Here is a 50435-nt window from a genome sequence, read left to right on the forward strand (position 1 = left end):
ATTCAGCTGCCATTTGTAACCATTACCGGCCAGACGACGGATCAGAATGGGGTTCCGGTAAGCGGTGTGTTGGTGAAGGCCGATGATTATTGGTCGGACAGCTCGGCGTTGGGCCAGTATCAGTTCCGGCAAGTAATGACGAGTGTTGAGTCCGATAGTGATGGCCACTACCGATTTGTTGCTCTCGCCGGCCTCGACGCCCAAACCATCACCCCCCCAACCGGCAGCGGCTTCGCTCAAACGGTCATCTCGGAGATGAACCTGCAGTCCAGCCTGGAGCAGTCCATCATTCTGCCGTTCAACGATGTAATCGCTCCGGTGATCACCTCGGCGCCGCGGGCTACGGATATTACAGATACGGGCGCGGTGATTCAGTGGCAAACCGATGAACCTGCTTCGTCGGTTGTCACCGTGAATGGTGTTGCCCATCGGGTACCCGGCTTCCGCATGTCCCATTCAGTGGCGGTTTCTGGGTTGTCTGCTAGCCAGCTATACAGCGCAACGGTTGCTTCTTCCGATAAAGACGGTAATGGCCCGGTTTCCGGCTCCACGTCGTTCACCACCCAGGCCACGCCAGACATTCAGGTGCCAGTGATTCTAGAGGGGCCGGTGGTCAGTTTTGTTGCCCACGACAGGGCGGTGGTTGAGTGGCGCACCAACGAGCCGGCCACGACGGCACTGGGTTATAGCGTCGCTGATGGTGTGCAACAGGCTATTAAGATCGACGGCTTGCGTAATCAGCACCGGGTTGAGGTGACTGGCCTTCAGCCAGAAACGGTGTATGCGGCGCAGGTGTCCTCTGTGGATGCGGCGGGAAATGGCCCGGTTTCGGGGCAGGTTGGCTTCCAAACGCTGCAGGCGCCAGATACTTCAGCACCGGTTTACGTGAGCGGGCCGGTGATTACCAATATCAGCGCCGATTCGGTAACGGTGGAATGGCAAACCGATGAGCCTTCCGTTAGCGCAATTTCTCTGAACGATGGCACGGAATATCGGGTGGTTCGGGATGAAACTCTAGATACTGAGCATGCAGTGACGGTAACGGGCCTGGCAGCGGCCACGCAGTATACCTATACGGTTTCAGCCACGGATGCCGTTGGTAATGGACCGGCTTTGAGTGGAGAGGATTCGTTCCGTACTCAGGAGCTAGCCGATACTCAGCCACCTTTGGTGACAGAAGCACTGAAAATTGTGGGCATTACTCACCAGTCGGCTGTAGTTCACTGGCGTACTGATGAGCCTGCCGATAGCACGGTGGAGTTCGGTATTACCAGTGGTCAGCTGGGCGAACTGGCCAGTGAATCCAAACTCAAGAACAAGCATGTGGTGCAGCTGACTAATCTGGATAGAGACACGCTGTACTATCTGCGTGCGGTGTCGGTAGACCAGCATGGCAACCGGGTGGTTACGGATGAAGTGAGCTTCACAACGCGAAGTTTGCCGGATTCTGCCAAGCCACATTTCAAGAAGCAGCCGGAAGTAGTGGGTGCCACAGACGAGACCATTACGGTGGCCTGGGAAACCGATGAACCGGCCGATGCCGCTGTAGTGGTTAAATCTGGCAATGGTGATGTGAAGTCCAAGGCGAATGGCAAGAAATCCAATCGCCATACGGTCACTGTCACAGGTTTGGCTGCAGGAGAGAGTTATTCCTACGTGGTAGAAGCCAAGGACAGCTCTGGCAATGTGTCTCGCCATGAGAGCGCGGCGATAGTGGCAGAGGATTTCTGGCAATCGGGTGCGGTTCAGCTGGCCAGGGCGTTGGGCGTTGAAACGGCCAGTGCCGCAACGGCTGTCGCTAAAACAACGGAGGCGCCAGACACCGTTGCGCCGGCATTCCAGCTGGCACCGGAGTTTGTCTGGGCTGACAGCAGCCGGGTAGTTGTGGAATGGATCAGCGATGAGCCAGCCAGTGCCGAATTGCGGTATGGCGTAGCGGGTGCTCTGGACCGGGTGGCTGCAGAGGTGGATGCCGAGCTTGAACATCAGTTGGTTCTGGCGGGGCTACAACCAGGGCTGAGTTATGAGTACGTGCTGATTCTGACGGATGTTGCCGGTAATGAAACCCGGCACACTGGCAGTTTCTCAGCTGCTGCAAGTGCGGACACGCTGGCGCCGTTGATTTCTTCTGTGGTGGATTACCGCCCTGACACCGGAGTTCTGGATCTGGAATTCGCCACTGATGAACTGGCTACTGCAACGGTTCGTTACGGCGTAAAGGGCGGCGACCTGAAGTACTCCATCAGTGTGGTAGGTTATAACCATCTGCACAGTGTTCGGATTGCCGGGCTGGATGCGGCTGTGGATTACGCCTGGGAAATTGAGGCAACAGACCCGGCCGGCAATGAGGCGGTCTATGCATCGGCAGGCCCCGATACGGGCGAAGAAGGCGTAGATGCTGATGGTGATGGAATGCCAGATGCCTTTGAGCTGGCCCATGGCCTGGACCCTGCGGACAGTTCCGATGCCTTGCTGGATGCAGATGGCGACGGGGTCTCGAATCTGGATGAGTATCTGGCGGGCACTGACCCATTGAGTGCGCCAGCTGATGATGAGGAGCCTGCGACGGAAATCAACCAGATTCCGGTAGCGAGCTTGTCTGTGATGCAGAATGGTCTGCAGGTTGCGCTTCCGACCTTGAAGGATGGGTTTGTCAGTGTGCTCGTTGAGGTTAGGGATCCGGATTTCGGGCAATCTCATCAGCTTGACTGGAGTCTGACGGATAACCGGTTGGTTCCGGTGCAGGGATCGAATGCTGAGGCGTTTGTGTTTGATCCGGCGGGATTGGTTGCCGGTGTTTACTTTGTTCGGGTAACGGTTACGGACGATGGTGCTTCGGCTCGTTCGGCTTCCTACGAGCTTCCTCTGAGGCTGATTGAGGGTGACTCCGCAGGCGAAGATGCCAATGGCAATGGTATGCCGGATGCGTTGGACCTGTCTCCGGAGGGCGGCAGGGTTTATGTGCCGGGCCTGGGCGAATTGCAAGCCAGTGAGGGTTTGCGGTTACGGCCCGCGGCTGTTGCGGTAGCGGCTAACCGGTTGACTCCCGTTGTTCGCTGGCATGAGCTGGTGCGTTTTGGCGGGGAAGATGCTCAGCCTGGCCGCTATGTGCTGGATGGTTACTGGCGCTATGAGGATGTGATTGATGTGTCGGTACATGATCTGGTACAGGCTGGTGACTCTGCGCAGATCATGATTCCGCTGCGTGAGCAGGTCAGCACGAGTGGGAGGCTGCGCATTTACCATTCAGACAGGGGCTGGCAAAGCTTCCGGCAGACCATGAATAACCGTATTTTCTCTGCGGTGTCGACGGGCGTAGAGTGCGCGCAACTGCCCCAGGCTGAGTGGCAGTCGGGTTTGACTGAAGGTGCAGATTGCCTGCGGCTATTGATTCAAGACGGCGGGCCAAACGATGTGGACGGCCAGGCGAACGGCGAGGTGCGCATCACCGGTGGTGTAGGTACCGATTTCCAGACTTTCGCAATCCAAAACGACAGGCAGGCACCTTGGTTCACGCGGCCCCCTGTGGCAGCATTCCCACAGCGCGGATTGCCGTCGGTGCAGTTGCAGTGGGCAACCAACGAACCAGTTAGTGTGGATCTCTCGGTGAGCACAAAAGGCTACGAAGCTGAGCGTCAGCTTTCCCTGCCGGCAGCGGCCAGCCATGAAATTCCGCTGACCGGCCTGGTGCCGGGTCGCAGATATGAATACCGGCTGGAACTGACCGACAAAGCGGGTAATCAGGCGAGCTATAACGGGGGCTTTACCGTTCCGTCTGTGCCTTATCGTGATCGCTACCGTCAATCCGGCCGCTCAACATTAAGATTTTGAATCGTAGGGTCAGACCCCACCAACAGTTAAGGAGTACGAAATACCAATGAACTACCAGGCCCTGAGCATTCCTGATGTCGTTCTGTTAACCCCCAATGTATTCGGCGATGACCGCGGCTTCTTCCTGGAAACCTTCCGCCAGAGCGAATTTGAAGAACACTGCGGCAACTACACGTTCGTTCAGGACAACCACAGCAAATCTGCCAAGGGCATTCTGCGCGGTTTGCACTACCAGTTGAACCAGCCCCAGGGCAAGTTGGTGCGGGTAACCCGCGGCGAGGTGTTTGATGTGGCGGTGGATATGCGCAAAAGCTCCCCCACATTCGGCCAGTGGGTTGGCGCACTGCTGAGCGAAGACAACAAGCAGATGCTGTGGGTGCCGCCAGGGTTTGCCCATGCTTTCTACGTAACCAGCGATGAGGCGGAATTCCAGTACAAGTGCACGGATTACTACGCGCCAGGGGATGAGTACTCCATCCGCTGGGATGATCCGGATCTGGCCATTGACTGGCCAATGAAGGGTGAAACGCCTCGGGTGTCTGAGAAAGATGGTAATGGGTTGTTGTTTCGGGATGCGCCGGGTTTTGAGTGATTGTGCTATTCTGCATCAATCGTATGAACTTTGATGCACGGTGAGGTTATGGCGACCATACGCAAGACAATTACGCTGACTGACCAACAAGGTGACTGGGTAAAGTCCCGAATTGCGAGTGGTGGGTTCACCAACGACAGTGAGTATTTCCGCGATTTGATCCGGCAGGATCAGGCTCGTAATGCGGGAATTGAGCAACTCCGGGCAGCACTTGAGGAGGGTGAGCGAAGTGGCATCAGCAATCGCTCACCGCAGGAAATTCGCCAGGCGGCCAGGGAGAGGCTGAAAGCAGATGGCAAACTACCGGCTGAGTAAGAAAGCTGATGAAGATTTTGAATCTATCTATGTCTTTGGTTTGCTGAATTTTGGCCTGATGCAAGCGGACGCTTATGCCGATGGCTTGGAAAACCGCTTCGAGCAAATAGCACTGCAGCCAGATCTGTATCCTGCTATTGATCACATTAAGCCAGGTTACAGATTCAGTGTTTATCAGAGCCACTCAATTTATTATCGGGTCGATAATGCAGGAGTTCTCATTTCCCGCATTTTGCGTAATCAGGATGTTGGAGCGGCGCTATGAGTTCAGGCGTCGCTAGCATCAGGAGTTTCGTCGTTCAGCAAACCGAAAACCCCTCCACAGACTTCTTTATCCGTCCGTTTTTACGCGGGAGTGGCGAGGATGTGCGGTTTCATACCTTTGCCGACATACCGGAGCCGGCAGAGCTTGCCGGTGGCACGGTAATTTTTGTGCGATATATGCCACCTGCCTGGAAAGCGTTGCTGAAACGCCATCCAGCGCAGCGGGTGGTGTTTTTTATGGACGACGACCTGTTTGACTGGCGCGCCTTTCGGGGCATGCCCTGGCATTACCAGCGCAAGTTGTTTCGTCTGGCTTGGCGGCATCAGCGCTGGTTAAGGGAGATTGGCGCGGAGCTTTGGGTGTCGTCGCCCTGGCTGGCGCAGAAGTATGCCAGCTGGAATCCTTCCGTTCTTGAACCCGAAAATCCCCATGGTTTGGTGGCTGAGTTTACCGACCCTCCGATGAAAACCGTTTTCTATCACGGCTCTGCCTCGCACAGGGGGGAATTGGAGTGGTTGATGCCAGTGGTGGAACAGGTGTTGGCGGCCCGTAGCGATGTATGCTTTGAGGTGATTGGCGACCGCAAAGTGCGGGACCGTTTTGCGCATTTGCCAGGTGTGCAGGTGATTCACCCGATGAGCTGGCCAGCCTATAAAGCATTTATCCAGCGCCCCGGCCGAACCATTGGCCTGGCCCCGCTGCTGGACACCCCCTTCAACGCCGCCCGCGCGCCCACCAAGTTCTTCGATATTACCGCTGCTGGCGCAGTGGGTATCTATGCCGATTCGCCGGTATACAAGCGCTTGGTGGAGCATGGCAAAAATGGCTTGTTGCTGCCGATGAATTCACAAAAGGCCTGGGCGGATGCGGTGCTTGAGCTACTCGCGCAGCCTGAGAAAAGACAAGCGCTGCTCAACCATTCTATGAGCCACGAAACAGTAGACCAGCGTGCCGGATAACCACTCCTACCTCACAATCTCCCGAACCCTGTACGCCCTCAAAAACCTGGACGTGTTTACGGAAGGTCCTGTTGTGCGGTACCGCCTTGGACGTTCCATCAAGCCGGCGAGCGCTATGCTTGCCTGGGGGCGAAAGCCTTCCGCTTTCAAGGCGGAGATAGTGGCAAGGAAACTTGGCTTGCCCGTGGTGCGCCTGGAGGATGGCTTTCTACGCTCGGTGGAACCCGGTAACGAGCCGCCTCTGTCGCTGGTGTGGGATGACCAGGGTATTTACTACGATGCCAGCCAACCCTGCCGACTGGATGCATTGCTGGCTCGGCCCCTTGGTCTGGATGAAAAGGCTCGGGCTCGTGATTTGATTCGCCGTTGGCGCGCGGGGCGGGTTTCCAAGTACAACCACGCCCGCGAGAGGAATTACCAGCACCTGAGGCCCTATGTCCTGGTGGTCGACCAAACCTTTGGTGATGCATCGGTGAAGTATGGCCAGGCTGATGCGAGTAGCTTCGACACTATGCTGAAGTCAGCTCTGGAAAGATTTCCGGGGCATCGCATTGTGCTTAAAACCCATCCGGATGTGGTAGCAGGCAGAAAGCTGGGGTATTTCAGCCAATCCGATGAGGCTCAGTCTGAGCGGGTAGAGTGGCTGGGTGACAATGTTCATGCTCCGGCATTGCTGGAACACGCCGATGCGGTGTTCTGCGTAACCTCGCAAATGGGGTTTGAAGCCCTGATGTGGGGCAAGGAAACGCACGTGTTTGGCATGCCATTCTACGCAGGCCGCGGATTAACCGTAGATGCTTTGTCGGCACCGGAATTTCGTGAGCCGGTAAGCCTGGAAACACTTGTGTTTGCCGCGCTGGTGGGTTACCCGCGGTACGTAGATCCAGAGACCGGTCTTCGCTGTGAGCCGGAGCGCATTCTTGATTGGATGGCCTTGCAGCGAGAGCAGCGTGAGCGCTTTCCCGAACAGCTTTATTCGCCCCGTGTGCCTCTGTGGAAGCGCAAGGCGTTAGCACGCTTCCTTGCCGGCAGCGAACTGGTTGACGAGCGCCGGCAGCCCGCGCCGGCCGGTTCCACGCGGGTTGTGTGGGGGCTGGCGGAATCCCGGGAACCGGTAATTCGGGTGGAAGATGGCTTTATTCGTTCGGTGGGTCTTGGTGCAGATTTGGTTCAGCCTCAGTCCTGGGTGATGGATGATGTAGGCATGTATTACGACGCGACGCGGCCATCGCGGCTGGAAGTGATGCTGGAAGAGGGTAACTACGCTCCAGCTTTGCTGGAACGGGCGGCCGAGTTAATCAAGGCCCTGAACCGGACGGGAACGACCAAATACAACACCGGGGCAAGAACCTGGCGCAGGCCGGAGGAAGCTCGGCAGGTGATTCTGGTGCCCGGGCAGGTGGAAAGCGATGCGTCTATCCGGTTTGGTTCTCCGGTGGTGAAATCCAATCTTGAGTTGCTGAAAACCGTTCGTGAGCAGAATCCGGGTGCCTGGGTAATGTACAAACCCCACCCAGACGTGGTGGCCGGTTTACGTAACGCCGGTACTGCCGAGCGAATGGGGGCGCAATGGTGTGATGAGCTGGTTGTAGACCAGGATATGGCGCACCTGTTGGGCCAGGTAGACGAGGTGCATACGATTACCTCACTGACTGGTTTCGAGGCCTTGGCCCGGGGGCTGAAGGTTACTTGCTACGGGCAACCGTTTTACAGCGGATGGGGTTTAACAACGGATATTCACCCTTGCCCGCGCCGAACCCGAAAACGCACCCTGGAGGAACTGGTGGCGGCTGCGCTTATTCTGTACCCCACCTACATCAGCCGGCTAACCGGGAAGTTCGCCACGGTTGAAACCATACTCCGCGAGATTGAGGTGCAAAGGAAGAGCGCGGCGCCGGAAGCTGGTAAACTTCTGCGTGTTTCACGATTCTTGCGGCGGGCGTGGCGTTTCTGAATGGGGTAGCGAAGCTTAATCCAGTCAGCATGCTTGTGCGGCTGACCACACGAGATCAAGTTGGGAAAACATGCAAACCTACGACGTATTCAATGGCGATGCAGATGGCATCTGTGCGCTCATCCAGCTCCGCCTGGCTAATCCCTGCGAATCCTCCCTGATTACTGGTGTAAAGCGAGATATTGCCCTGGCCCGGCAAGTGCCGGTTGATGCGCCAGCCCGGGTAAACATTCTGGATATCAGTCTCGATAAAAACCGCGACGCCGTTGATGGCCTGTTGGCTGCCGGTTGTTCGGTGTTTTATGTAGACCATCATTTCCCCGGCGACACGCTGCCTGATCACCCCGGGTTTACGGCTCTGATTGATACCCAGCCCACTACCTGCACCAGCTTGCTGGTGGATCAGTACCTGAATGGGCGGTTTCATAACTGGGCCATAGCGGCTGCGTTCGGCGATAACCTGAATGCGGTGGGCGAAGCGCTGGCTGCCAAAGCGGGCTTGAGTGCCGAGCAGGCCGAGGCCCTTAAAAATCTGGGCGTGTGCATTAACTACAACGGCTACGGCGCCACGGTGGAGGACTTGCACTTTCACCCGGCGGATTTATACCGGGCGTTTGTGAAGTTTGAGGACCCATTGGATCTGATCGCGTCTGAGCCTGCTGAATGGCAGAAGCTGCGAGAGGGTTATGCGGAGGATATGGCCAAAGGTCTGGCTGCGCCCGTTTTGAACGAAACGGTAACATCTCTTGTTGTAAAACTACCGGATGAGGCTTGGGCGCGGCGAGTAAGCGGCGTGTTAGGCAACGAGTTGGCCAATCGGAACCCTGAGAAAGCCTGTGCCATTGTGACCGAGAAGCCAGGTGGCCATTACCTGGTGAGTATCCGTGCACCGTTGGGTAACCGCACAGGCGCTGATGAAGTCGCCCGGCAGTTTCCGACCGGTGGCGGGCGCAAGGCGGCCGCAGGCATTAATGAGCTGCCGGCAGGGCAGCTGGAAAAGTTTATGGGCTTAATGGCCGAGTTTTGGCGTTAAGCGATAACGCCAGGCAGGGCTGCTCGCCCTTCGAGAGCCCGCAAGAATCTTGATTCAGAGTACGGATGCAATAATGACACTAACCCCCCCCAAGAAAACCCACCTCAAACAGCTTGAGGCGGAATCGATTCATATCATTCGCGAAGTGGCCGCCGAGTTTGATAACCCGGTGATGCTCTATTCCATCGGCAAAGACTCTGCTGTGATGCTGCACCTGGCCATGAAGGCCTTCGCGCCCGGTAAGCCGCCGTTTCCGCTGATGCATGTAGATACCACCTGGAAGTTCCGGGAGATGATTACCTTCCGGGACAAGATGGCCGAGAAGCTGGGTATGAAACTGATCGTTCATACCAACCAGGAAGGCGTGGAGCAGGGCATCGGGCCGTTTACCCATGGCAGTGCCAAGCACACCGATGTAATGAAGACTCAAGCGTTGAAGCAGGCGTTAGACAAATTCGGTTTTGATGCTGCTTTCGGCGGTGCCCGCCGGGATGAGGAGAAGTCCAGGGCCAAGGAACGGGTGTATTCCTTCCGCGACAAGTTCCACCGCTGGGATCCGAAGAATCAGCGTCCGGAATTGTGGAATTTGTACAACGGCAAGGTGAACAAGGGGGAAAGCATTCGCGTGTTCCCGCTCTCCAACTGGACGGAACTGGATATCTGGCAGTACATCTATCTGGAAAATATTGACATTGTGCCTCTGTACTATGCGGCGGAGCGCCCGGTGGTGGAACGTGATGGCACATTGATCATGGTCGATGACGACCGCATGCCGCTGGAGCCGGGCGAGCAGCCGATGATGAAGATGGTGCGTTTCCGTACTCTAGGCTGCTACCCGCTGACCGGTGCGGTGGAATCTGAGGCGGCGACCTTGCCGGACATTATTCAGGAAATGCTGTTGACCACTACCTCGGAACGTCAGGGCCGCGTGATTGATCACGATGGTGCAGCATCCATGGAGCAGAAGAAGCGGGAGGGGTATTTCTAATGTCGCACGCATCGGTTTTGATTGAGAAAGACATCCTCGCGTACCTGGATCAGCACGAAAACAAAGACCTTTTGCGGTTTTTAACCTGTGGCAGTGTGGACGACGGAAAATCCACCCTGATTGGCCGCTTGCTGTTCGATTCCAAGCTGATTTTTGAAGACCACCTGGCGGCGTTGCATAAGGATAATGAGCGTCAGGGCAATGCGGGAGAAGCTCTGGATTTGGCGCTGCTGGTTGATGGCCTGGCTTCGGAGCGAGAGCAGGGCATTACCATTGATGTGGCGTACCGGTACTTCAGTACCGACAAACGCAAATTCATCATCGCGGATTGCCCGGGCCACGAGCAGTACACCCGCAACATGGCCACCGGGGCGTCTACCTGTGATCTCGCCGTGGTGATGATCGACGCTCGTAAAGGCGTGCTCACCCAGTCCCGCCGTCACAGCTTTATTGTCAGCTTGCTGGGCCTGAAGCATGTCGTCGTGGCGATTAACAAGATGGATTTGGTGGAATTCAGCGAAGAGCGATTTAACGAGATCCGCGCCGAATACCAGAAGCTGGCCGATCAGTTGGGGCTGCAAGACGTATACTACGTGCCAATTTCCGCCCTGAATGGCGATAACGTGGTGAACCGAAGCGAGCACACGCCCTGGTACCACGGCGAGACTCTGATGACCATTCTGGAGCAGGTAGAGCTGCGCAAAGACCAGAACGTGGAAGATTTCCGCTTTCCGGTGCAGTTCGTAAACCGCCCGAACCTGGATTTTCGTGGGTATTGTGGCACGGTTGCCAGTGGTGTGGTGCACAAGGGGGACGAGCTGGCGGTGCTGCCGTCTGGCAAGACGTCTCGGGTGAAGGGTATCCACACTTATGAGGGCGAGATTCCACGGGCATGGCCTGGTGATGCGGTGACCATTACGCTGGAAGACGAAATCGACATTTCCCGGGGCGACCTGTTGGTACACGCCAACCAGAAACCGGCAATGGGCCAGCGGTTTGCTGCCCACGTGGTTTGGATGAATGAGAAGGCGTTGGTGCCTGGCCGGGAATACGGCATCAAGATCGGCACCAAAGTGACTGGCTGCTTTGTGAACAAGGTGTTGGAAGAGGTAGATGTAAATACCTTGGAGCGCAATACCAACGTAGCCAGCGGCCTGGAATTGAACGCCATTGGTCTGTGCGATGTGGAGTTGTCGGAGCCTGTGGTAGTTGAAGATTACCAGATGCACCCGGGCACCGGCGCTTTTATCCTGATTGATCGCCTTACTAATGTGACAGTGGCTGCAGGTATGGTGGCGCAGGCATTGGATGGGGCTGGTGAGGCACCCAAGCGTGAATATACTGAAGCCGAGCGGAACCTGAACCGGTTTATCCGCGAGAATTATCCGGAATGGGGCTGTAAAGCAGTATGAGCAACATAGTCTGGCACGATCATAAAGTTACCCGCGCCGAGCGTTCCGCCAACAAGAACCAGAAGCCTTGCCTGCTCTGGTTTACTGGGCTGAGTGGCAGCGGTAAATCCACTATTGCCAATGCGTTGGACGTGGCCTTGCACGAGCGGGGTTACCATACCTTCCTTCTGGACGGCGACAACGTACGCCATGGCTTGTGTAGCGATCTGGGCTTTTCCGATGACGACCGGGTGGAGAATATCCGCCGGGTTGGTGAGGTGTGCAAACTCTTTGCGGACGCAGGCCTCATCGTGATGAGTGCCTTTATCTCTCCGTTCACCAGTGATCGCCGTATGGTGCGTAAGCTGTTTCCGGCAGGTGAATTCATTGAGGTGTTCATGGATGCTCCGCTGGAAACCTGCGAATCCCGGGATCCGAAAGGGCTTTACAAGAAAGCCCGCGCTGGCGAGATCAAGCATTTCACCGGCATTGATTCGCCCTACGAAGTACCCTCACACCCTGAAATCCGTCTGGATACCTCCCGGAATTCGGTCGACGAATGCGTGGACTCGTTGATTGCTTATCTTCAAAAAAGAGAGCTAATCAATCGGAAATAACGGGGAAGAGCCGCGGACATTTGGTGCCGCGAAATGTCTTGGGGGACTGACCCCGGCATGGAGTAGTTGAACGGATGGAATGGCAGGCTGTTTTTACGCTGATGATGCTAGTGGGGGTGCTTGGCACGTTGGCGCTTACGCGGGTATCGGCGGATCTCGTGTTAATGTCTGCGTTAGCCCTGTTGCTGGTGTTCGGCATCCTTGGGCCGTTAGAGGCATTAGCGGGATTTGCCAACCCGGGTGTGATTACCATCGCTACCCTGTATGTGGTGGCTGCTGGCTTGAAGGAGACGGGAGCGGTGCAGTGGATTGCCCGCTTGTTGCTGGGCCACCCCAAAACCCAGCGAGGTGCGCAATTACGCATGATTGCGCCAACCGGCGTGTTGAGTGGCTTTATGAACAATACGGCCGTGGTGGCCATGTTTATTCCCGCCATTCAGGACTGGGCCCAGCGTCTGGGGATTCCCGCCTCTAAGCTTCTGCTGCCGTTGAGTTATGCGGCTATTCTTGGCGGCACTTGTACCCTGATTGGTACCAGTACCAACCTGGTGGTGGATGGCATGCTCCAGAGCCGGCTGGGTATTAACCTTGGGTTGTTTGAGTTGGCTTGGGTGGGCGTTCCGCTTTTGGTGGTTGGTGGCGCTTTTCTGGTGTTGGTTGGTCACCGTTTGTTGCCAGACCGAGGTGGGCTCAGCGAAGAGTTGGACCAAGTTCGTGAGTATGGGGTAGAGGTAGAGGTGGAGAGCCCTGGCCCATTGGTGGGAAAAACCATCGCCCAGGCAGGTCTGCGGGCACTGACCTATGGTTACCTCACGGAAATTGATCGGGATGGACGGTTGATTACCGCTGTTGAGCCCGATAGAACACTGCAGGCAGGCGATAAGCTGTATTTCGTAGGAGCGCCTGAGTGCGCCAGTGAGCTTCGGCGTATTCAAGGTTTGAAGCCCGCCAATGGCAGCGTTCACAAGCTGGAAATGGAAAATCATCAGCGCTGCCTGGTGGAAGTGGTTCTGGGCCCGGAATTCCCGGCACTGAACAAGACCATTCGCGATAGCCGTTTTCGGACGCGCTTCAATGCCGTGATTTTATCGGTCTCCCGGGAGGGCAAGCGGGTGCCGGGCAAACTTGGGGACATTACCTTCCGAATGGGGGATACCCTGTTACTGGAGGCTAGCCATCAATTTGTTGAGCAGTACCGGTTCCGCCGGGACTTTCTGCTGGTAAGTGCACTAAACGATTCAACGCCGCCGGATTTCCGCAAGGCGCCCAGGGCGCTGGGTATCCTGGCAGTGATGGTGCTGTTGAGCGCGTCTGGATTGTTGTCGATTCTGGAGGCGGCTTTTATCGCGGCCGGCGCGATGATTGTAAGCGGTTGCCTCACGGCCAGCCGTGCCAGGCGCAGTGTCGATTTGCCGGTGTTGGTGGTGATTGCGGCGTCCTTTGCCTTGGGCAACGCCATGACCGAGACAGGTGCTGCTCAATGGGTGGCGGGTTTGTTGTTGGGGTGGGGGCCGCTGACGCCCTGGGTGGCACTGGCTATGGTGTATGTGCTGACGGCTGTGTTTACCGAGGTGATTACCAATAACGCCGCCGCCGTGCTGATGTTTCCTATTGCGATGGCCGTCTCCGAGCAGCTGGGGGTGAGTGTACTACCGTTCGCTATCGCCGTGATGTTCGCCGCTTCCGCTTCTTTCATTACGCCCTTGGGCTATCAGACTAACTTGATGGTTTATGGGCCTGGGCGTTATCGGTTTTTGGATTATGTGCGTATTGGTGTACCACTTAGTCTCCTTGTAGGAGTGATAGCTATTTCGACGATTCCTTTGGTTTGGGAGCTCTGACCATCTAACCGCCCGCCCAAGATTTATGCCACGTAACTGAATTTCTGAAACGTATCCCGTACACTTCGCCTTTCATAGCAATCCGTCAAAATTTGGCGTCTAAAAACAATCTTATCAACGGTCGTTGCTCATCATAGGTTATGGCGCGCATGAATGTTCTGCTAACCGGTGCAACTGGATTTCTGGGAAAACACCTTTCTAAACGCCTTGAGCAAAGCGGGGTTCGCGATTTGCATTGTGCCGTACGAAAGTCTGGTTCGTGCGCTGTTGGTCGTGAATTTGTTATCGGTGAACTTGGCGCTACTACAAAGTTCGCCGACGCTTTAGAGGGGGTTGAGCTCGTTGTTCACGTAGCGGCCCGCTCACATGTTATGAAGGATGAAGCTTCCGACCCTTTGGCCGAGTATCGAAGGGTGAACGTAGAAGGCACCCTTAACCTTGCGCGCCAGGCTGCTGCGAGAGGTGTTCGGCGGTTTATTTTTATTAGTTCAATCAAGGTTAATGGAGAGCTTTCAGAGGAAGGGCGGCCTTTCTCTCCCGGTGATGTTCCGGCCCCAGAAGACGATTACGGCGTTTCAAAGTGGGAAGCCGAACAGGGGTTGAGGGCTATTGCTGGGGAAACCGGCATGGAGTTTGTTATCATCCGCCCCCCCCTCGTTTATGGGCCGAGTGTTAAGGGCAATTTTGCCAGTATGGTAAAACTGGTACAGAAAGGCGTGCCACTGCCGTTTGGCGCCATTCAGAACAAGAGATCGCTCGTGGGGGTAGACAATCTGGTTGATTTGATTGTCGCTTGCATGGATCATCCTGCAGCTGCCAATCAAACGTTTATGGTCAGTGATGGTCACGACATTTCTACACCTGAACTGCTCCGCGGGTTGGGGCGCGCGGCCGGAATCCCTGCTCGCTTGCTGCCACTTCCAGCAGGGATGTTGATGTTTGGCGCCACGGCTTTAGGTAAGCGGGCGGTTGCGCAAAGATTGCTGGGCTCTCTACAGGCGGATATTTCTCTTACCCGAGCTCGGCTGGGCTGGGAACCACCGGTGTCGGTCGAGGAAGGGCTGAGGCGCTGTTTCACTTCGGAGAATCGGTTTTGATTCGGATTTTTGATCTGGTTTTTTCGGCTTTGGGGCTGATCGTGGGTTTACCTGTGTTGCTACTTTTAGTGGTTATCGGTTTCTTTGATACCGGCTCTCCTATTTTCAGGCAGGAGCGGGTAGGCCGGAACAAAAAGCCCTTTACATTGGTTAAGTTCCGAACCATGAGGAAAGACACTGCTTCTGTCGCCAGTCATTTGGCTAGTGCGGATGCCATCACACCCTTTGGTCGTTTTTTGCGGCGCACCAAGCTGGATGAACTGCCCCAGTTATGGAACGTTCTCAAGGGAGAAATGAGCTTGGTCGGCCCGCGGCCCTGCTTGTTCAGTCAGGACGAATTGATTGCCCAGCGAGAGAGTCGTGGTGTGCTTTTTGCGAGGCCTGGTATTACGGGATTGGCCCAAGTGAATGATATCGATATGTCTACTCCTGCGCTTTTGGCTGAAACCGATGCAAAAATGCTTAAGGGGCTAACCGTAGGGGCGTACTTCAAGTACATTCTGCTGACGATTTCTGGTAAAGGTTCGGGCGACAGAGTGCCGGGGAAGGATTAAGCGACGTGTCTTCCGAAAGCTCCTCGGCATTCTCCGCTAATCACAGCCGTGCCCCTTTAATAGCGTTTGCACTGTTTATAACGGTATCCGGGTTGGCTGGGATAAAGCTGGTAATAGGCGCTCCGCTTCATTGGGCTTTGGTATTAACGGCAATTCTGGCGTGGGCTCTGTTTCGTGCAGAACCACTGCTGAATGCCGTTGTCGCTCCGTTTGCCGGATTGGTCTCCCGGGCGCCTGCGTGGTTGTTGTTTTGGGGGGCCTGGGTTTGCTTTTGCCTCGGGATTTTAATTGCCGGTTGGGTGAATGATGGGGCCGGTATTTACACAGTGCCTAAATATTTGGCGCTTATGGGATTCTTGTGGCTGCTGGTTTCCTTTGTACCTAAAACCGAAGAACTCGTCGGTGGATTGTACCTCTTGGCAGCGGTTGGGGGAGTTGGGTTCGCAATAGTCTGGCTGGGCGGATTCTCCGACTGGCTGGTACTTCCGCCGAAGCGCTATGGTTGGGCGTTGTTACCGCCGGGCGTTCTTTGGAAAGCGGGGGTTTTCTTGATACCCCCGCTGTGTTGGGTTTTGCTCAACAGGCGCTACCCTTCGAAGCGTCAATGGGGCTTTTTTTTTCTCGCATGTGCTTTGGTGGGGTTGGACGGGTCAAGAACCGCTGCCCTGCTTGCGGCGATGATTTGGCTGCTGTTTTCCGTGTTGGTCTGTTGCCGTTTCGGGCTAAGTAATGCGCCCGTTAAGCGTGCGCTTATCATCGCTGTATGGATGTTGGTTCTTATTGGTGGGATCAATCCTTCACCTTGGAATCCGGTTATTCATGTTTACTCGGTACTTGGCGAACTGGTACCGAATTACCCGGGCTCTGGAACAGAGGCCGGGAATGGCTTGATCCAGCCTGGCCGGGAATTAGGCGGTGACAGTATCCGCACTGCCATGTTGATAGAGGGGGTTCGCGGGGTACAGGAGCATTTTCTGTTGGGGAGCGGTTTTGGTACCACAGTCGCTCAGACTGAAAGTATGGATTCTCCTATGGTGGTGCATATGACCTATCTGCAGGTTTTGGCAGATACCGGGCTGCTCGGTTTTCTGGGTTATATGGGAATTTTTCTTGTTCCGTTATGGTACTTTTTTTTAGCGATGCGAAGGGCCAATGACTCCTGGTCGCTCTTTGATGAAAATGCACTGCCACTGGGCATTGTTGGCATCTATATGTTCAGCAGTTTATTGCATCCGATAAGTAACGAAATATCCGAGTGGGCAGTTGTTCTGCCGGCTCTGGCGATGTTGTTCAAAGCCACGGAGCGCTTTGAGAGCGCATCACGTTCGTGAAAAGAGTTTTGTCTAACAGCGTGTGGCTCACCGCCGCGCATCTGTCTGGTTTCGTCATCCCTTTATTGGAGTTACCAATTCTGACCCGGGCGTTAGGCCCTGAGGTTTATGGGGCCGTGCTTTTTGCACTTTCTCTTGCCCTGGCTTTTTCCCTGGTTGTGGAATACGGCTTTAATCTCAGTGCATCGCGGGAAGTAGCTGTGTCGGTCGGAGATCCAGAGCGGATTGCCCAGATCGTCGGTAATGTCTTCCTTGCTAAGTTGATAATTGCTCTGCTCGTTGTGTCTTTGTCGTTTTTGGCGATGTTAGTTTTGGGGCTGCCTGCGGCATTGTCGATTGATTTAATTTTACCGGCCGGATTATTTTTTTTAGCGTTCGGTTTTAGTCCGTTTTGGTACTTTCAGGGCACAGAACAGATGGTTGGGCCGGTGTTGTTGAATCTGGCTCTACGGGTTGTTGCGTTGGTCGGCCTCTGGATATTTGTAAGCGAACCCACTGATGGCGCATTGGCGTTGTACATTCTTGCCGTCGCCGGGCTGGTGAATACTGGACTGACCTCAGCGTGGGTTTTTCGTGAAATTGGCAAACCCACATGTAACATGCGGAGTGCTCTTGTTCAGATTAATGAAGGGTGGCATACATTTATGTACCGGAGCGCGAACGATGTTTTAATGAGCGCTTCCCCCGCAGTTCTCGGATTGGCATCAAGCAAGTATGAGACAGGAATCTTTGTGCCTGCGGAGAAGCTGGTGAAAGCAGCGGCAGGGATGGCGATGCCGATTTTAACGGCTTTCTTTCCATTTTTTTCGAAACAATATGCAGATGGAGGGGCTGCTCGGGGGTGGTTGCTCGTGTTTGTTATGACTGCACTGGCCGCCGTAGGTGCTGGCCTCCTTGTATGGCTGTCGCCGTGGCTTATTTTGGTTCTGGCGGGCGATGAATTTGTCGAATCGGTTGAACTGATAACCTGGTTTGCGGCTTTGATTCCTTTGCGTGTATTCAATCAGTCTCTCGGGCTATCGGTACTGATACCCCAAGGCAGAGACAGATCCGCAGGTTATAGCCTCATGTTTTCTGCTTTGATCGCAATGTGCATGGGGTACATGCTTGCGACCGTTTTTGGAGCAATTGGGATGGTGTGGGGGCTTTTGATCGGTGAGACATTGCTTTTGGTTCTTCTTATTTTTGCAGCCATCAAACTGAATTTGGGCTATCGATGATTACTATTCTTACTCCGACCTTCAATCGTGCTCACACCTTACCAAGACTGTTTGAAAGTTTGATGAAACAATCAGTCGCAGAATTCGAATGGCTGATAGTGGATGATGGTAGTACGGATGAAACACAGGGCTTAGTCGAGTGTTTTCAGCGGCTAGCCCCCTTTAAAACCAGATATCTGGCTAAGGAAAATGGTGGGAAACATACGGCACTGAATGAGGGAGTGCGTGCCGCTTTTGGTGATTGGATTTTTATAGTTGATAGCGACGACTTTTTAATTGAAGGTGCTATTAAAAAAATATACTCGGACATTCATGATACGGGTAAAAATAGTGTGGTTGGCCTTTGTTATCGGAGAATGTTTGAGTCTGGTTCTTTTATAGGTGTTGAGCATAAGCAGATGGGTCCCTGTACTCTGAGCCCAACTGAGGCGTCCCACTTTTTTAAGGGCGATCTAGCCTATATTTTCAGGCGAGCAACAATGCTTCTTCATCCGTTTCCGGTTATTGCTGGGGAGAAGTTCGTACCGGAATTACTCATTTGGAATCAGATTTCTGACGAGGGGGATATCATTTATTTTCCTGATAAATCCGTCTATGTTTGTGAATATTTAGAGGATGGCTACTCCCAGAATTTTAAGCGTAACTTGCGAATGAACCCCCGGGGTTTCGGTATCCATTACTTGGCTCAGATGGGTAGGGAAAAACGATTGACCTATAAAGCTAAGTGTTTAATTCGATATCTGCAGTGTAGATGGTTTGCCTGGAGGGATGCTGGGTGAAAATCCTTTTGGTCATAACCGGGTTAGGTGTTGGTGGAGCTGAACGACAAATTTGTGATCTCGCGGACGGATTCAGTCGTTTGGGGCATGAAGTAAGGTTGCTATATTTGACTGGATCAGCAGATGTTAAGCCACTCTCATCGGAGGTGGTGGTGCGAGGGTTAGGTATGGGGAAAAATCCTCTTAGTTTCTTGGTTAGTATGGCAGCGTTAATAAAGGAACTTGAGGCTTTTGAACCCGACGTAGTTCACAGTCATATGTTTCACGCAAACATTCTTGCAAGGCTAGCTCGGTTGAGATGTTTTATACCTCGATTGATTTCAACTGCCCATAGCACATCAGAGGGCGGGAGGTTGAGGTCTGTTCTTTACCGGATAACGGACTCTCTTGCTGATATCTCAACCAATGTAAGCGAAGCGGCTGTAAAGGCCTTTGTTAAGAGTGGCGCAGCCCCTAATGGACGTATGATTGCTGTTTACAATGGTATAGATCTGTCCCGTTTTGATCGGGTAAATCCTGAAGCCGAATTGAATGCACGTAACGAATTTCGACTTTTGGCAGTTGGTCGTCTTCAACCTGAAAAAGATTACCCTAACCTGCTGAAAGCATTTAAGTTATTGTCATCAAAATGCGCAGGAATAAAGCTTAGGCTTGATATTGTTGGTGAAGGTGGGGAACGCAACAATTTAGAGAAGATGGCAAGGGATTTTGGGATTGATTCTCGGGTGAATTTTTTGGGGATACGGGCTGATGTTCCAGAGTTGATGAAGCAAGCAGATATTTTCGTTTTATCTTCGGCCTGGGAAGGGTTCGGCCTTGTTGTTGCAGAAGCGATGGCTTGTAGCCGGAGGGTTGTTGCCACTGATTGTGGCGGTGTCTCGGAAGTGCTTGGTGGCAACGGCATTCTTGTGGCGCCACACGATCATCGAGAGCTGGCCCATGGAATTCAAAAGGCACTTGCAATGTCGCCGGATGAATCTGAGAGGTTAGGGGATAGCGCAAGAAGGCATGTTGAACAGACTTTTAGCATGGATGCAGTCTTGTCGCGCTGGGAAGAATTGTATGCGGCCGGAGTAAGGTAACCGGATGCGAATAGTTCTTTTGGGGACAACGGCCAGCTGCGTAATCGGCTTCCGAGGCGACCTGATTAAAGATTTGGTGGCTCGTGGTCATGAAGTCTATGCCTTCGCTTTGGATTATGACGAACGCTCATCCTCGGTGGTTCAGGAGCTTGGTGCTGCACCCATCAGGTATTCATTCAGCCGGGCTGGACTCAACCCGGGGGGCGATCTGATAAACATGTTGAAATTGACGCGAGTGTTAAAGCGTCTGAAGCCAGATGTGGTGCTTACCTATTTTGCAAAGCCTGTTATTTTCGGGACAGTCGCAGCGAGGCTAGCAGGAATTAAGCGCGTTGTAGGTATGCTCGAGGGGCTCGGTTACGTATTTACTGATGACCCAAGGAGGGTTGCAAGCTTCAAACACAAGTTACTTCGCCACATTCAGGTATTGCTCTATCGATTTACGGTTCCACTATTGGAGCGGCTTATTTTCTTGAATAGGGATGATCCAAAGGATTTGATTCATCGCTATGGTCTCAGAGTAAAGGAAATTACAGTTCTTGGCGGTATCGGCCTGGACTTGGAGCGTTTCAAATATAGTTTGCCAAAGTCCAATCCGATGACCTTTTTGTTTGTTGGCAGGCTCCTGAAAGAGAAGGGTGTTCATGAATACGTTGAAGCGGCAAGGCTGATCAAGGAAAGGTACCCTGAAACACGGTTTTTGGTACTTGGCGGGCTGGATGAGGAGAATCCAGGAGGTCTTACAAAGGATGAGCTTAACCGACTCGTGGAACACGATATTGTTGAATACCCAGGTTTCGTCGACAATGTTGCTACGTGGATTGAACAATCAAGTGTATTTGTGCTTCCGTCGTATCGAGAAGGACTTCCGAGAAGCACCCAAGAGGCCATGGCAATGGGGAGAGCCGTAATCACGACGGATGTTCCCGGTTGCAGAGAGACGATCTCAGGAAACAGAAACGGTATTTTGGTTCCCGTTGCTGATGTCGAGGCACTTGTTGATGCCATGGTTCGTTTTATAGAGGACCCTGAGCTTATTCTTACAATGGGGCAAGAAGGTCGGCGTATTGCTGAAGAGTGTTATGATGTTCGTTCAGTCAACTCTGCATTGATCGGTTTTCTTGAGGGGGCTGAAGGGCGTTGCGCGTTTCAGAACAGTGTGTGAGTCGTTTTGAAATCTCAAGATTTCACGTTGAATTCGCCGACACCGATTTTCAGGTTGGCGTTTTCACGAAGGGTTTATTCTAATGATCCAGAAGTTTCTTGGTCTTCCTCGCGTATATAAACGCATAATTTCGGTATCAGCCGATGTGGTAGCCCTCTTTTTCAGCTTATGGGCCGCTTTTTCACTGAGATTTGAGCAGAAATTCTGGTTGCCGGACCAAGAGCAGCTGCTTATTGGAATACTTACAGTTGGTTTTACTATCGGTATCTTCATTAAGCTTGGGTTATACAGAGCTGTTGTCCGATACCTGAATGATAGAGCATTTCTCACGATAGTTGGCGGCGTTGGGGCCTCTGCGCTGATACTGATACTTTCGGGTTACTGGCTGGAAGTTTTGGTGCCCCGCTCTGTGCCATTTATGTATGCCGCCTTTGCATTTATTTTTGTTTCTGGCAGCAGAATTGGTGTCCGGATGTTGGTGGCCAGACCAATCCGTTACAACAAAGAGAGGGTGGCAATAATTGGTGCGGGTGAAACCGGGTTGCAGTTATGCCAGGCGTTAAATCAAGGAACTGAATATCACCCTGTTGCGTTCATAAGTTTCCTTGCGTCAAATCATAAGACGTTGATTAATGGTATTCCGGTATACGATATAAAGTTTATCGAAAAAGCTATTTTTGCTCACAGCGTGCAGCGTTTACTTCTTGCTTTGGAGCCGGCGTCAGAGGTTAATCGCAAGAAGCTCCTGAAACAGCTCGAGCCATTGTCTGTCCCTGTGCAGACAGTTCCAAGTATGTCGGAATTGATTTCGGGCCAGAAGCGCATCAACGATATCCGTGATTTGGAGATTGAAGATCTTTTGGGTCGCGATCCAGTACGTCCTGATAATGCTCAAATCGCGGATAGTTTGTATGGCAAGTCGGTTATGGTCACCGGTGCAGGTGGTTCCATTGGTTCGGAGTTATGTCGGCAAATACTTCGGCACCGTCCGCGGTTATTAGTGCTGTTTGAACAGTCCGAGTTCTCCTTATACAGCATTGAAAGAGAGCTTCAGGCAATCAATCGCATTGAAGGTCTTGACGTCGATATTCATCCGCTTTTGGGCAGCGTGTGCCACCGCCGTCGGTGTGAATCTGTAATGCGGGCATTCCGGATTCAAGCGGTCTATCACGCTGCTGCATACAAGCATGTTCCACTGGTTGAGCATAACGTTATTGAAGGGCTGCAGAATAATGTTTTTGGTACTTGGCATACAGCGGAAGCCGCTGTTTCTGCCGGTGTTGAGCGATTTGTTTTGATCTCTACGGATAAAGCGGTTCGTCCAACCAATGTGATGGGGGCGACAAAGCGTATGGCAGAGTTGGTTCTTCAGGCGTTAGCGCAGCGTCAGTCCACCACTATATTTTCAATGGTCAGATTTGGTAATGTTCTTGGCTCTTCAGGTTCAGTTGTGCCGTTGTTCCGCGATCAGATTCGTGATGGTGGCCCGCTAACTGTAACTCACCCCGATATTATCCGCTATTTCATGACGATTCCCGAAGCCAGTCAGTTGGTTCTCCAGGCTGGTAGTATGGGTGAGGGTGGAGAAGTCTTTGTTTTGGACATGGGGGAGCCGGTAAAAATTGTCGATTTGGCTCGTCGGATGATTCACCTGATGGGGTTGGAGGAAAAGACAGATGAGCATCCGGCAGGTGATATTGAAATCGTGTTCTCTGGGTTGCGCCCAGGAGAAAAACTCTACGAAGAGTTGTTAATTGGAGATAATCCGCAGGGTACCTCCCATCCGCGTATTATGATGGCACGGGAAGTTTCTCTGTCTTGGGAGAAAGTCGAGGAGCTTCTGTCCAAGTTTACTCGAGCAAGTCAAACTTTTGACTGTAAAGCTGTCATAGAGCTGTTGGTAGAAGCGAATACCGCTTATTCGCCTAATGGAGAACTATCGGATTTAGTCTGGCAAAACGGCAATCTTGAGGTTGTTCAAAGGGGAGACGGTAAAGTTCTCCGCCTGAGTTAGGGACGGGTATTAGCCAAGAATTCCATAGTAACAGGGATGGTTAGCTATGATAAAAATGGAACACCACGGCGCCGTTAATGGCGTCACGGGCTCCTGCCATGAGCTTCGGATTTCGGACTTCGGCATTCTGATTGACTGCGGCCTTTTTCAGGGGCAGGAGAAGGGCCGGGCTTCCTCTGCCATGGAGCTGGCGATTGATTTTCCCATTGATCATATCCGCGCCCTTGTGGTCACTCACGTCCATATTGATCACGTCGGGCGGATTCCCTATCTATTGGCAGCCGGGTTTGATGGGCCGATTGTCTGCTCTGAACCCTCCGCCATCATGCTGCCGGAAATTCTCGAAGACGCTTTGAAGATCGGCTTTACCCGGGATCGGGCTTTGATTACCCGGGTTTTGGACCGTATACGTAGCCAACTGGTGCCGCTGCCTTATGGCCAGTGGCATGAGGTGGTTTCTGAGGGCGATGCTGCGCTGAAAATCAGGTTGCAAAGGGCCGGGCATATTCTTGGTTCTGCCTATGTGGAATGCGAGCTTCACGATGGCCATCGCAACGAGCGTATCGTTTTCAGCGGGGATCTTGGTGCGAGTCACGCACCACTCCTGCCTGAGCCGTTATCACCTGAGAAGGCGGATCGCCTGATCATCGAAAGCACATACGGCGATAAGAACCACGAAGACCGGGAGAGTCGCCGCTATCGATTGAAATCGGTTCTTGAGCATGCCCTGGAAGACGGCGGTACGGTGCTGATTCCGGCATTCAGTATCGGGCGCACCCAGGATCTGCTTTATGAGATTGAAGGACTGATTGCCGAGTTTGGGGAATCTGAGATTTCACAGTCGAGCGCAGAAGGCTCCTCTGGATCACTCCGATGGCAGGACCTGGAAATTGTTGTGGATTCGCCGCTGGCCGCCGAATTCACCCGAATCTATCGGGATCTCAAGCCATTTTGGGATGACGAGGCCCGGGAACTTGCCAGTGCCGGCCGGCATCCTCTGTCGTTTGAGCAGCTCACGGTGATCAATTCCCACAAGGACCATTTGAATGCGGTTGAGTATTTGGCTCGTACTCATCGTCCCTGCGTGGTTATTGCGGGGTCTGGTATGTGCGCTGGTGGAAGGGTGGTGAATTACCTGAAGGCAATGCTGGGCGATGCCCGAAATGATGTGGTTTTTGTGGGGTATCAGGCGGCTGGAACGCCCGGGCGGGATATTCTGACTTATGGGCCACGTGGTGGATGGGTGGAGCTGGACGGAGCGCGTTATAGTATTTCTTCTCGCGTTCACACTGTTGGTGGCTATTCGGCCCATGCCGGGCAGGATGATTTGCTTCGGTTTGTTGCAGGCATTCCTGAAACACCCGCCGAAATTCGCATTGTTCATGGCGATTCGGATGCCAAGCACGCTTTTAAACAGGCGCTGGAGGCAATTGCACCGGATTCTGATATTCTGATTCCAGTAGGATAACGGGGTGAGCATGCGCTATTTATGCAAGTGTTTGCCCAGGCGCTGAGACCTTATTTAAGGCAGGAGAGTATATGAAAAGGATTGCAGTAATCGGCCTTGGTTACGTTGGCTTGCCATTGGCGGCTGCATTCGGTGAGAAGCGTGAGGTGGTTGGCTTTGATATCAATCCCAAACGGATTGCCGAGCTGAAGGATGGCATAGATTTCACGCGCGAGGTAAGCAGGGAGGAGCTGGCGTCGTCGTCGAAACTTTCGTTTACGGACTCTTTAGACGGTATTGCCGATTGCCAGATCTACATCGTCACAGTGCCAACCCCGATTGACGAGTATAAGTCGCCGGATCTTACCCCTCTGGTAAGAGCCAGCGAAAGCGTAGCCAAAGTCCTGAAGAAGGGCGACATTGTTATATATGAGTCCACGGTGTTCCCCGGTGCCACTGAAGAAGTCTGTGTGCCGGTTCTGGAAAAGGTGTCCGGCCTCAAGTTCAATCAGGATTTCTTTGCCGGTTACAGTCCGGAGCGTATCAACCCGGGCGATAAGGAACACCGCGTTACCACCATTATGAAGGTAACCTCCGGTTCCACTCCCGAGATTGCCGATGAGGTAAATGATCTTTACGCCGGCATCATTACTGCGGGAACCCATAAGGCCAGTTCCATCAAGGTAGCGGAAGCGGCAAAGGTAATTGAAAACACTCAGCGGGATTTAAATATCGCGCTGATGAATGAATTGTCGATGATTTTTGCCCGTATCGGAATTGATACCCATGAAGTGTTGGCGGCAGCTGGCACGAAATGGAACTTCCTGCCGTTCAAACCCGGCTTGGTAGGCGGCCATTGTATTGGTGTAGATCCGTATTACCTCACTCATAAAGCTCAGGCTATTGGGTATCATCCTGAGATTATTCTTGCGGGCCGCCGTGTGAACGACAATATGGGCCCCTATGCTGCCGCTGAACTGGTCAAGGCGATGATCAAGAAAGGGCATACCATTGCCAATTCTCGGGTATTGGTTATGGGGCTTACCTTTAAGGAAAATTGCCCGGATTTGCGTAATACCCGCGTTATTGATGTGGTTAATGAGTTGAAGGATTTCGGTTGCCAGGTGGATGTCACCGATTGCTGGGCAAATAATGAAGAAGCCGAGCATGAATATGGTATTTCCCTGGTTGCGGAACCGAAGGCCGGTGAATATGATGCGGTATTTCTGGCGGTACCGCACCGCGAATATGCAGGTCTTTCCGCTGAGCAACTGCGCGCTTATACCAATAGCAACGGCGTTTTATTTGATTTGAAGGGTGTGTTGCCGTTAGGACAAGCTGATTTGCGCCTCTGATCTTAATGTGAACTATGAAGCCGGCCAATGTGCCGGCTTTTTTATTAAGTCGATTTAAGTAATTTGTTTTGCCTTGTTTCGGTTTCTCTATTATTATTTGTTTCGACTCTCGGTCATATTCACTCAGTATTTAAAACCCCACGATAAAAGGTTTTATTTCCATGGCAAAGATTAATGATTATTACCAGAAGAAGCAGCTGATGGAAAAGCTGGCCGCCGAGCTGGAGAAGCTCGAAAAGGACCAGGCACTGAAAAGCGAACTGGAATTCGAAAACAAAGTTCGTGATTTGATGAAAGAGTATGACAAATCACCGAAGGACGTTCTGCAGATTCTGTCTGCTATTGATCCTTCGATCGCTGGCGCCAAGGCCGAGACTGCAACCGGTACCCGTGCAAAGCGTCCGCTGAAAACCTATAAAAACCCGCACACCGGTGAAGTGGTAAAAACCCGCGGTGGTAATCACAAGACTCTGAATGAGTGGCGTGAAAAGCACGGTAAGGAAGCGGTACAGAGCTGGCAGCAGGATTAACTGCCTATTCCCCTCTCTCTCAATAGAGGGAGGGGGATATTAACTGACTACGACTTTGTTCCGCCCGCTTTCCTTGGCTTTATACAAAGCCTCATCTGCCTTCTGCATCCACTGCATATAGTTCTCAGGCGTTTCCGTTAGTTGCGCGATGCCCATGCTTACCGTGTATTGAATATCCCCGGCGCTGGTGCTAACGGTACTTTTCTCTATAGCCTCACGAATGCGCTCGCAAATAATCCGGGCACTCTCGGCATCGGTTTCTGGCAGTATGATGCCAAACTCTTCACCACCGTAACGGCCGGCGCTGTCCGATTGCCGGATGTTATTGCGAGTGACTTCGGCGGTATGGCGAATCACCTCGTCTCCGGCCAGGTGGCCGTAGGTGTCATTCACCGGTTTGAAGTGGTCGATATCGAACATCACCAGGCTTGTGGCCTGGCCATAGCGCCGGAAACGTTCATATTCGGCATCCACCAGGTTTTCCCAGGTGCCCCGGTTCAGCAGCCCCGTTAGCCGATCTGTCATGCTGAGTTTCGCCAGCTGTTCGTTTGCACGTTCCAGGGCTCGTTTGCTGCTGGCGAATTCGGTTACGTCGTAAATCAGCAGGCACACCTTCTCCACCTCTCCGTTCGGAGCGGTGATCGGGCTGATGGTCAGGTTCTGGAACATGTATTCTTCCGTGCCTGTGATAGGGCGTGTATTCCGGAACTTGAACAGGTAAGGGCGCTGTTCCCAGGACGTAAAGGCCCGGGTGTTCAGCATGGCGACGGCATCTACCTTGCGCGTAAGCCAGGCTTCCGGGATGTCCGGAAAGACTTCAAACAGTACCTTGTCCCGAATCTGGCTGGCGGTAATGCCGCTATGGTGTTCCATAAAGCCGTTCCATGCCTGGACGTGGAAATCCAGGTCCAGCACCACCAGTCCCACCTCAACGGATTCGAGCATGTCCATTAACCAATGGAATTCGTTGGCGTCCTGATTAAAGGCCATAGTTAATCCACCAGATACGCGAGGCGTTTTTCAAGGAATGGGATGGAGTCCTCGGTTAGCAGGATCAGCATGTTACAGCGGATATCCCGGTTTTCCAGAGCATAGCTGATCTCAATACACAGCAGCTGTTTTTCCCGCTTGCTGTGATGATCCAACAGTTCGTTAACCGGGCGGTGCTGGCCGAGAACGGTCGGATGGCCCAGGCCCAGCTTCAGGTCGAGTTGATCGCCAATACCGTTGATAAACGCGCCAAACAAGATACTCGACATATCCATGAGCACTTCCACGTTCACGGATTCGCCTTCCAGCACGTCATAGTGAAGCAGTTCGGCCATTTCCCGGAAACTGGCGTCTTCAAACAGCAGGAGGGCCTCGCCTGCGATACCGGCGCCAGTAAAGCCCTGGCAAACGGCTGAGTAGTCTTCTGCTCGCTGCGCAGCCGATATTGCCATGTGCAGCTCGGAGTTGGCGATAAACGCAACTTTGGGGATAGGTTGTTTGACAAATACCTTCAGCAGCCGGGCCAGCAAGTCGGAGGAGCGCCCCATGGCAACGTTGGATATCTCCTGCAGGTAATCACTCAGGCTTACTGAGATTTCTGGGGCTGCTGCCTCTCGACTGTGCAGGCTGGCGTCGTTAAGGGCAGTGTCTTCAAGCTCAGAAGGGCGATAGAAGCCGTACTCTTCGAGCAGTCGGGAGACAACGCCGGTGTCGGTTGGTTTCTTGATGAAATCGATGGCGCCCAGTTTACGTACACGTTCCCGGGCTTCCGGCTGAATGTCGCCCGAGACCACGATGGTCAGAACCGGAAGATCCTCGGAGCGGATGTGTTCCAGCACCTGGTAGCCGTCGAGTTCCGGCATGTTCAGGTCCAGAAACAACAGTTCGGCTTTCTGATCGCGCAGTATGGTTAGCGCCTCCTTGCCATCTCCGGCGAAGAGGATGTCGTCTGCCAGGCCGGGTGGCAGAGCTTTGGCCATTTGTTTGCGCGCCAGTGCAGAGTCGTCGCAGATCAATATCCTGGTGGTCATGGAGTGCCGTTTGGGGCCTTTAACGAAAGGGCGTAAGTATACCAATCTCAGGCGTTGTGTATATGCGGGCTACATTACAAGTTCGCTAAGCTACATAATGGTTCCTAAGTTAGTTTAGTCCTGTGACGAACATCAAGCTTGAACAACAAATGACGGCCACGTAATGAATGAATGTGATGTACCTCACTCAATGTACGAGGCTCGGTCGGATATAGTCGTGTCGCGGTCAAAAAGAAACAGTTTGTTACAAAGAATAACGGGCCGCATGCCAGCACCGAAATAATAAAACCAGCGGGCAGGCATGGAGTCGGGTGTCGAAAACTGGCTCACTAAAACAATCAGAGACACAATCTATGACAAAGCAAGCGTACGGATGCGCTGCCCTTGCCATGCTCTGCCTGGGTATTTCGCCCGTTTCCCAGGCAGAACTGGAGCCCATTTCAGATAATGCGATGGGCGAGGTAACCGGGCAGGCCTTTATGCAGATTGAAAATATTCCCGGCCAGAACCATGAGTTCACGCGTATGACGCTGACCATGGATGTGGAGACCCGCGTGAATATTGACGATATTCAGGCCGGCCAGATCAATGGCGGCACGGATTTCTCTGCCACCCACCTGGCCCTTGGTCACATCGCCCGTAACGACGGCGAGGTCTTCAATGGCAAGACCTACAATGCCGGGGATGAAATTCCTTTCGAAGCGCGCATGCCCTATATCGAACTGGCGGAAGATGCCGCGGGCCTTGCCGGATTCCGCATGGGTTTCGGGCAGGCAAGGGGCTCGGTGTCGTCCCATACCACCAGCTTCAGCGGCGACATCGGCCTGAAAGTACAGGATTCAACCGGTGCCGTTTACGATACCTACCTGTTTGATGGCGATGGTGGCGCGGCCACCAACTACCGTGCCTCTCACATTGGTATTGATCCCAACTCCTGTGTTTCCGGAGCTAACTGCACGCCACTTACCCACCTGCAATCACTGACCGTAGGCGAGGATAACGGGAGTGCCGATGGCACCATCGGATTCACGGATGCGTTTTTCATCGGCTTTCAGCGCGATGACGGTGTAGCCTGGCAAACGCTGGACGGTGCCAACACCATCAGTGTGGGTAAGGGGGTGTTTATTAACCTGCCTACCAACATGACCGTGGATCTGAGCCAGCTTGTTGGCCCGGACGGCATCGACCGCCTGCGTACCCATCAGTCGGATATGGGTACCAAACTGTTCTAATTGTGGATGGCTAGCAAAGCATAGAAGGATCGAAAGGCAAGGATGCCGACACTACTGCTGCTAAATGATTTCAAGTTCTTTTTCTACGCCAATGACCATCCGCCCGCCCATGTTCATGTGCTCCGAGGTGAACGATGGGCTAAGATTGAGTTGTCGACTTTCGCGGTAAAGTACAGCACCCTCAAGAATCAGGAATTGAGGGAGTGCCTGAAGATCGTTGAACGTCATCAATCTGACTTTTTGGAGATGTGGAATGCCTGGTTTCAAGGGTAAATCCGTTCATATTGACGACCGTCACTTGCACGTGGAGTTGGAAGACGGCCGCGTAATCTCCACGCCTGTGCATTGGTACCCTGAGTTGGAGGCAGCCTCTATTGCGGAGGTGCGTCAGTATCATTTTATCTGCGATGGTACGGGCATTGAGTGGGAGGCGTTGGATTATCACCTGAGCATCGAGGCGATGTTGACGGGTAATGCTCGGCAAAGTGCCGCGTAAGTTTGTTAAACTCCTGCGTCTGACTTTACTTCGGTTGCAGGAGTCTTCCTTTGATCCGCTCTTTCTACTGGCACGATTACGAAACCTTTGGCGTAGACCCGGTTCATGACCGGCCCTCCCAGTTTGCGGGTGTGCGCACCGATGCGGATCTGAATATCATCGAAGACCCGCTGGTGATCTATTGCAAGCCAGCCGACGATTACCTGCCTTCTCCTGAAGCCTGCCTGATTACCGGTATTACTCCTCAGAAAGCGCTGGACGACGGATTTCCGGAAGCGGAGTTTATTACCCAGATTAACGAGGCTTTCAGTCAGCCTGGAACCTGCGCAGTAGGCTACAACAGCCTGCGTTTTGATGATGAAGTCACCCGCCATACGCTTTACCGTAATCTCCGGGATCCCTATGCGCGGGAATGGCAGAACGGGAACTCTCGCTGGGACATCATTGATATGGTGCGGCTGACCTACGCCTTGCGGCCGGAAGGTATCCACTGGCCCCGCAAAGAAGATGGCAGCCCGAGTTTCAGGCTGGAAGAGCTGACGGTGGCCAATGGCATTGCTCATGAGGCTGCCCACGATGCCATGTCGGATGTGCTGGCCACCATTGCCGTGGCAAAGCTGATCAAGGAAAAGCAGCCCAAACTGTTTGATTTCGTTCTGAACAATAAAGACAAACATTCCGCGCGGCAAATGCTGGATACCGCCGCTATGAAGCCGGTGTTTCATATTTCTGCTAAATATCCGGCTACAAGAGGTTGTTGTGCGTTGGTAGCACCGTTGGCAGAGAGCCTGAGCAACAAAAACCAGGTGATCGTTTACGATCTTCGGGAAGACCCAGAGGCGCTGATTAACGCCTCGGTAGAAGAGATCCGTGAGCGGGTATTTACGTCTCAGGCGGAACTGGGGGAGGGTGTTAGCCGCTTTCCACTGAAAGGCGTGCAATTGAACAAGTGCCCTGTGCTGGCGCCGGCGACCATGCTTTCCACGCTGTCACAGGAGCGTTTGGCCGAGCTGGAGTTAGATGGTGATGTGCTTCGGGCAAATCTGGCCAAATTGCGCAAAGCCCCGGATCTTCCTGCTCGTATTGCCCAGGCATTCGAACAGGATTTTCAGGGCAGCCACCTGACTGATCCCGACGAGCAACTTTACGCTGGCGGTTTTATCAGCAAAGCCGACCGGGAGAAACTCAACTGGTTGCTGACCCAACCCGTGGATACCCTGGCCGAGCAGGAAGTGAGGTTTGAAGACGCGCGCCTGCCAGAGATGCTGTTCCGTTACCGTGCCCGCAACTATCCGGATACCCTGATTGGCGAGGAAATGGAGCGCTGGGAGCAGTTTCGTACCGAACGGTTGATGCAGCCGAAAAAGGGGTGGCGCTCACTGGAGGCCTATGGTCAGGAGCTACAGCGATTGGCGGCTGATACGGAGCTGACGCCCAAGAAGCAGCAGATACTGGAGGACTTACATCTCTATGGCGAATCCCTGATTCCCTATATGTAAGTGGGGTCAGACCTAAAGACATTTGGCGTTGGCGAATGTTCGGGGGGGCTGACCCCTTTTATTTCTCGAATAGGACGGAAATATCGTCGGCGGTAATGGCCGAGCTGAAGGCATCAGCTTTGCCGTACAGACCGTCTGCAAGCTGGCTCTTCCTTGCCTGTAGTGCCTGAATTCGCTCTTCTACCGTGCCTTCGGTAATCAGACGGTACACGAAGACAGGTTTGTCCTGCCCGATGCGCCAGGCGCGGTCTGTGGCTTGTTGTTCGGCTGCGGGATTCCACCACGGATCATAGTGAATAACGCAGTCCGCGGCGGTCAGGTTCAGGCCGGTACCACCGGCTTTCAGGCTGATTAGGAAGACCGGGCTCTCGCCATTCTGAAACCGTTTAACCGGTGTGGCGCGGTCTCTGGTTTGGCCGGTGAGTTTTTCATAGCCTATGCCTGCCGCCTTCAAAGTGGTTTCGATCAGTGCCAGCATGCTGGTGAACTGAGAGAAGATGATGACCTTGCGTCCTTCATCCAGCAGTTGTTCCAACATCTCCATTAAAGCGTCGAGTTTGGCCGAACCGGCGGTTTCTTCCGGGTTAAGCAGAGCGGGATGGCAGCAGATTTGCCTGAGTTTCAGGAGCGCATCCAGTATTTCTATCTGGCTTCTTGCTGCGCCCTTTTCGGCAAGCAATTTGCGAATGCGCTTATCCATGGTGGCGCGGATGGTCTCATACAGATCTTTCTGCTGGCGATTCAGCTCAACGTGACGCACGATCTCGGTTTTTTCCGGCAATTCGGGGGTTACCTGATCTTTCGTGCGCCTCAGCATAAATGGTCGCACCCGGCGGCTCAGCTCCGCATAACGGCTCTGATTGCCCTGTTCTTCAATAGGTTTTCGGTAGTGTTCGCGGAAGATTTTCTGGTCTGCCAGGTAGCCCGGCAGAATAAGGTCAAACAGGGCCCATAGCTCCCCGAGGTGGTTTTCCATTGGTGTGCCGGTAAGTGCGATGCGGTTTTCGGCTGGCAGGCGGCGAGCCGCATTGGACGTCACGGTTGCCGGGTTTTTCAGGTGTTGGGCCTCGTCGAAAAAAGCCAGGCTGTATGACTGGTTCTGGTGCTGTTCCAGATCCCGGTGCAGGAGTGGGTAGCTGGTGATCACCAGATCGGCCTCCGCTACCTTGTCGAAGAATGGTTTACGACGTTGGCCATGGATCACCAGGCGTTTCAGTATCGGGGTGAATTTCTTGGCTTCTGCCTCCCAGTTGGCAATAAGCGTGGTCGGGCATACCACCAGAGCAGGCGCGGAAAGCCGACCTGCGGCTTTTTCGGCCTGAATGCAGGCGAGGGTTTGTAGGGTCTTGCCCAGGCCCATATCGTCGGCAAGAACGCCGCCGAGCCCGAATTCTCGCAGGAACATCAGCCAGTTCAGGCCATCTTGCTGGTAGTGGCGCAGCTCTGCCCGAACCTCTGAGGGAATTGGAACATGGTTTAGTGCCTGAAAGGACGTGAGTTTTTCGCTGAGGTTGCGCAATTCTGCGTTGCTTTGCCAGTCTGCCGCCAGATCACCCATTACCTGTGCTGCATCCAGTTTCGGCAGCCTTAGTTTGCCGCCACGTTCTTTCCCTAACAGGCTCAACAGGGTTCGGGCCAATGGTCGGATGCGGTCTGAAACAACCCGGATGAGGGCGTCGCCGTTATGGAGCCAGAGGGTTTCAGGCAATGCATCGTCACTGTCATTGTTGAGGTCGAGATAAACCAAGGCCTGTTGTAGTAGCGGAATCAGGTCAATCTGTGTGCCGTTGTAGTCAATGCCCACCTCAACATCAAACCAGCCCGGCGATTCTTCATCCGGCTTCAGACTGCCGTGCAGCTGGTCTATTTCAATAACCGGTACATCAAAACTCTCGTCCATTTCAATTTGCCAGCCGCCTGCATCCAGGCGCGGTAAATCGAAGGCAATGAAATCCAGCCACTGGTTACGGGTTGGCAAGGTGAAATCGAGAAAGCTGCCATACGGTAGCGCGTTAACCATGTCTGCTTCGAGATGATCGGTCATTGTTCCCGCCATTTTAAAATCGGGCAAATCACGATGTAGCCATTCGATTTCCGCATCCTCATCCCGAATGACCAGCAACGGGCCATTGTTGCCATCAACCAGAACCCGGGGTTCCTGTTCCGAGAACGCTACCCGGTGGCCTTCATAGCTGAACATTAACCTCGCCATTAGCAGGGGCAGTGTCCCGGGGGCGGGATGCTGAAGGCTGTACAGCTGCAGTATCGGCTGGGGTGCTGCCTGCACCATGGAGGGCACCTGGAAAGATTCAGGCAGAACGGCGCCGGCTTTTTCCAGTATGGGCGCAAGATCTGGCAACGCCTGCTGAAGCTGGCTTTCTGCCAAGGGAGGGCACTGTTGCAGAAGCGCGGTTGTGCGGGCATCCAGCGAGTTCTCCACCCGCCCGATCAGGAGCTCTTTCTCGTCCAGATAGTAGGCGGGCGAGGTGTTCAACAGCCGAATGTGTGACGGGAGCGCCTTGCTGACCAGTTGCCAGTGTTGTTTATCTGGCAACTGCATCCACTCAAAGCCGGATTCTAGAGTCTCTCCGAGTTGAAGCGGCGGGTTTCGAGTGGATTCCAGAAAGAAGCGGCTGGTTTTCAGCGCCGATTCAATAAAATAGGCGCCCGTCGTGCCCTCCAGAACCGGTGCAACACGAAATGCTGTGGGCAGTGCGTTTAACCATGTGAGCGGTGCTATATCGCTCTCTCGCAGGTATTTCGGGCGATCGTATTCAAGGTTGGTACGGCTCCACACGGTGGTTTTGGAGCCCCTGGAATATTCTCCCGATTTACGACGCCGAACCTTGTTCACTGACAGGGTCTGCTGGCTGCGGTGTGGCTCTATGTGGAGCAGGTACGCCAGACACTCAGGGTTGGAAGCGTTGTCAATCGAACTGAAAACTGAGGCCGCCTGTTCCAGCCATGTTTCCGCTGTCGGGTATTTGTATCGTGTATCGGCTTCCGGTTCGTATTTTTCAGCACTCAGGCCTGCTTCGTAATTGGCCTGAAGTATAACGGCCGCCGCATGCTTACACCGGAACCCCACCGGGCAACTGCAGAAGGTGTTTATTTTTCCGGGCAGGTAGCGGTCGAACCGAACCTCGGTGATATAGAGCTGGCGCTGGCTGCCAGAAACCTCCGCTCGCAGCACCTGTATGCTCATGCCTTCGGTTTCACGAACCAGGTTTTGTACCCGGCCCTGGCTGAAATAGCGCTTGCCTCGTTGCAGGCTGTTGGCGTCAAAGTTGAGGTTCAGGTTTGCTTGCGAGACTTGCATGGCTGAGAGCGGGCACCGGTAGATTCAAAAAAGGGAAAGCTACCGGAAACCAGCACCATGCTCAAACGAATTTGGGCCAGGCGCTCCGGACATTTTGCCTGGGCAAATGTCCGGAGGGCTGACCCCCATTGTTTAGCGCCGACGCTGAAAATACACGCTCAGGTTCTGCCCCATCAGACTTTGAACCTCACTCCCCAGAGCTTCCGCCTGGATCTGGCGCTGTACCGGGCCGGTGGCCAGGCTGTGGCCGTCTTCATCCCGGGCTTTGACCAGCTTCCACTCCACTTCATTACTCACCAGGGCCAACAGTTCTTTGAGCTGGTTGGCATCCTGCGGCCGGAACCATCGGTCGCGGCAGCCGCCCAGGCTGTAGAAGTCCTCGTCCTTCAGCAAATCCGCCCAGATGGCATCGTGCCGATTGGCCAGTACCATCCTGCGAAGCTGCCGCAAGGCGGTACGAGTGGGCTGCAGATTGTGCTCCGCGACCAGGCGGCGAATCTGTTTGTCACCCTGGGTTTGCTCGGCCAGCGCCGTGTGCATGTGCACAATGGCACCGGTGTTCGAGGCAGTATTGATCAGCGCGGCCAGAGATAGCTCGGTCATGGCTGGTGAGGGCACACGGCCCACTTCCACCCAATGGACCTTGTGACCATCGGCTACAAACCGCTGTGCGATGGACCAGGGCCAGAACACGATGTTGTCCATGTTCAGGCTCTGGGCCATGCGGGTGCCCTTGGCGATGTTCGCCAGGGATTCATCAACCGCGATCACTTCCACGTCGTCCAGATATTGAGCCAGCTCCATGGCCCGTTGGCCGGATTGTGCACCGCACACCATAATCCGCAACGTGGCGGGGAGGTTGTCGGTGTTCAGGCCGAGCTCCTGAGCCATCACGGCCTTCAGGCTGGTCTCCGTGCGATAGGCCAGCTGGCTCCACGCCGGCCATGCCTGGGGCACATCGGTTTTCTCCAGGCAGAGTTCCTCGGATTTTTCGTCAAAATTCTGCTTGATGGCCTCTTCTTCCGCCCGGTTGTAGTAGCTGGCTGCCATCATGGGTTGCATGGCCAGTGGCCAGTCCACCAGGTTCCATTGGCCGAGTTGTACTGCAAAGTTCTGGTGGAAGAGTGCGCCATACATGGCACTGATCATCAGCGAGCCAATCAGGGCTTCTTGAAGTTCGCCCACGGCAAATTGCGCCACGATGCTTTCATTGATGGTGGCCGCCAGGCGTTCCTCATCGTCTTCCGCGGCCAAAGCGAAACCGGTGCGGTCGGCGTATTCGGCGATGGCCAGGCAGAGGGGCTGCAGTTCGTCCCTCAGGCTGGCCGTTTGAGCGACCTCCGCCATGATGGCGCGACGAAGCATCACTACCAGTTGTTCTACGGCAGCATTGGGCATCAGGGTTTTCTGTAGCGCCAGAATAAGCAATTCGTCTTCGGCGGCAGCATCCAGGAAGACCTCGGCGTTCGGGTTATCCAGATCGTATTGTTGCTGGATGATCGCCCCGACAAAGCGGCCGATTTCCTGGTGTGGCAGGCCTTCCTTGCGCAGCAGGGCGATGGCGTCCAGCGCCAGATCACTGTCGGCTTTGTGAACCTGAAGGTGCTGCGCGCAGGAGAGCATGCCGGAATAGACAGAGTCCCATTCCGATCCGCTTTGGAGTAACTTTCGGTAGTGCAGGTAGGCAACATCAAACTGGCCTTGCAGCCGTTTGGCATGAGCGACCCCGCAGAAAGCGGCGGCAGATTGCCGGTCGCACTCCAGTGCCTGCAGGAAATACTCCTCCGCCAGGGCAGGGCGCTCGCTCTTCAGTGCCCAGTAGCCCAGGTTGCAATACTGCTGGGCCTGCGCCGGTTGCCGGTTCAGGCTGGCGTTGAACAGGGCATGGGCCTTTTCAAGCTGGCCATCGTCCATCTCGACCCGGCCGAGCAGGCCAAGGGCCGCTGCGTGATCGGCCTCCAGCGCCAGCGCCTGATTCAGGTATTCCCGGCATTCATTGCGCGCTTTCAGCCGCTGAATGTAGGAAAGCCCGTTGCTGTTGGACTCGCCATACGCCAGGTTTGCCTGGAGCACCAGGCGCGCGACCTGAGCCTGAACGGAGCGGGAAAGATGCGCGTTATGATGTTGTACTTGCATGGAACACCTCGTTACCAGCCAATATCCGATGCGGCAAAGGTCTGCAGTTTTTTGACGGTTTGCCGGGGTTTGGGGGAGGAGTTGCGAAAGGTGTGCCAGTTTGGGGTTTGGAGTCAGCCCCCAATTTATAGATGCTCGGCGAAATCCATTGAGTCGTGCAGGATTCGCACGACGACGAGCTTGCGTGCTGACATTTCAGGTATGGCTTTGAAAAACACTACATGTCGGGCTTTCTGAGACTCTCTCTGAATCCTTATACTTCTGATCCCCGGTAGGAGTTCAGATCTATCCGTTGCTAAAGGATGATCAGGGCCCCGCTCGGATAACTCTTGGATGGTATGCGCAATCAGCCCACTGTAACTCATAGCTTGGTGGATGCCGAAGTTGTCCCGCGTGTAGCGCACAATCTCTTCGAAATCTCTGGCAGCGTTTTGGGAAAGTTCCACCGTCCATAGTGGGTGCATGCTGTTTAGTCCTTTTTATTCAGTTCTGCGGCCCTGTTGATCAGGTAGTTTGTGATCGCTTCACCGGTGCCCAGTGTGACTGTGCGGCCATTATCGACGTCTGCAAGCCCTTCGGCTAAGGCTCCGCGAAGTTCGAGAAGCTTTTGCTGCAGTTGGACTTCCTTCTCTTCGACCAACCGCAGCCCTTCTCTCAGTACCTCGCTGGCATTTTGGTAGCGACCTGTCTTAACCAGGTTACTCACCAGTTGTGCCTGATGGTCTGTCAGAACTATATTTCTAGTTGCCATTATTCGGGGCCTCCCTGTGTCTATTGGCATATATTGCCATTTTGGTTATAGGGTTCCAAGCAGGAATATTGGATTCGACCCAAGTGCATTTTATTGGGTGAAATTTCTTGGGGTCAGGGTCAATTAGAAAGTTGGGAGTAGGTCAGTTGCAACTTTGTCGTTCAGCTAAAACCAAAACGGCCGGGTGTTTAACCCGGCCGTTTTGCACCACTTGGCGATCATTAACCCTGCAGCAACTGCAGCACCTGCTGAGGCCTGGCGTTAGCCTGAGCCAATACCGAGAGGCCGGCTTGCTGGAGAACCTGTGTTCGGGCGAGTTCGGCGGATTCGGCGGCAAAGTCGGCGTCCTGAATCCGGGAGCGGGCGGCTGAGAGGTTCTCGGAAGCGGTCGACAAATTGGCAATCGTGGTTTCAAAGCGATTTTGAACCGCACCGAGCTCAGAGCGAAGACCACTGATTTGTTCCAGTGCATAATCCACTGTGGTAATAGTGTTGGCGGATTCATCGCGGGTAAGGACGTTCATATCGTTAACGATAAGGTCTTCCTGTGTAAGAGTGCCCAACCCAAGGTCTGCAAGAGTTCCAGTCCCGCTCAGCGTAACTGTGTCGCCGATATCTGTGATGAGCTCAAGGCCTGGCTCAAAATTGGCGGTTGCTGCTCCAGTAATAGCCGCGCTTCCCAAAACGTCTGTTGTGCCATCGTCCTGGAGCTCAATCACGCCACCATTCTTGTCTGTCAGAATAATGTTGGTGCCAGCCGTATCTTTTGCTGCATTAATTCCGGTCTGCCCGGCTCTCTCGTTGATTTTGTCTATGGTCGAGTCGATGTCGTCGGAGTCTGTAATTTCAATACCGGTTCCATTAATGGTGATTGTTGCAGGGCTATCTGCAGCGGCTGGCGCGCTGAATGCACCAGTATCTACAATCGTCTCACCCGCCTTTTGCGCCGTAACATTAGTATCTGGGCTGACTAAGTTGATTTGATTAATGAGGTCTTGCCCAGTGGTTGCTGAAGACAGGTCTACGTCCACACCATTAATGCTTAACGATCCGGCTGTGCTAAAGCTTGTAATATTGCCTTGATCAAATGTTGTTCCAGAAGAGACGGAAGCGCCGAGTTTAGAGCCTCGTGCATCAACTCCGTCCACTCCGATCGTTTGATTTGCATTGGCTCCAACCTGAAAGCTGAAATCTGCAAAGCTTCCATCCAGAATGTTACGCCCGTTGAACTGAGTTGTACTTGCAATTCGGTTAATTTCGGAAATCAGCGCTGAAACTTCCTGGTTCAAAGCCTTACGGTCCGAAGGAGAGTTGGTGTCGTTAGCGGACTGTACCGCCAGTTCACGGATTCGCTGAAGCGCGTTGGTGGTTTCTTCAAGAGCACCTTCAGCGACCTGCGCAAAGGAAATGCCGTCATTGGCGTTTCTGATGGCTTGGTTCAGCCCGCGGACCTGGGAGGTGAAGCGCTCAGAAATCGCCAAGCCTGCAGCATCGTCTTTGGCAGAGTTGATGCGCAGACCAGAGGACAGCCTTTCGAGGGCGACGTTAGCGTCTCCCTGGGATGTATTAAGGTTGCGTTGAGCGTTTAGCGAAGCGATGTTGGTGTTGATGACCTGAGGCATATCTATTCTCCTGCTCAGAGGCGCCGAAAACCAGATGCCCGATATAGAGGGGGAACCCTTGCCGGCGGAAATTCGTTAAATTGCCGTTTTGCCGGATACCTAGCGAAGGGTGTGCCAGTTTTAAGAAAGTGGCTTTATCTGGCTGTTTTAATTGATGGTTTTTAGGTCAGGTTTTGAACAGGGTATTGCCTGGTGCCGGAAAGTTGGCGTGGGGGATGGGAAAAGGGTTGCCGGTTTTGTGGAGTTGGGATGGTACATTTCACCCTGCGAAATGTACTGGGTCTGACCCCAGCAGAAGGCGGTGTGTTCGAATTGCCACTCTCTGCAAACTGCGACGTTCAAGCTGCGCGATGTGCCGTTCAGCGATGGGAGCGGTGCCGTCAAAAATGTGCTGGTTGGTGTGTGCGATAGTTGTAGCGAAGTGTGCTTGCTGCCCCACCAATCCACACCCATGGTTCATAAGCAGTTAGAGGCACAGCGAAAGAGCCTGGAAACCCGATTGCCGGCTCACCTGCTTGATGTTCTGAACCTGGCTGCAGCAGAAGTTGGTGGTTCGCCGGAATTTGTTTCCTGCCTGATGAAGTACTACATCCACAAGTTGGCAACTAGCCCCGACATCGCTCGAACTTTGCCCGAGAAATTGGGCAATCCACTGGCTCTTGGCAAAGCGGACAAAAGGCTGTCGCTGAAGGGACGGCGGGTGATTGAGGAGCTGGAAGCGGTTAAACAAGCGGCCCATATGGCCAACACCACAGACGTTATCAAATGCGTCATCCTGATTATCAATGAGGATGTTCTGCTAAAGAAAGCACCGGTGCAATTGAGGGAGCTTGAGTCGATTGTCTCGGCGGTTGCCTGATGCGGTTGGTGTCTATACGGGCATAGGCATCATTACATTTCACTCCTCCAAATGTCCTGGGGTCTGACCCCAAATTTCAAACTTGCGTATCTTCAGGCTTCTCCTGACAAGGTGCGTCATCGCCATGGAAGCAGGCGGCACCATTTTCGTAGGTTACATAATAATGCCCAAGCCTACGCTTGCGCTCGAGTTCCTTTTCAACTGCGCGAGAAAGACTTTCAAGAATGGTTGCTGCTGATATTGTCTGGCCATCCGCGTTCTGGGTCACTTGAGAGACTCCTGAATTAAAAGGTGATACAGCCCTGACCCGTTCGGGCCAGCGATAACCCAGCAGGTAGGGATGTGCAATGTTACGTGTGCTCTCAATCAGTAAGTTCGGATGGAGTATAGCGAAAGGTGCTGGGGCTATCGAGCAATTGGGTGGGGTGGGCGCCAGTACATTTCACCCCACCAAATGTCCTGGGGTCTGGCCCCAAAGGTACATGGGGCTCTGTTATCGGGCTATGATAGAGTCTACGCATTCTCGTGACCGGGTAGAGCATCATGGCAGAGACCCCCATTCCAGATATCTTCAAAGAACACGCCGGCGACCTTGCAGAACTCTGTAGGCGTCATCATGTCAGCCACCTTGCGGTTTTTGGGTCGGCCACAACGGACCGTTTCCGGGAGGAAAGTGACCTGGATTTTCTTGTGTCGTTTGAAGCTGGCTTGTCAGCTCGACAAACAGCTGCTGCTTTCTTTGATTTGAAACTTGAGTTGGAGGCACTTTTCAATCGGCCCGTTGACCTGATCACCAAGGCCTCGTTAACAAATCCGTATTTTCGGCAATCCGTGTTGACGGGCCAGAGGGAGCTTTATGCAGCCTGAGGCTCTCAAGTACCTATTCGATATTAGAGAAGCGGCCCTGAAAATTCGCCGGTTTACCGATGGAAAGGCAGAGGGTGATGATCTTTCAGGCGGAGTTGATGCCTGACTGATTGCTGGGCCTGACGCCAAATCTCAAAAAAAGGAGGCTTCAGTGCCAGCAAATCTCAAAAAGGCCTTGTATTTCCCAACCATCTCCTTGCCGAAAGAGTCTGCCATTGCCAGTGCAATTTTATACTGGGACAAACTGTATTCTGTTGTTCCGTATGAGCATGTTCAAAGGCCCGATGAACTGTTAAGTCCGTTCATGCAGGAACTCAGTGCAGAGTGCGGCGTTAATCACCTCGTGCCTTACCTCCATTTGCATGAAGTTCCAGATTTTAGCGAGCGCTTTATCGGGTTTCTTGAAAGAAGTAGCACCGATCACGGGAATAGCTTTCAGACCCACAGGACTGTTCGTATCCATGCGGAGAAGCTACTGGAAATTCCGGAGTATCTTGTGAACAAAGGGTGGGCCACGAAGGGTGAGGGTGAGTGGTATCTCGTCAATGCTGTCGTTGCGGATTACTTTATGGTCTATCTTGCATTAACGCTCGGAAGTTTACGTACGATTAATGCAACACCGTTTACGACCAGCTCACACTTGGCCGGCATTATCGGAGGAGCGCAAGTTGAGCTGCAATCCATAAATGATTTGAAATGGCAGGAAAAGGTTCGATTAGCAGTTCTGCCGGAGATAGATATTGAGGGGCTTGACCTTAATAGGCTGATGGCATTCAAGCGCGAGCACGCCTCGTCTGCGCAGCAGTTAAGGGGCGAAGCGGAGAGAATATTAGGTAAAATTCTTTTAGAAAAGACAGATGCCCGGAAAGAGGAAGCTTTTCAGGATTATCTATCACGTTTCACTAGAAGAGTGCATTGCTTTGAGCGCGAGGCTGCCGAATATCGTATCAACATGTCCAGCAATGTCATTATGCCGACATTGGGTGCTGGACTTTCTTTCGCAGCAAGCCTTGAAGGCAATAAAATTGCTGCAGCTGGAGCGGCGATCAGTTTTTTGGCGATGGCGTCGGATGCTGTCAAAAGTATCCACCGGAAGAATAGGATCACCAGAGAGTATGGCGGTGCGGTAACTTTTGTTGCCGGAGTGCGGCGGAATTTGGGTGTGGCCTCTGGGCCACAATCAAACTTACTTTGATCTCAGAATTTACGTTTTACATTCCTTTACAAAATCGTTGAAATTTTTTCTAAAGCAACCGGGTGGGGTGCCGTTAAGTGGAGTAACAGGGCGGCGCTTCCAAACCAAAAAAGAGCGCCAGACCTTTTCCATGAAATAACGACATTTGTCGAAGGAGAAGTATTATGGCTCTCGGTATTAACACTAACGTTGCGTCTCTGTCTGCTCAGAATCAGTTGAACAGCTCTCAAAAGTTGAACGATCAAGCGTTAGAGCGTCTATCCTCCGGTCTTCGTATTAACTCGGCGAAAGACGATGCGGCAGGCTTGGCCATCTCAACTCGATTTCAATCCCAAATTTCTGGGCTAAATGTTGCTCAGCGTAATGCGAACGACGGAATTTCCTACGCTCAGACAGCTGAAGGGGCTCTTGGTGAGATTACTGGCGCTCTCTCAAGAATTCGTGATTTGGCAGTGCAGTCCGCAAACGACACTAACTCTGCTTCAGATCGTCAGGCGCTCAATCAAGAAGTTAGCGCGTTGATTGAGGAGGTGGATCGAATTTCTCAAGCTACGCAATTCAATGGACAAAGCATTCTGAATGGCGCTCTTGATAGCCTGACCTTTCAAGTCGGTGCCAATGCTGGACAAACGATTAGCGTTCAAGGTGTTGATACGCGCGCTAGCCAACTCGGGGCAGCTGTAACCACTGCTCAAGCAAGTGTTACGAACGGGGCGATCACTACCCTTGCTGGAGATGGATTGACCATTAACGGTATTGCAATTGATGGGACCAACGTTGCCAACGGCAGTGATCTGGTTGAAAAAATCAATGCCAAGAGTGTTGAAACTGGTGTCAGTGCGTCTCGCGAGACTGAAACCAGGATTGAAACCGGCTTGTCGGGAGCAACCACTCTTGCCGCCGACCGTACTCTGAAGCTAAATGATGTCAGTATCACGCTTTCATCGGGGCTGGGTGCTCAAGGGGTGGTAGATAAAGTAAATCAATTCTCTACCGAGACTGGAGTAAAGGCGAGCTTAAATGACAGTGGGCAGGTTATCTTCTCCGATAGTGATGGTGGTGATATCAAGGCGGAAATTTCCGATGCAACCGAGTTGACCGGGGTAGCGACCAGTTCAACAACTTATGAAGCTGGGATAAAACTGTCTACCAAAGTTGGTGGATCCATTTCGGTGAGCGCTGGCACTCCGGCGAATACTACCCCTGTCTTCGGGGGCACAGGTGGCTTGACCACGGCTGCTGATACGCTGAATAAAGTTGATATTTCCGATCGCAAGGGTGCATCTGACGCAATTAACACAATTGATAAGACGCTTGATCAGGTCAATAGTTTGCGAGCTGAGTTGGGTGCGGTCCAGAATCGCTTTGAGTCTACAATCTCGAATATCGCATCTACGGCTGAAAACCTGAGTGCTGCCAACAGCCGGATCCTGGATGCAGACTTCGCGGCCGAAACCGCAAAGCTCTCCAAGTCTCAGGTACTGCAGCAGGCCGGTATCTCCGTCCTGGCTCAGGCGAACGCCCGTCCGCAGCAGGTTCTGTCCCTCCTGCAGTAAGGGGCTAGCGGTAACAGCCGGAATCTTCGGGTTCCGGTTTCCGCCGTTTGAGGATAGCGAGGTGAAGCTATGAATGACGTTAACCTGAACAACCCGAACCTGAAACTGGTGAATGCCGGTGATCAGGCCCCGGTGAAGGCGCTGTCGTCATCTCAGGCCGAGGGCCGGAACGCCCCTGACCTTGCTGCTTCGACTGTCGGCGCAGCCCAGGTTCAACGCAACGTTGCTAATGAAGCCTCCAAAGCCGAGCGGCTGCAGGAGCGAAACGAGGCGCAGCGTGAAGAGCTGGACCAGGCGGTCAGCCAGCTGAACGATTTTGTTCAGAATGTGCAGCGGGATCTGCAATTTGAAGTGGATAACGAAATGGGCCAGACCATTGTTAAAGTGGTTGATCAGCAAACCCAGGAAGTCATCCGCCAGATTCCGGATGAAGTGGCTTTGAGGTTGGCAGAAAAATTGCAGCAGGACGAACCGCTGACGTTGTTTAACATCAAGGTGTAAAAGCTTGCCGCTTTTGCGCGGATGACTACAACGGTATTTCAGCACCGCCGCACCTGAGAAGGTCCGGCGGTGTTCTGCGTTATGGCTGCACCCGGTCTGATTCGGGGCTATGCTTGGTTTAACGCGTTGTTACAAATTTTTGCGCCATTAGGGCAAAGTTTTGCCGCTTTCGGCCGATACACAGTTCAGTGAAGACATTGGCCCCCTTGAGGAGGCATGGTTATGGCAGGTATATCATCGTTGGGAATTGGTTCCGGGGTACTGAACTCGGACCTGGTGGATCAGTTGGTGGCGGCGGAGCGCAAACCCACTGAAACCCGTTTAACCCAGAAAACCCAGCAAGCCGAGGCGCTGTTATCCGCCTATGGCAAGTTGCGCAGTGCCGTAACGGAACTTCGTCTGCCTATGCGGCAGTTGAGCTCACCGGATAACCTCAAGGCCTTTTCTGCGTCTTCCTCCAATGACGATATCGGTGTTTCTGTCGATTCCACCAAGGCAAGCCGAGGCACATACAGTGTGGAGGTCACCAGTCTTGCTTCTGCTCAGGCATTGGCTTCCCGGGATGTGTTTACGGATCGTGACGCAACCAGCGTTGGGCAGGGCACTCTGGAGTTGTCGGTTGGTGACAAAATCACGAATATCACCATAGACAGCAGTAATGACACGCTTCAAGGCCTGGCGAATGCCATTAACGAAGCGGATGCCGGTGTTTCCGCTGGAATAATCGATACCGGTAGTGGATACCAGCTGGTGCTTTCTGCGGATGAGACGGGTACCGCCAACGCAGTCAGTATTTCTGTCACGGGCGATTCAGCTGGTACAGATACCGACAACACCGGCCTTTCACGTTTTGCCTTCAACGCGGGAATGGATGCGGACTCCGGCCTGAAAGAAACTATTACTGCCAGCGATGCGGTAATGGATATCAATGGTGTAACGGTTACCCGCTCCACCAACACGTTTGAAAATGTGATTGATGGACTGACCTTTGATATCAAAGAAACTGGCACCTCTACCATCAAGGTGGCTCAGGATTTTGGCGCGGTGGCAGACCGGGTTCAGGGCTTTGTTGATAAGTTCAACGCGCTGCAATCCACCATTGACAGCCTTGCCGGTTTTAATGCCGAGGCTGGTGTTGGCAGCCTGTTGACCGGCGATTCCACGGTTCGGACGATTCAGAGCCAGTTGCGGAATATTCTTACCCGCGTGGTGCCTGGCATGGAGAACGCCAGTGTTCGCAGTTTGGCCGATGTGGGTATCACCACTGATTTTGAGACCGGCGGCCTTGAATTCGACCGGGCGAAGTTCGAAGAAGTTCTTAAGGCTAATCCTGATGAGGTTACGGCTCTGTTTGCGGAGCAGGGGCGTACCACAGACGGCCAGGTGGAATTTGTGCGCAGCGGCTTGAATACGGAGCCCGGCGAGTATGACATCAATATTACCCAGGCCGCCACACAGGGGCAGCTGGTAGCTGGTTCGGCACTCGGCGCTACGTTCGATATTACCGATACCAATGATGATCTTGCTTTGACCGTGAATGGGGATATTACGGTTAACCTGAAGCTTACCCAGGGAAATGGCATCAGTCAGCAGGCGCTTCTGGATGATATTCAGGCTCAGTTGGACGCCAACAATGCTCTGAATGCAGCCGGTACCCGATTGCAGGTTGGTCTGGATGGCGGTGGAAACCTGATGTTCACGTCGGCGGACTACGGTAGCGATTCAAAAGTGGCCCTGGCATCCGCCGAAGATGCGGCCTTGTTTGGGCTGGATACTAACACCAGCACGGACGGCCTGGATGTGGCCGGTACCATTGATGGCCGGGCTGCGGAAGGCGACGGCCAGGTACTCTTCCTTGGAAATGGCAATGGTGGTGCTTCGGGGCTGCAGGTTCGAATTCTTGGTGACCAGACGGGTAATCGCGGTTCCATAACCTTTGTGGAAGGTGTGGGTGAGCGTACGGTTGATCTGGTAACCAACATTGTGGGCGCAGACGGCGCCATTGAATCCCGTACAGACAGTCTTAATCGCGAGCTTGAGCAGATTCAGGAGAGCCAGGTTCGTCTTGAGGAGCGTATTGCCGCTTATCGGGAACGTCTGATCAGTCAGTTCAGTGCGGCGGATTCCTTGATCTCGCAGTTGAACAGTACCCGGGATTATGTCACTCAGCAGTTGGCTGCACTGGCGCCACAGAACAATCGAGAGTAATACGGTGAAACGAGGTTATTTATGAACGGTTTACAAGCGTACCAACGCGTTAACACCCAAACCAGCATCACCGATGCCGATCCCCACAAGCTCATCCAGCTGTTGTACAGCGGTGCCATTGAGCGTATCAATATGGCGAAGGCTAAGATGCAGGCCAAAGATTACGCTGGCAAAGCGCAATTGCTGAACAAAGCGATTGAGATCATCGGCGGGCTTCGCTCGTTCCTCGATTTCGAGAAAGGTGGTGATCTGGCGGCGCGGCTTGAAGCTCTTTACGACTATATGGAGCGCACCTTGCTGGAAGGCAGTGCCCGCAACGATATGGCCAAACTGGATGAGGTGATTGAACTACTTCGTTCAATCAAAGAAGGCTGGGACGGCATCCGCGAAGAAGTGGTAACCCAGCAATCCCAAGCCGCTGGCTAACTTCGCACAATTACCTCCCATAGCGCCCCTATCCTTTGACAGGGTAGGGACTTTATAGCCATTCCCCCCGCCATCCCGTACAATGTTGCCCTTCTTTTCAACACATCCATTCTGTTCAGTCTGGAGCAAGGGCATGTCTGATATTAAAAAGGTGGTGCTGGCCTATTCCGGTGGCCTGGATACTTCCGTCATCGTTCGGTGGTTGCAGGATACCTATAACTGTGAGGTGGTAACCTTTACCGCCGATATTGGCCAGGGCGAGGAAGTGGAGCCGGCGCGCGCGAAAGCCGAAGCGCTGGGCGTTAAGGAAATCTACATTGAGGACCTGCGCGAGGAGTTTGTGCGCGATTACGTGTTCCCGATGTTCCGCGCCAACACCATCTACGAAGGCGAGTACCTGCTGGGCACCTCCATCGCCCGCCCGCTGATTGCCAAGCGCCTGATCGACATTGCCAACGAGACGGGTGCAGATGCCATCTCTCACGGTGCTACCGGTAAAGGTAACGACCAGGTTCGTTTTGAGCTTGGCGCCTATGCCCTGAAGCCGGGTGTGAAGGTGATCGCTCCCTGGCGTGAGTGGGATCTGAACTCCCGCGAGAAGCTGCTCAAGTACTGTGAAGAGCGCAACATCCCGGTGGAAATGAAGAAGGGCAAGAGCCCATACTCCATGGACGCCAACCTGCTGCACATCTCCTACGAAGGCATCAACCTGGAAGATCCGTGGGCCGAAGCCGAGGAAGACATGTGGCGTTGGAGTGTGTCTCCGGAAGCCGCCCCGGACAAGCCCACCTACGTGGAGCTCACCTACAGGAAGGGCGACATCGTTGCCGTAGATGGTCAGGAAATGAAGCCCCACGTGGTGCTGGAAACCCTGAACAAGCTGGCCGGTGAAAATGGTATTGGCCGCCTGGACATCGTTGAGAACCGCTACGTGGGCATGAAGTCCCGCGGCTGTTACGAAACTCCGGGTGGTACCATCATGCTGCGCGCCCACCGCGCCATTGAGTCCATCACCCTGGACCGTGAAGTGGCACACCTGAAAGACAGCCTGATGCCGCGCTATGCCGAGGTGATCTACAACGGTTACTGGTGGTCTCCGGAGCGTGAGGCTCTTCAGGCGCTGATCGACCAGACCCAGAACTACGTGAACGGCACCGTTCGCCTGAAGCTGTACAAGGGCAATGTAGACGTGGTCGGCCGTAAGTCTGAAGATTCTCTGTTCGATGAGAAGATCGCCACCTTTGAAGAAGACCAGGGTGCGTACGATCAGAAAGATGCGGAAGGCTTTATCAAGCTGAACGCGCTGCGCCTGCGGATTGCCGCTGGCAAAGGTCGCAAGCTTTGATGTAGGCCATGCCAGTCAAAAACGCCCAGCCCAATGCTGGGCGTTTTTGTGTCTGACGTGCGATACTGACTTCCTGAGAGTAACTGAACCGACAGGAGAGAACGATGGATAACCGGGTTCAGCAAGTTGCCAAGAAACTGGAGCATCTGCCGCCAGAGCGCTTGGCAGAGGTTGAAGATTTTATTGATTTTCTGAGCCAGAAAGATCGTGAACGCCATGTGCGCAGGGATTTTGCGCGGGGAGCAGAGGCTTCTTTTCAAAAGGTATGGGACAACGAGGATGATGCAGCCTACGACAAACTTTGAATTTGGCGATGTGGTTCTGGTCAGCTTTCCATTTACGAATTTGAAAACCACGAAAAAACGCCCTGCCGTGATTATAAGCTCTGAAGCATACCAGTCTTACCGTCCAGACCTTGTAATAATGGCGCTTACCAGTCAGATAAGAGACCCGCTTAGTTTTGGTGAGGCTTTTATAGCGGATTGGCAGCAAGCAGGTCTACTTAAGCCCTCTGTGATGAAGCCATTGATCGCAACGGTTGAGCAATCTATCGTAGTGAAGCGAATGGGTTCCCTGAGTACAAGTGATCGAAATCAGTTGAAAACTGTCCTTCATGGAATTCTCGAACTGAATAACAAATAGAAAAATAATATGTCAGAATTCGGAACAGCATCTGTTGCTGCGCTCCGCCAGTATGTTCGCTATGCGGATTCCAAGGGTATTCATACCGAAAAGTTGTTCCGTATAGCTGGCCTCGAGCCAACTCTCCTCGATACCGACGACGGCCGACTGAGCGGCGAGCAATTCCAGACCTTCATTCGTTTGTTGGTTGAAGCGTCTGGTAGTCCTGTTCTTGGCCTTGAAACGGGAGATTTTGTCCAGCCCGGCTCCTACAGTGTGCTGGGTTACATCACCATGAGCTGCGCCACACTGGGGGAGGCCGTTACCCGCATTGCGCCCTACGAGAAGTTGGTGGGGGATATGGGTACAACTGGTCTGCGGATGAAAGGGCACGAGGTTTCACTGGTGTGGACCTGTAATTTTACAGACCCTGTGGTTTGGCCTCATGTCGTTGACAATGTGTTTGCGTCCTGGATTAGCTATGCCCGTTGGTTAGCGGACAATGATAATGCCTATCCAATCAGAGTTTCTCTCCAGCGTTCATCGCCAGGGCCCATTTATGAGGCGGAGTATCGTGAGCGCTGGGGTTGTCCGGTAACGTTCGAGGCGCCAGAGAATGTTGTCACCCTTCATCAGGATTTACTCACCACCCGCCTGCGTCAGCCAGACCCGCTATTGAGAAAAACCCTGGAAGCCCACGCATTGTCTCAGTTGGCGTTGCTCGACACCGACACGGATCTGACCAGCAAGGTAAAGCAAAGCATCCAGAAACAGCTCGCCGATGGCATTACCCGCCAGGATATGGTTGCCGAAGATCTGGGGATGACCAGCCGTACCTTGCAGCGGAAGCTGAGCCAGGAAGGGGTGTCTTATCAGAAGTTGCTGGATGAGGTGCGCCAGCAGATGGCGGAGGACTATTTGCAGAATACCGGTATGAGTATTCCGGATATCGCCTTGCGCCTGGGCTACAGCGAAACCACGTCGTTTCATCGCAAGTTCAAGGCAGCGACCGGTAAAACGCCCGGGGATTTTCGCAGGCAATAAAAAAGCCAGCTTACGAGAGCTGGCTTAAGAAATTCGGAAAGAACGAAAGTGCCTGAAAAATTCGTTAATCCTGCGGAATCAGCTTGCGGTACCCATATGGCGGCGGAGGTACTACTCGGCTCCTCCGCCATGGGTGGATACTGCTTGATTCCACAATCTCAGAATAAGCCTGTTCGCCTTTCCTGTCTGTTTGTGAAGTGTGTCCCAGTGTTACTGTTTGTGATCGCTACACACCTTCCCGTATCTCCGGGGTGGTTTCGGTGAATCGGCGGGTTTCATAGGCGTAACCGTCCGGTAAACCCATCTTGAGCCAGGCGCTGCGGCCGTCAGGATAGTGTCCACTTATTTTTAAGTGGACACTTAACATGACCAACATA

General features: G+C 53.4%; 43 protein-coding genes and 1 pseudogene. 36 read left to right on the top strand and 8 right to left on the bottom strand.

From position 1 onward, the window contains the following. The 21 genes and pseudogenes from ACSSVV_RS19505 to ACSSVV_RS19605 form a co-directional block, all read left to right on the top strand. The coding region (locus ACSSVV_RS19505) for a fibronectin type III domain-containing protein (protein ID WP_454106820.1) at positions 1-3831 on the top strand (3831 nt) is incomplete at its 5' end. A 46-nt stretch (positions 3832-3877) separates the two neighbouring features. Beyond that, positions 3878-4423: a dTDP-4-dehydrorhamnose 3,5-epimerase gene (gene rfbC, locus ACSSVV_RS19510; protein ID WP_454106821.1), complete on the top strand. Its 546-nt coding sequence runs from the start codon at positions 3878-3880 to the stop codon at positions 4421-4423. 48 nt (positions 4424-4471) lie between these two features. After that, entirely contained in the window at positions 4472-4738 is a 267-nt protein-coding gene (locus tag ACSSVV_RS19515; protein ID WP_224850226.1) for a type II toxin-antitoxin system ParD family antitoxin, read from the top strand. After that, positions 4716-5003 (top strand): type II toxin-antitoxin system RelE/ParE family toxin, encoded by a 288-nt coding sequence (locus ACSSVV_RS19520; protein WP_454106822.1) that lies wholly within the window; start codon positions 4716-4718, stop codon positions 5001-5003. The genes ACSSVV_RS19515 and ACSSVV_RS19520 overlap by 23 nt, the downstream gene beginning before the upstream one ends. Further along, a complete protein-coding gene (locus ACSSVV_RS19525) occupies positions 5000-5962 on the top strand; it encodes a glycosyltransferase (protein ID WP_454106823.1) in 963 nt (320 codons plus the stop codon). Before ACSSVV_RS19520 ends, ACSSVV_RS19525 begins: the two co-directional genes overlap by 4 nt. Before the next feature lie 115 nt (positions 5963-6077). After that, positions 6078-7916: a capsular polysaccharide biosynthesis protein gene (locus tag ACSSVV_RS19530; protein WP_454106856.1), complete on the top strand. Its 1839-nt coding sequence runs from the start codon at positions 6078-6080 to the stop codon at positions 7914-7916. A gap of 70 nt (positions 7917-7986) precedes the next feature. After that, positions 7987-8949 carry a DHH family phosphoesterase gene (locus ACSSVV_RS19535; RefSeq protein ID WP_454106824.1) on the top strand — a complete coding sequence of 321 codons (963 nt, stop codon included), beginning with the start codon at positions 7987-7989 and terminating at the stop codon, positions 8947-8949. 73 nt (positions 8950-9022) lie between these two features. Next, positions 9023-9937, top strand: coding sequence for a sulfate adenylyltransferase subunit CysD (cysD, locus tag ACSSVV_RS19540; RefSeq protein WP_454106825.1), 915 nt, complete (start codon positions 9023-9025; stop codon positions 9935-9937). Next, positions 9937-11945 (top strand): annotated as a pseudogene (cysN, locus tag ACSSVV_RS19545) (sulfate adenylyltransferase subunit CysN). The gene cysD and the pseudogene cysN overlap by 1 nt, the downstream one beginning before the upstream one ends. Before the next feature lie 74 nt (positions 11946-12019). Then, positions 12020-13786: an SLC13 family permease gene (locus ACSSVV_RS19550; protein WP_454106826.1), complete on the top strand. Its 1767-nt coding sequence runs from the start codon at positions 12020-12022 to the stop codon at positions 13784-13786. A 140-nt stretch (positions 13787-13926) separates the two neighbouring features. Next, positions 13927-14883, top strand: coding sequence for a UDP-glucose 4-epimerase family protein (locus ACSSVV_RS19555; protein ID WP_454106827.1), 957 nt, complete (start codon positions 13927-13929; stop codon positions 14881-14883). Further along, positions 14880-15437 carry a sugar transferase gene (locus ACSSVV_RS19560; RefSeq protein WP_454106828.1) on the top strand — a complete coding sequence of 186 codons (558 nt, stop codon included), beginning with the start codon at positions 14880-14882 and terminating at the stop codon, positions 15435-15437. The genes ACSSVV_RS19555 and ACSSVV_RS19560 overlap by 4 nt, the downstream gene beginning before the upstream one ends. Before the next feature lie 5 nt (positions 15438-15442). Further along, a complete protein-coding gene (locus ACSSVV_RS19565; RefSeq protein ID WP_454106829.1) occupies positions 15443-16768 on the top strand; it encodes an O-antigen ligase family protein in 1326 nt (441 codons plus the stop codon). Continuing rightward, a complete protein-coding gene (locus tag ACSSVV_RS19570) occupies positions 16765-17988 on the top strand; it encodes an oligosaccharide flippase family protein (protein ID WP_454106830.1) in 1224 nt (407 codons plus the stop codon). Before ACSSVV_RS19565 ends, ACSSVV_RS19570 begins: the two co-directional genes overlap by 4 nt. Beyond that, positions 17985-18767: a glycosyltransferase family A protein gene (locus ACSSVV_RS19575; RefSeq protein WP_454106831.1), complete on the top strand. Its 783-nt coding sequence runs from the start codon at positions 17985-17987 to the stop codon at positions 18765-18767. The genes ACSSVV_RS19570 and ACSSVV_RS19575 overlap by 4 nt, the downstream gene beginning before the upstream one ends. Next, positions 18764-19849, top strand: coding sequence for a glycosyltransferase (locus ACSSVV_RS19580; RefSeq protein WP_454106832.1), 1086 nt, complete (start codon positions 18764-18766; stop codon positions 19847-19849). The genes ACSSVV_RS19575 and ACSSVV_RS19580 overlap by 4 nt, the downstream gene beginning before the upstream one ends. A gap of 4 nt (positions 19850-19853) precedes the next feature. Next, complete coding sequence (locus ACSSVV_RS19585) at positions 19854-21014, top strand: glycosyltransferase family 4 protein (protein WP_454106833.1); 1161 nt, start codon at positions 19854-19856, stop codon at positions 21012-21014. 82 nt (positions 21015-21096) lie between these two features. Next, positions 21097-23028, top strand: a complete 1932-nt coding sequence (locus tag ACSSVV_RS19590; protein WP_454106834.1) for a polysaccharide biosynthesis protein — start codon at positions 21097-21099, stop codon at positions 23026-23028. A gap of 46 nt (positions 23029-23074) precedes the next feature. Next, positions 23075-24496 carry an MBL fold metallo-hydrolase gene (locus ACSSVV_RS19595; RefSeq protein ID WP_454106835.1) on the top strand — a complete coding sequence of 474 codons (1422 nt, stop codon included), beginning with the start codon at positions 23075-23077 and terminating at the stop codon, positions 24494-24496. Between the two features lie 71 nt (positions 24497-24567). Next, positions 24568-25830, top strand: a complete 1263-nt coding sequence (gene tviB, locus ACSSVV_RS19600) for a Vi polysaccharide biosynthesis UDP-N-acetylglucosamine C-6 dehydrogenase TviB (protein ID WP_454106836.1) — start codon at positions 24568-24570, stop codon at positions 25828-25830. 161 nt (positions 25831-25991) lie between these two features. Continuing rightward, positions 25992-26360, top strand: coding sequence for a histone-like nucleoid-structuring protein, MvaT/MvaU family (locus ACSSVV_RS19605; RefSeq protein ID WP_014422046.1), 369 nt, complete (start codon positions 25992-25994; stop codon positions 26358-26360). A 39-nt stretch (positions 26361-26399) separates the two neighbouring features. On the opposite strand, the gene ACSSVV_RS19610 is transcribed toward ACSSVV_RS19605, so the two are convergent. Both ACSSVV_RS19610 and ACSSVV_RS19615 read right to left on the bottom strand, forming a co-directional pair. Continuing rightward, positions 26400-27350, bottom strand: a complete 951-nt coding sequence (locus ACSSVV_RS19610) for a GGDEF domain-containing protein (RefSeq protein ID WP_454106837.1) — start codon at positions 27348-27350, stop codon at positions 26400-26402. Between the two features lie 2 nt (positions 27351-27352). Then, entirely contained in the window at positions 27353-28381 is a 1029-nt protein-coding gene (locus tag ACSSVV_RS19615; protein ID WP_454106838.1) for a response regulator, read from the bottom strand. A gap of 353 nt (positions 28382-28734) precedes the next feature. Between ACSSVV_RS19615 and ACSSVV_RS19620 the strand changes: the two genes are divergently transcribed. Genes ACSSVV_RS19620 through sbcB form a run of 4 tightly spaced genes read left to right on the top strand, consistent with a single transcriptional unit; the run spans position 28735 to position 31608 of the window. Next, positions 28735-29613, top strand: coding sequence for a DUF6160 family protein (locus ACSSVV_RS19620; protein WP_454106839.1), 879 nt, complete (start codon positions 28735-28737; stop codon positions 29611-29613). 42 nt (positions 29614-29655) lie between these two features. Next, complete coding sequence (locus ACSSVV_RS19625; protein WP_454106840.1) at positions 29656-29886, top strand: DUF4160 domain-containing protein; 231 nt, start codon at positions 29656-29658, stop codon at positions 29884-29886. Then, the gene (locus ACSSVV_RS19630) at positions 29867-30109 is read left to right on the top strand and encodes a DUF2442 domain-containing protein (protein WP_011786049.1); all 243 of its coding nucleotides are present in this window, start codon (positions 29867-29869) and stop codon (positions 30107-30109) included. The genes ACSSVV_RS19625 and ACSSVV_RS19630 overlap by 20 nt, the downstream gene beginning before the upstream one ends. Before the next feature lie 50 nt (positions 30110-30159). Beyond that, positions 30160-31608, top strand: coding sequence for an exodeoxyribonuclease I (gene sbcB, locus ACSSVV_RS19635; RefSeq protein ID WP_454106841.1), 1449 nt, complete (start codon positions 30160-30162; stop codon positions 31606-31608). Between the two features lie 58 nt (positions 31609-31666). Here the strand turns inward: sbcB and ACSSVV_RS19640 are convergent, their stop codons facing one another. The 5 genes from ACSSVV_RS19640 to ACSSVV_RS19660 form a co-directional block, all read right to left on the bottom strand. Beyond that, a complete protein-coding gene (locus tag ACSSVV_RS19640; protein WP_454106842.1) occupies positions 31667-34927 on the bottom strand; it encodes a DEAD/DEAH box helicase in 3261 nt (1086 codons plus the stop codon). A gap of 132 nt (positions 34928-35059) precedes the next feature. After that, a complete protein-coding gene (locus ACSSVV_RS19645; protein ID WP_454106843.1) occupies positions 35060-37063 on the bottom strand; it encodes a hypothetical protein in 2004 nt (667 codons plus the stop codon). Positions 37064-37188: 125 nt separating this feature from the next. After that, positions 37189-37527: a type II toxin-antitoxin system RelE/ParE family toxin gene (locus tag ACSSVV_RS19650; RefSeq protein ID WP_454106844.1), complete on the bottom strand. Its 339-nt coding sequence runs from the start codon at positions 37525-37527 to the stop codon at positions 37189-37191. Between the two features lie 5 nt (positions 37528-37532). Beyond that, positions 37533-37814, bottom strand: coding sequence for a type II toxin-antitoxin system ParD family antitoxin (locus tag ACSSVV_RS19655; protein ID WP_199452280.1), 282 nt, complete (start codon positions 37812-37814; stop codon positions 37533-37535). Positions 37815-38035: 221 nt separating this feature from the next. Continuing rightward, positions 38036-39436 carry a flagellin N-terminal helical domain-containing protein gene (locus tag ACSSVV_RS19660; RefSeq protein ID WP_454106845.1) on the bottom strand — a complete coding sequence of 467 codons (1401 nt, stop codon included), beginning with the start codon at positions 39434-39436 and terminating at the stop codon, positions 38036-38038. A 301-nt stretch (positions 39437-39737) separates the two neighbouring features. On the opposite strand from ACSSVV_RS19660, the gene ACSSVV_RS19665 reads away from it, so the two are divergent. Next, positions 39738-40295 carry a hypothetical protein gene (locus ACSSVV_RS19665; RefSeq protein ID WP_454106846.1) on the top strand — a complete coding sequence of 186 codons (558 nt, stop codon included), beginning with the start codon at positions 39738-39740 and terminating at the stop codon, positions 40293-40295. 76 nt (positions 40296-40371) lie between these two features. On the opposite strand, the gene ACSSVV_RS19670 is transcribed toward ACSSVV_RS19665, so the two are convergent. Next, positions 40372-40563 (bottom strand): hypothetical protein, encoded by a 192-nt coding sequence (locus ACSSVV_RS19670; protein WP_454106847.1) that lies wholly within the window; start codon positions 40561-40563, stop codon positions 40372-40374. A 275-nt stretch (positions 40564-40838) separates the two neighbouring features. On the opposite strand from ACSSVV_RS19670, the gene ACSSVV_RS19675 reads away from it, so the two are divergent. From ACSSVV_RS19675 to ACSSVV_RS19720, 10 genes are all read left to right on the top strand, one after another. Then, the gene (locus ACSSVV_RS19675) at positions 40839-41162 is read left to right on the top strand and encodes a nucleotidyltransferase family protein (protein ID WP_454106848.1); all 324 of its coding nucleotides are present in this window, start codon (positions 40839-40841) and stop codon (positions 41160-41162) included. Between the two features lie 151 nt (positions 41163-41313). Continuing rightward, positions 41314-42357 (top strand): hypothetical protein, encoded by a 1044-nt coding sequence (locus ACSSVV_RS19680; RefSeq protein ID WP_454106849.1) that lies wholly within the window; start codon positions 41314-41316, stop codon positions 42355-42357. A 164-nt stretch (positions 42358-42521) separates the two neighbouring features. Beyond that, positions 42522-43913, top strand: coding sequence for a flagellin N-terminal helical domain-containing protein (locus ACSSVV_RS19685; RefSeq protein WP_454106850.1), 1392 nt, complete (start codon positions 42522-42524; stop codon positions 43911-43913). 69 nt (positions 43914-43982) lie between these two features. Beyond that, positions 43983-44414 (top strand): flagellar protein FlaG, encoded by a 432-nt coding sequence (locus ACSSVV_RS19690; RefSeq protein WP_454106851.1) that lies wholly within the window; start codon positions 43983-43985, stop codon positions 44412-44414. Positions 44415-44636: 222 nt separating this feature from the next. Then, the gene (gene fliD / locus ACSSVV_RS19695; RefSeq protein ID WP_454106852.1) at positions 44637-46622 is read left to right on the top strand and encodes a flagellar filament capping protein FliD; all 1986 of its coding nucleotides are present in this window, start codon (positions 44637-44639) and stop codon (positions 46620-46622) included. A gap of 21 nt (positions 46623-46643) precedes the next feature. After that, entirely contained in the window at positions 46644-47048 is a 405-nt protein-coding gene (fliS, locus tag ACSSVV_RS19700) for a flagellar export chaperone FliS (protein WP_454106853.1), read from the top strand. Positions 47049-47181: 133 nt separating this feature from the next. Further along, positions 47182-48393: an argininosuccinate synthase gene (locus ACSSVV_RS19705; RefSeq protein WP_369611806.1), complete on the top strand. Its 1212-nt coding sequence runs from the start codon at positions 47182-47184 to the stop codon at positions 48391-48393. A 104-nt stretch (positions 48394-48497) separates the two neighbouring features. Then, positions 48498-48698: a DUF2281 domain-containing protein gene (locus ACSSVV_RS19710; RefSeq protein WP_199452265.1), complete on the top strand. Its 201-nt coding sequence runs from the start codon at positions 48498-48500 to the stop codon at positions 48696-48698. After that, entirely contained in the window at positions 48673-49035 is a 363-nt protein-coding gene (locus ACSSVV_RS19715; RefSeq protein ID WP_454106854.1) for a type II toxin-antitoxin system PemK/MazF family toxin, read from the top strand. The genes ACSSVV_RS19710 and ACSSVV_RS19715 overlap by 26 nt, the downstream gene beginning before the upstream one ends. A gap of 9 nt (positions 49036-49044) precedes the next feature. Next, entirely contained in the window at positions 49045-50058 is a 1014-nt protein-coding gene (locus tag ACSSVV_RS19720; RefSeq protein WP_454106855.1) for an AraC family transcriptional regulator, read from the top strand. Positions 50059-50435 lie beyond the last annotated feature (377 nt).

This window comes from Marinobacter sp. MBR-105 (assembly GCF_053628895.1).

Excerpts from the sequence above, each read along its gene's own strand:
- rfbC (WP_454106821.1), top strand. The coding sequence starts at position 3,878 with ATGAACTACCAGGCCCTGAGCATTCCTGATGTCGTTCTGTTAACCCCC.
- ACSSVV_RS19515 (WP_224850226.1), top strand. The coding sequence starts at position 4,472 with ATGGCGACCATACGCAAGACAATTACGCTGACTGACCAACAAGGTGAC.
- ACSSVV_RS19520 (WP_454106822.1), top strand. The coding sequence starts at position 4,716 with ATGGCAAACTACCGGCTGAGTAAGAAAGCTGATGAAGATTTTGAATCT.
- ACSSVV_RS19525 (WP_454106823.1), top strand. The coding sequence starts at position 5,000 with ATGAGTTCAGGCGTCGCTAGCATCAGGAGTTTCGTCGTTCAGCAAACC.
- ACSSVV_RS19530 (WP_454106856.1), top strand. The coding sequence starts at position 6,078 with ATGCTTGCCTGGGGGCGAAAGCCTTCCGCTTTCAAGGCGGAGATAGTG.
- ACSSVV_RS19535 (WP_454106824.1), top strand. The coding sequence starts at position 7,987 with ATGCAAACCTACGACGTATTCAATGGCGATGCAGATGGCATCTGTGCG.
- cysD (WP_454106825.1), top strand. The coding sequence starts at position 9,023 with ATGACACTAACCCCCCCCAAGAAAACCCACCTCAAACAGCTTGAGGCG.
- ACSSVV_RS19550 (WP_454106826.1), top strand. The coding sequence starts at position 12,020 with ATGGAATGGCAGGCTGTTTTTACGCTGATGATGCTAGTGGGGGTGCTT.
- ACSSVV_RS19555 (WP_454106827.1), top strand. The coding sequence starts at position 13,927 with ATGGCGCGCATGAATGTTCTGCTAACCGGTGCAACTGGATTTCTGGGA.
- ACSSVV_RS19575 (WP_454106831.1), top strand. The coding sequence starts at position 17,985 with ATGATTACTATTCTTACTCCGACCTTCAATCGTGCTCACACCTTACCA.
- ACSSVV_RS19585 (WP_454106833.1), top strand. The coding sequence starts at position 19,854 with ATGCGAATAGTTCTTTTGGGGACAACGGCCAGCTGCGTAATCGGCTTC.
- ACSSVV_RS19590 (WP_454106834.1), top strand. The coding sequence starts at position 21,097 with ATGATCCAGAAGTTTCTTGGTCTTCCTCGCGTATATAAACGCATAATT.
- ACSSVV_RS19595 (WP_454106835.1), top strand. The coding sequence starts at position 23,075 with ATGATAAAAATGGAACACCACGGCGCCGTTAATGGCGTCACGGGCTCC.
- tviB (WP_454106836.1), top strand. The coding sequence starts at position 24,568 with ATGAAAAGGATTGCAGTAATCGGCCTTGGTTACGTTGGCTTGCCATTG.
- ACSSVV_RS19605 (WP_014422046.1), top strand. The coding sequence starts at position 25,992 with ATGGCAAAGATTAATGATTATTACCAGAAGAAGCAGCTGATGGAAAAG.
- ACSSVV_RS19610 (WP_454106837.1), bottom strand. The coding sequence starts at position 27,350 with ATGGCCTTTAATCAGGACGCCAACGAATTCCATTGGTTAATGGACATG.
- ACSSVV_RS19615 (WP_454106838.1), bottom strand. The coding sequence starts at position 28,381 with ATGACCACCAGGATATTGATCTGCGACGACTCTGCACTGGCGCGCAAA.
- ACSSVV_RS19620 (WP_454106839.1), top strand. The coding sequence starts at position 28,735 with ATGACAAAGCAAGCGTACGGATGCGCTGCCCTTGCCATGCTCTGCCTG.
- ACSSVV_RS19625 (WP_454106840.1), top strand. The coding sequence starts at position 29,656 with ATGCCGACACTACTGCTGCTAAATGATTTCAAGTTCTTTTTCTACGCC.
- ACSSVV_RS19630 (WP_011786049.1), top strand. The coding sequence starts at position 29,867 with ATGCCTGGTTTCAAGGGTAAATCCGTTCATATTGACGACCGTCACTTG.
- ACSSVV_RS19640 (WP_454106842.1), bottom strand. The coding sequence starts at position 34,927 with ATGCAAGTCTCGCAAGCAAACCTGAACCTCAACTTTGACGCCAACAGC.
- ACSSVV_RS19645 (WP_454106843.1), bottom strand. The coding sequence starts at position 37,063 with ATGCAAGTACAACATCATAACGCGCATCTTTCCCGCTCCGTTCAGGCT.
- ACSSVV_RS19650 (WP_454106844.1), bottom strand. The coding sequence starts at position 37,527 with ATGCACCCACTATGGACGGTGGAACTTTCCCAAAACGCTGCCAGAGAT.
- ACSSVV_RS19655 (WP_199452280.1), bottom strand. The coding sequence starts at position 37,814 with ATGGCAACTAGAAATATAGTTCTGACAGACCATCAGGCACAACTGGTG.
- ACSSVV_RS19660 (WP_454106845.1), bottom strand. The coding sequence starts at position 39,436 with ATGCCTCAGGTCATCAACACCAACATCGCTTCGCTAAACGCTCAACGC.
- ACSSVV_RS19675 (WP_454106848.1), top strand. The coding sequence starts at position 40,839 with ATGGCAGAGACCCCCATTCCAGATATCTTCAAAGAACACGCCGGCGAC.
- ACSSVV_RS19685 (WP_454106850.1), top strand. The coding sequence starts at position 42,522 with ATGGCTCTCGGTATTAACACTAACGTTGCGTCTCTGTCTGCTCAGAAT.
- ACSSVV_RS19690 (WP_454106851.1), top strand. The coding sequence starts at position 43,983 with ATGAATGACGTTAACCTGAACAACCCGAACCTGAAACTGGTGAATGCC.
- fliD (WP_454106852.1), top strand. The coding sequence starts at position 44,637 with ATGGCAGGTATATCATCGTTGGGAATTGGTTCCGGGGTACTGAACTCG.
- fliS (WP_454106853.1), top strand. The coding sequence starts at position 46,644 with ATGAACGGTTTACAAGCGTACCAACGCGTTAACACCCAAACCAGCATC.
- ACSSVV_RS19705 (WP_369611806.1), top strand. The coding sequence starts at position 47,182 with ATGTCTGATATTAAAAAGGTGGTGCTGGCCTATTCCGGTGGCCTGGAT.
- ACSSVV_RS19710 (WP_199452265.1), top strand. The coding sequence starts at position 48,498 with ATGGATAACCGGGTTCAGCAAGTTGCCAAGAAACTGGAGCATCTGCCG.
- ACSSVV_RS19715 (WP_454106854.1), top strand. The coding sequence starts at position 48,673 with ATGATGCAGCCTACGACAAACTTTGAATTTGGCGATGTGGTTCTGGTC.
- ACSSVV_RS19720 (WP_454106855.1), top strand. The coding sequence starts at position 49,045 with ATGTCAGAATTCGGAACAGCATCTGTTGCTGCGCTCCGCCAGTATGTT.